At 43.3% G+C, this 57,671-nt stretch carries 42 protein-coding genes (1 of these 42 running past the window's edge); 30 read left to right on the forward strand and 12 right to left on the reverse strand.

The genetic code is table 11. The features are described 5' to 3' along the window. Window positions 1-411 precede the first annotated feature (411 nt). The 3 genes from ACFFGT_RS21020 to ACFFGT_RS21030 all read right to left on the reverse strand — a co-directional run bounded on the left by ACFFGT_RS21020 (window position 412) and on the right by ACFFGT_RS21030 (window position 4,918). Window positions 412-1,044, reverse strand: coding sequence for a DUF2306 domain-containing protein (locus tag ACFFGT_RS21020; protein ID WP_377024478.1), 633 nt, complete (start codon window positions 1,042-1,044; stop codon window positions 412-414). Continuing rightward, complete coding sequence (locus tag ACFFGT_RS21025; protein ID WP_377024479.1) at window positions 1,041-2,936, reverse strand: WG repeat-containing protein; 1,896 nt, start codon at window positions 2,934-2,936, stop codon at window positions 1,041-1,043. The genes ACFFGT_RS21020 and ACFFGT_RS21025 overlap by 4 nt, the downstream gene beginning before the upstream one ends. Window positions 2,937-3,007: 71 nt before the next feature. Next, window positions 3,008-4,918 (reverse strand): WG repeat-containing protein, encoded by a 1,911-nt coding sequence (locus ACFFGT_RS21030; protein ID WP_377024480.1) that lies wholly within the window; start codon window positions 4,916-4,918, stop codon window positions 3,008-3,010. 186 nt (window positions 4,919-5,104) lie between these two features. On the opposite strand from ACFFGT_RS21030, the gene ACFFGT_RS21035 reads away from it, so the two are divergent. Both ACFFGT_RS21035 and ACFFGT_RS21040 read left to right on the forward strand, forming a co-directional pair. Then, on the forward strand, window positions 5,105-5,650 hold the full coding sequence (locus tag ACFFGT_RS21035; protein ID WP_377024481.1) for a peroxiredoxin: 546 nt from the start codon (window positions 5,105-5,107) through the stop codon (window positions 5,648-5,650). A 213-nt stretch (window positions 5,651-5,863) separates the two neighbouring features. Beyond that, window positions 5,864-6,448: a carboxymuconolactone decarboxylase family protein gene (locus ACFFGT_RS21040; RefSeq protein ID WP_377024482.1), complete on the forward strand. Its 585-nt coding sequence runs from the start codon at window positions 5,864-5,866 to the stop codon at window positions 6,446-6,448. Between the two features lie 261 nt (window positions 6,449-6,709). On the opposite strand, the gene ACFFGT_RS21045 is transcribed toward ACFFGT_RS21040, so the two are convergent. Genes ACFFGT_RS21045 through ACFFGT_RS21060 form a run of 4 tightly spaced genes read right to left on the reverse strand, consistent with a single transcriptional unit; the run spans window position 6,710 to window position 11,333 of the window. Beyond that, window positions 6,710-8,254 carry a DHA2 family efflux MFS transporter permease subunit gene (locus tag ACFFGT_RS21045; protein WP_377024483.1) on the reverse strand — a complete coding sequence of 515 codons (1,545 nt, stop codon included), beginning with the start codon at window positions 8,252-8,254 and terminating at the stop codon, window positions 6,710-6,712. 4 nt (window positions 8,255-8,258) lie between these two features. Then, a complete protein-coding gene (locus ACFFGT_RS21050) occupies window positions 8,259-9,314 on the reverse strand; it encodes an HlyD family secretion protein (RefSeq protein ID WP_377024484.1) in 1,056 nt (351 codons plus the stop codon). A 23-nt stretch (window positions 9,315-9,337) separates the two neighbouring features. Further along, on the reverse strand, window positions 9,338-10,702 hold the full coding sequence (locus ACFFGT_RS21055; protein WP_377024485.1) for a TolC family protein: 1,365 nt from the start codon (window positions 10,700-10,702) through the stop codon (window positions 9,338-9,340). Continuing rightward, on the reverse strand, window positions 10,686-11,333 hold the full coding sequence (locus ACFFGT_RS21060; RefSeq protein WP_377024486.1) for a TetR/AcrR family transcriptional regulator: 648 nt from the start codon (window positions 11,331-11,333) through the stop codon (window positions 10,686-10,688). The genes ACFFGT_RS21055 and ACFFGT_RS21060 overlap by 17 nt, the downstream gene beginning before the upstream one ends. A gap of 262 nt (window positions 11,334-11,595) precedes the next feature. Between ACFFGT_RS21060 and ACFFGT_RS21065 the strand changes: the two genes are divergently transcribed. The 3 genes from ACFFGT_RS21065 to ACFFGT_RS21075 all read left to right on the forward strand — a co-directional run bounded on the left by ACFFGT_RS21065 (window position 11,596) and on the right by ACFFGT_RS21075 (window position 16,397). Beyond that, window positions 11,596-14,067 (forward strand): PIG-L family deacetylase, encoded by a 2,472-nt coding sequence (locus ACFFGT_RS21065; protein ID WP_377024487.1) that lies wholly within the window; start codon window positions 11,596-11,598, stop codon window positions 14,065-14,067. Between the two features lie 320 nt (window positions 14,068-14,387). Beyond that, window positions 14,388-14,579 carry a hypothetical protein gene (locus ACFFGT_RS21070; RefSeq protein WP_377024488.1) on the forward strand — a complete coding sequence of 64 codons (192 nt, stop codon included), beginning with the start codon at window positions 14,388-14,390 and terminating at the stop codon, window positions 14,577-14,579. A gap of 108 nt (window positions 14,580-14,687) precedes the next feature. Beyond that, window positions 14,688-16,397: a sodium:solute symporter family protein gene (locus ACFFGT_RS21075; protein ID WP_377024489.1), complete on the forward strand. Its 1,710-nt coding sequence runs from the start codon at window positions 14,688-14,690 to the stop codon at window positions 16,395-16,397. 97 nt (window positions 16,398-16,494) lie between these two features. Here ACFFGT_RS21075 and ACFFGT_RS21080 read toward each other — a convergent pair whose 3' ends face one another. Next, a complete protein-coding gene (locus tag ACFFGT_RS21080) occupies window positions 16,495-17,352 on the reverse strand; it encodes a DUF2911 domain-containing protein (RefSeq protein WP_377024490.1) in 858 nt (285 codons plus the stop codon). 165 nt (window positions 17,353-17,517) lie between these two features. Here ACFFGT_RS21080 and ACFFGT_RS21085 point away from each other — a divergent pair, with 165 nt between their 5' ends. From ACFFGT_RS21085 to ACFFGT_RS21110, 6 genes are all read left to right on the forward strand, one after another. Then, entirely contained in the window at window positions 17,518-18,705 is a 1,188-nt protein-coding gene (locus tag ACFFGT_RS21085; RefSeq protein WP_377024491.1) for a class I SAM-dependent rRNA methyltransferase, read from the forward strand. Window positions 18,706-19,162: 457 nt separating this feature from the next. Then, window positions 19,163-22,336, forward strand: coding sequence for a SusC/RagA family TonB-linked outer membrane protein (locus ACFFGT_RS21090; RefSeq protein ID WP_377024492.1), 3,174 nt, complete (start codon window positions 19,163-19,165; stop codon window positions 22,334-22,336). Window positions 22,337-22,349: 13 nt separating this feature from the next. Continuing rightward, a complete protein-coding gene (locus ACFFGT_RS21095; RefSeq protein WP_377024493.1) occupies window positions 22,350-24,260 on the forward strand; it encodes a RagB/SusD family nutrient uptake outer membrane protein in 1,911 nt (636 codons plus the stop codon). Between the two features lie 13 nt (window positions 24,261-24,273). After that, window positions 24,274-25,023, forward strand: coding sequence for a DUF3823 domain-containing protein (locus ACFFGT_RS21100; RefSeq protein WP_377024494.1), 750 nt, complete (start codon window positions 24,274-24,276; stop codon window positions 25,021-25,023). 72 nt (window positions 25,024-25,095) lie between these two features. Next, complete coding sequence (locus tag ACFFGT_RS21105) at window positions 25,096-27,282, forward strand: hypothetical protein (protein WP_377024495.1); 2,187 nt, start codon at window positions 25,096-25,098, stop codon at window positions 27,280-27,282. A 142-nt stretch (window positions 27,283-27,424) separates the two neighbouring features. Beyond that, the gene (locus tag ACFFGT_RS21110; RefSeq protein WP_377024496.1) at window positions 27,425-29,701 is read left to right on the forward strand and encodes a GH92 family glycosyl hydrolase; all 2,277 of its coding nucleotides are present in this window, start codon (window positions 27,425-27,427) and stop codon (window positions 29,699-29,701) included. A 213-nt stretch (window positions 29,702-29,914) separates the two neighbouring features. On the opposite strand, the gene ACFFGT_RS21115 is transcribed toward ACFFGT_RS21110, so the two are convergent. Beyond that, window positions 29,915-31,339, reverse strand: coding sequence for an amino acid permease (locus tag ACFFGT_RS21115; protein ID WP_377024497.1), 1,425 nt, complete (start codon window positions 31,337-31,339; stop codon window positions 29,915-29,917). A gap of 146 nt (window positions 31,340-31,485) precedes the next feature. Here ACFFGT_RS21115 and ACFFGT_RS21120 point away from each other — a divergent pair, with 146 nt between their 5' ends. From ACFFGT_RS21120 to ACFFGT_RS21145, 6 genes are all read left to right on the forward strand, one after another. Next, window positions 31,486-32,511 carry an acyltransferase family protein gene (locus ACFFGT_RS21120; protein ID WP_377024498.1) on the forward strand — a complete coding sequence of 342 codons (1,026 nt, stop codon included), beginning with the start codon at window positions 31,486-31,488 and terminating at the stop codon, window positions 32,509-32,511. 157 nt (window positions 32,512-32,668) lie between these two features. Beyond that, window positions 32,669-34,411, forward strand: a complete 1,743-nt coding sequence (locus ACFFGT_RS21125; RefSeq protein WP_377024499.1) for a PQQ-dependent sugar dehydrogenase — start codon at window positions 32,669-32,671, stop codon at window positions 34,409-34,411. Window positions 34,412-34,476: 65 nt separating this feature from the next. After that, window positions 34,477-36,147: a tetratricopeptide repeat protein gene (locus tag ACFFGT_RS21130; protein ID WP_377024500.1), complete on the forward strand. Its 1,671-nt coding sequence runs from the start codon at window positions 34,477-34,479 to the stop codon at window positions 36,145-36,147. 116 nt (window positions 36,148-36,263) lie between these two features. After that, window positions 36,264-37,862 carry a S8 family peptidase gene (locus ACFFGT_RS21135; RefSeq protein WP_377024501.1) on the forward strand — a complete coding sequence of 533 codons (1,599 nt, stop codon included), beginning with the start codon at window positions 36,264-36,266 and terminating at the stop codon, window positions 37,860-37,862. Window positions 37,863-37,874: 12 nt separating this feature from the next. Next, a complete protein-coding gene (locus tag ACFFGT_RS21140; RefSeq protein ID WP_377024502.1) occupies window positions 37,875-39,383 on the forward strand; it encodes a carboxylesterase/lipase family protein in 1,509 nt (502 codons plus the stop codon). 234 nt (window positions 39,384-39,617) lie between these two features. Then, the gene (locus ACFFGT_RS21145) at window positions 39,618-43,868 is read left to right on the forward strand and encodes a hybrid sensor histidine kinase/response regulator (RefSeq protein ID WP_377024503.1); all 4,251 of its coding nucleotides are present in this window, start codon (window positions 39,618-39,620) and stop codon (window positions 43,866-43,868) included. Between the two features lie 234 nt (window positions 43,869-44,102). On the opposite strand, the gene ACFFGT_RS21150 is transcribed toward ACFFGT_RS21145, so the two are convergent. Both ACFFGT_RS21150 and ACFFGT_RS21155 read right to left on the reverse strand, forming a co-directional pair. Continuing rightward, window positions 44,103-44,333, reverse strand: coding sequence for a hypothetical protein (locus ACFFGT_RS21150; protein ID WP_377024504.1), 231 nt, complete (start codon window positions 44,331-44,333; stop codon window positions 44,103-44,105). Between the two features lie 32 nt (window positions 44,334-44,365). Then, window positions 44,366-45,301 (reverse strand): DUF6268 family outer membrane beta-barrel protein, encoded by a 936-nt coding sequence (locus tag ACFFGT_RS21155; protein WP_377024505.1) that lies wholly within the window; start codon window positions 45,299-45,301, stop codon window positions 44,366-44,368. Between the two features lie 182 nt (window positions 45,302-45,483). On the opposite strand from ACFFGT_RS21155, the gene ACFFGT_RS21160 reads away from it, so the two are divergent. From ACFFGT_RS21160 to ACFFGT_RS21215, 12 genes are all read left to right on the forward strand, one after another. After that, a complete protein-coding gene (locus ACFFGT_RS21160; protein WP_377024506.1) occupies window positions 45,484-46,362 on the forward strand; it encodes a helix-turn-helix domain-containing protein in 879 nt (292 codons plus the stop codon). 93 nt (window positions 46,363-46,455) lie between these two features. Next, complete coding sequence (locus ACFFGT_RS21165; RefSeq protein WP_377024507.1) at window positions 46,456-47,499, forward strand: NAD(P)-dependent alcohol dehydrogenase; 1,044 nt, start codon at window positions 46,456-46,458, stop codon at window positions 47,497-47,499. Between the two features lie 190 nt (window positions 47,500-47,689). After that, complete coding sequence (locus tag ACFFGT_RS21170) at window positions 47,690-48,247, forward strand: TetR/AcrR family transcriptional regulator (protein ID WP_377024508.1); 558 nt, start codon at window positions 47,690-47,692, stop codon at window positions 48,245-48,247. A 141-nt stretch (window positions 48,248-48,388) separates the two neighbouring features. Next, window positions 48,389-48,898 carry a TetR/AcrR family transcriptional regulator gene (locus ACFFGT_RS21175; RefSeq protein WP_377024509.1) on the forward strand — a complete coding sequence of 170 codons (510 nt, stop codon included), beginning with the start codon at window positions 48,389-48,391 and terminating at the stop codon, window positions 48,896-48,898. 86 nt (window positions 48,899-48,984) lie between these two features. Beyond that, window positions 48,985-49,845, forward strand: coding sequence for an alpha/beta fold hydrolase (locus ACFFGT_RS21180; RefSeq protein WP_377024510.1), 861 nt, complete (start codon window positions 48,985-48,987; stop codon window positions 49,843-49,845). 82 nt (window positions 49,846-49,927) lie between these two features. Next, complete coding sequence (locus ACFFGT_RS21185; protein ID WP_377024511.1) at window positions 49,928-50,797, forward strand: alpha/beta fold hydrolase; 870 nt, start codon at window positions 49,928-49,930, stop codon at window positions 50,795-50,797. A 72-nt stretch (window positions 50,798-50,869) separates the two neighbouring features. Next, on the forward strand, window positions 50,870-51,886 hold the full coding sequence (locus tag ACFFGT_RS21190; protein WP_377024512.1) for an L-histidine N(alpha)-methyltransferase: 1,017 nt from the start codon (window positions 50,870-50,872) through the stop codon (window positions 51,884-51,886). A gap of 21 nt (window positions 51,887-51,907) precedes the next feature. After that, a complete protein-coding gene (locus ACFFGT_RS21195) occupies window positions 51,908-52,558 on the forward strand; it encodes a TMEM175 family protein (protein WP_377024513.1) in 651 nt (216 codons plus the stop codon). 36 nt (window positions 52,559-52,594) lie between these two features. After that, window positions 52,595-53,365, forward strand: coding sequence for an SDR family oxidoreductase (locus ACFFGT_RS21200; protein WP_377024514.1), 771 nt, complete (start codon window positions 52,595-52,597; stop codon window positions 53,363-53,365). 19 nt (window positions 53,366-53,384) lie between these two features. Beyond that, window positions 53,385-54,236, forward strand: a complete 852-nt coding sequence (locus ACFFGT_RS21205) for a helix-turn-helix domain-containing protein (protein WP_377024515.1) — start codon at window positions 53,385-53,387, stop codon at window positions 54,234-54,236. Between the two features lie 128 nt (window positions 54,237-54,364). Further along, entirely contained in the window at window positions 54,365-54,913 is a 549-nt protein-coding gene (locus ACFFGT_RS21210; protein WP_377024516.1) for a DUF417 family protein, read from the forward strand. A gap of 42 nt (window positions 54,914-54,955) precedes the next feature. After that, window positions 54,956-55,489 carry a carboxymuconolactone decarboxylase family protein gene (locus ACFFGT_RS21215; protein ID WP_377024517.1) on the forward strand — a complete coding sequence of 178 codons (534 nt, stop codon included), beginning with the start codon at window positions 54,956-54,958 and terminating at the stop codon, window positions 55,487-55,489. 90 nt (window positions 55,490-55,579) lie between these two features. Here ACFFGT_RS21215 and ACFFGT_RS21220 read toward each other — a convergent pair whose 3' ends face one another. Next, on the reverse strand, window positions 55,580-56,440 hold the full coding sequence (locus ACFFGT_RS21220; protein ID WP_377024518.1) for a helix-turn-helix domain-containing protein: 861 nt from the start codon (window positions 56,438-56,440) through the stop codon (window positions 55,580-55,582). Between the two features lie 133 nt (window positions 56,441-56,573). Here ACFFGT_RS21220 and ACFFGT_RS21225 point away from each other — a divergent pair, with 133 nt between their 5' ends. Further along, on the forward strand, window positions 56,574-57,671 hold the 5' end (the start) of the coding sequence (locus tag ACFFGT_RS21225) for a family 20 glycosylhydrolase (RefSeq protein WP_377024519.1). It continues 1,431 nt past the right edge of the window; 1,098 of the gene's 2,529 nt are visible here — the first part of the coding sequence; it begins with the start codon at window positions 56,574-56,576; the stop codon falls past the right edge of the window.

The raw sequence follows: 57,671 nt of genomic DNA on the forward strand, positions 1-57,671 counted from the left end.
AGGTACAAAAGGCAAGAAAGATCGCTCGTCTGCAAAAAGAAGCGCAAAAACTCGGGCTTACACTTCAAAATGCAGCTTGATTATGAACCAATTACTTGCACGTCATTATAAGGTACGAAGCAATCCCAAACTATACAGGGCCAACCTATAAAGCCGCTCTGCTTATTGGGGATTGCTTCGTGCCTCGCAATGACGGTTTTGTTTTATAGCCTTTTTGTCATGGGTAACGATAGTGAAGCATCTTCTTCACCGGGCACCTTCGCCCTGCATTGCCGCTAAGCATGTCGAAGAAGATCCTTCGCTATCCGTCCATGAAAAATAAAAAATGGGTCATGCTGAGCCTATCGAAGCATAGTGGGCAGGCCTCTGCGCGCGAGTCTTCGACAGGCTCAGACTGACAGGCCCCTTCCTTCACCCAACTACAACCGGCCTTTTCCCATATCTATTTATAACCTCGGCCAAAATCAAATTAGGCACCCAGCTTAAAAAGGCAATGATGAGGTAGTTATTATGAAAATTTACGCCGTTCCCTAAAACGGTAAACAGCCAGATGTAAAAACGCAAAGTAACAGCGCCGAAGGCGAGGGCATAGCTTCGGTTCATCATTTTTATATGATCGTCAATGCGGCCATTTTTAACCAGCAGGAACGCTGCTAAGGTAAATACTACCCAAAGCGTATTTTGCAGGAGGAAGGAGATAAACACACCTGTACCGCGGTTTATAAAAAGCGTCATCACATACGCACCCGGCGCTGCAAAAAACAGCACGCCGAGTACATATAGTTTTCCTAATGCGCGGTGCAGCGGTTTATTATTGTATACCTTTTTTGAAAACTGGAAAAAGCCTGCCAGCAGGATCACGCTGCTGCCTATAATATGGCAATAAAAAGCAGGCAGGTACCAGCCGGTTTTAATCGCAGCTTCCTTAATGTGCAAAAAGTAGGAGTCGTGATTAAAATTCCAGTACTGAACAAATGTGCCGGCACAGAGTATAAACACCCAGAAAAAGGCAAAATATCTTAATATGCGGCCTGTAATGCTCATTTGGCGGCTAAAGTATTGGTTTTTATCTTGGTGCTGCTAAGTTTTTTAACCAGGAAGTTGATGTTGAATTTATCAATGGCAGTTAATGAATCGTCAACATTACTGAGGTTGCCTCCGTTGTACCTTTCAAACTGATCATTAAATGCATCGTTCCATTGTTCGCTTTTAAATTTATACTGGTATGAAGCGTAGATCTCATTCTTCATATATTGTAAAACGCTGGTTGGTAAATTATCAGCGCGTACGCCTTTACTGTCCCGGTCATTAGGGGCACCCAGCAAATAGCATCCCTGCAAATATGAATCATTCATTTTAACGTACTGTGTAAAGCCAAATATCCTTTTGCCCGGTAATGGAACCAGTTTGCCGTTTTTAATTTGCAGGTAATGATAGTAGGGGCCTTCAATAATTCCGGCCCTTTCGATATTTGCTGTAGTTTTAAATTCAATAAGTGAATCACTAATTGCCTTTAAAGAATTTTCATTGCAGGCCCCCGATAAATAACCGCCGCCTTCGGCCCGTCCGTAATATGTTTGGGCGCTGAAACCCATTACCCGGTTTGTCCTTTTATCAACCACTACCAGCTTTTTCTCGGTATATAAACCACCCCTGGCCCCAAGATAATTGCCCACCAGCGAATAAAAGGCACTTTTAAACCAGCTGCTATCCTGCTTTTGTGTACCGGTAAAACTTATCGACATGTCAACATCGCCTTCACCATCTTCATTCATGCTTTGCACGCGTTTGCGTAAAGGATTTTGAAAATCGATGTAGGCAGGTACTATTTTCCAGTCGGCCAGGTACGATGGCGGGATCACAATACAATTAGTGCTTTCACGGTCATTGTATTCCATAATGTTTTTTGAACTTTTATCCGAAAGATCAAATGACGAGCCGAAGGTTTTGATTTTGGAAAGCTCATCGGCTATTTTGAAATCAGTTAGTTTATCTGTTATGCTGAGGTCTTTTTTCAGGTAAAAGTAATCGGCATCTTTTTTTAGCAGTGCCAGGTTATCGCCATCATTATTCAGCGGATAAATTTGGTCATATATTACCGGTACCACAGCTTTGCCATTAAGGTCATATAAGCCCCTGTTTTTGCCAAGCTCAACCTCTACGAAGCCGTTTAATGTTCCGCCAATGTTATGGATCAGGTCGTAAGCCGGTGGAATGATCTCCTTTAATGACGGACTTATAAGCCCCATTTTGTAAGTGGGTTTACCAGGAATGGAGTCCGGGTAGTAAAAATTACGGTTTAAAACACCTTTTATCACATAGAAGTAGGTTTGCTTGTTTACATGCTCAAACCATAAAACGCTATCATAACGTGTTTTCAATTGATCGGCGGTTTTAAAGGCGGCAAGGGTTATCGGCTCATACACATCCTTATCCGCTAACGATTTGCCGGCTATTTTCTTTTGATAGGCCAGGTAATCACGTCTAAAACGATCGGCACTTACGCTGATGATCTTGAATTGTCCATCGCTCAATTTGTGAATGGTAAATGTTATGGCCGATAATTTAACTGGTACATTATCACCGCTAAAATTAACTTTTACAAATGCCTTGGCTAAATCATTGCCGGTAAACGTAATGTCGTTGTCCGTAAAGTTAAGCTCTGTCCTGAACAGGGGCATAGCTTTGCCGCCCAGGTTGGTTTTTCCGGATAAAACTTTAATGAGCAATGTTATCGCTTTACTATTTTTATCGGTTTCAAAAAACTGTTGCAGTGAATCGATATCGCCGGCTTTAGCATGACGGTTAAAGTCGTTCAAAAATCGAATTACATTTTCCTTATCGCCGCTTGCCTGGTGCTTGCATCCGGCAAAGAAAATACCTCCAAGGGTAATCAAAAACACGGTTAATGTGATTAGTAAAGGTTTGGTTTTCATTTTATCGGCATTAATTGGGTTGTATAAAAAAAGCACCCCTAAAGGTGCCTTTTTTATATGATTTATGGTAATTATTTTGCTGCAAGCACATTTGGTTTTATTGCAGGCAGGCTTTTCAGCTTCTGATCTATCCACTGAATATTATATTTATCTATCTCTGTAAGGGAATCCTGAACACTGGCGTTGACAGGTTTATAGCGGCTGTAAAATTGTTGTGTGAAAATATCGGTCCAGCGTTTGTCTTTAAATTTGTAATTATAGTCGGCGTAAATCTCATTTTTCATGTACCTCAGCACTTCTGGTGAAATTGCCCCGCTACTGGTCATTGTATACGTCCAGTTGGCATCGTTCCTTTTATAGCACACATAGCAGCCCTCAATAAAATGATTATCCATTTTGAGGAATTTGGTAAAGGCAAAGATCCTTTTTGTATTCATGCTTTCTTCCACTTTTCCGTTTTGAATCTTTAATAAGTGAAATACAGGCAGTTCGTTAAGATACGTATTGTTATATAGTTCAATATTGGCAACAGAAGTTGCTTTTACTTCCAATAATGAATCACTGATGGGGTTTATGCTAAATTCGTTGCACCGCCCGCTGAATTCGCCTCCTCCTTCTTCGGTGTTAATATTTGTACGGATGTTGTAACCATATAGCTTATTGTTTTTATTATCGATGAGCACCATGTTATTACTATCGTAAAATGAGATGCGGCCACCTATAAAATAATCACGAATGGAGTAATAAGCGCTTTGTATCCAGTTATCGCTGCTTGCTGCAGTGGCATTTACAGGGAGGGCCTTGGCTTTTACAATGTATTGACTGCTTGATTCTTCAAAATAAACATGGTTCCGCAATGGGTTTTTAAACTCCTTAACTTCTTCAATCAGTTTAAGGTCAACAAGGTATGAAGGGGGAATGTAAATGGCGCCATGCTGTTCTTTTGAGTTGAACTCGGTGATGCCTCCGGCCGGGCTTTGGTTTAAAGTGAACGAAGGTGGTTGTTTAAGTTTACTGAAGATATCGCTAACGCGGATGTCTGCTTTTTCCGAAATGGTGTAATCGCTTTTTAGCCAGAAATAATCATCACCTTTCCTCATGGCAGCAATGTTTTCGCTGTCATTCAGCGGAAATACCTGGTCATATTCAACCGGTATTACAATTTTTCCGGTCAGGTCATAAAAGCCCCGTTTATGATCTTTTTCTACTTCGATAAGATTAGGGAAGGTGCCTCCGATAGTATGTACAAGATCATAATCTGCCGGGATGATCTCTTTATAATCGGGGCCTGCCAACCCCATTTTATAGGTTGTAGAGGTATCTTTTGGCTGTTCGATCTGTTCAAAAAAGTTCCATTTTCCTTTTACTACGTAAAAATAGGTTTGATCTTTAATATGGCTAAACCAAACTACGCTATCATACCTGGTTTTTAAGTTTGATGCATCGGCAAATGCCTTTAAGGTTGCAGGACTATAAATTTCTTTGTCACTATAGTTTTTTTGCCAGGCACTGCTTTTATACGCCATATAATCAGTCATAAAGCTTGTTCCGTCAACCTGGTATATTTTATATCTGTTGTATTCGTTCTTTTGAATGGTGAAAGTCAAAGAGCTTAGTTTGCTGCTTAGATGATCGTCGCTAAAAGTTACCGGCACAACTGCTGTGGCAAGCATTTGATCGGTAAATGTAATAGTGCTTTGATCAACATTTAGTTCAAGCTTAAAGGAAACTTCAGGATTTTTAGTTTTATTGATCAGGGCGGTAAGCAGCCGGTTTAAAGGTTCGCCTTTTTGGTTACCTGCAAAATAACTGAACAACGAGTCGCGGTTACCTTTAGCCACTTGCCGGTTAAAATTTTTCAGGAATTGGGTTATATCACTTTGCCTGGGAGAAGACATGCTCTTTTTTTTGAACAGAAAGTAGCCGCCGATAGCCAGAATAATAACAGAAACTGCAATAATGAGGATAGGTTTGGTTTTCATGCAACCAAGATAATGCATTTTTTGAAATAGCGAAAACGGGCTAAAATCCTTATAAATAGCATGATAAATATTGTTTATATTGTATGTTAAATATATAGTTAAAATCTATACATCATTGATTATAAGTATTCGGGGTGCGGCTTGAAATTTTTATATTTGCATAAACATTAAAAGAAATATCAAAATATGTTAACGATAGGACAAAAATTCCCCGAATTTTCTAAAACAGCAGTAGTAAGCCTTGAAAAAGGTAAAGAGTTTGAAACCCTTACTTCTGAGTATTTAACCAACGATGACAACGTTTGGACTGTAATGTTCTGGTGGCCAAAAGATTTCACTTTTGTTTGCCCTACTGAAATTGCTGAGTTTAACAATAATTACGGCGAGTTCCGCGACCGTGAAACCCGTTTGATCGGTGCTTCTACCGATTCTGAATTTGTTCACGCTGCCTGGAGAAGGGATCATGACGATTTGCGTGGTCTTAAATTCCCTATGCTTGCTGATACTTCAAAATCATTAGCCGAAGACCTGGGTATTTTAGAACCAACTGAAAAAATCGCTTACCGTGCTACTTTCATTATCGATCCTACCGGTATTATCCGTTGGGTATGTGTTAACGACCTGAGCGTAGGCCGTAACGTTAAAGAAGTATTACGTGTACTTGACGGTTTGCAAACTGACGAGCTTTGCCCTTGCAACTGGGAAAAAGGTCAGGAAACTTTAACTGTATAATCATACAACAGATAATTGTCCCCGTACTGGATTTCGGTGCGGGGATTTTTTACACCCTATTTAAGCGGTTTTGTACGTGGAGACGCATAATTGCGTCTCCCGTAGGACAAACCGTTTTTCAAAGTTTCACTCTTGATTTGCATGCGGGAGACGCAATTATGCGTCTCTACAGGATAATCTTTGAGGGAGATAAAAAACTCAATCCCGAAAATCATGAACGAAAGTACCGAAGTAATCCAGGAGATACTACAAAGTATCGGATTAGATATTAATTACCGTACCGTAAGCCTAAGCTTATTGGAAACAGGCGAATCACGCTACCTGCGTGATTTAAAACTGAACTTTACCAGCACCCTTACCTCGGCACATTTAAGCAATAAAGAATGTGCATTGTTGGGTTTGGCTACCGCAGTTAACAATAACAATTTGCCGCTTACCAACTACTTTACCAAATACGCTAAAGAAAGTGAAGCTACCGATGCTGAAATTGGCGAGGCCGTTGGTTGCGCGTCATTGCTGGCATCAAACAATATATTTTACCGTTTCAGGCATTTTACCCAAAAAGAAAAATACACCCAGATCCCGGCGCGGATCCGGATGCAGCTAATGATGAAGCCCGTAACAGGTAAGGAGTTTTTTGAACTGGCCAGTTTAGCTGTATCGGCAGTTAACGGTTGCGAGATGTGTGTGAACGCACATGAGGATTCGCTTATAAAATTAGGCACCACCGAAGAGCGTATTTTTGATGCTGTACGCATAGCATCCTTAGTTACAGCTACAGGTAAAGTAATATTTTAGCAAGCTTAATTTATTAAAACAATAAAAAAGGCATGAAATAATAAAATTTCATGCCTTTTTCATAAATAGTATTTTATTACAGAATTAAATTTGCGATTATAAATTAAAAACCAGTAAATTTATACCTTAAGATTAAACAAACCCCGGTCACAATACTTTTGCTAAAAACAATTGTTCCTCCGGGGGGAGTAACTTAAATTTTAATTGTTAATTTTTTTTGGGGAAAGCCGTTCCGGTAATAGTGGAACGGCTTTTATCATTTTAGTGCGAATCAGCAACGGCCTTCAGCTTTTTGAACGGCTGCAAATAAAGCAGCGGTATCGAAAACAACATCACGAGGCCTGATATCCAATAAGCATCATCATATGTTAACAACAAGGTTTGCCTTGTAACCATTCCCTCAATTGCCTGGTAAGCCATATGAGTGGCATCCATAATTGATTTGCCTTTTGCCATAAAGCCTTGTGTAAGCGTATGCAGGCGATCATTAAAAGGATTATTGTATGGATTGATATTTACCAGCAGGTTATTACGGTGCACACCCTGGCGGATATGGATAAGCGTAGTAAGCGTTGCAATACCAAACGAACCACCTAACTGGCGCATCATGTTGTTCAAACCGGATCCCTGGCCTAATTCCGGCCCTTTAAGGTCGGCCATGGCAAGTGTGGTAAGCGGCACGAATAACAAAGCCATACCCACACCACGGATCAATAAAGGAACCAACACGTCTTTTTCGCCTGTAGCCAGCGTTGAGCCGCTCAGCATATGTGTAAACACATAAAACAGGAACATGCCCGCTGTGGCCATAAATTGAGCCGGGATGCCTTTATTAAGCATCTTACCTATAAAAGGCATCATGACAATTGTACACAAACCACCGGGAAACAGCAACTCGCCGGTTTGCTGGGCGTTAAAGCCAAGCAGGTTTTGACAAAACACCGGGAATACGAACACCGAACCATACAAACCAAACCCGAGTATGAAGGACGTAAACATCCCCACGGCAAAACTCCGGTGCCGCAGGATGCCGAAATTCACTATCGGGTGCTCCGTGCTCATCTCGCGCCATATAAATAATATGGTTCCTAACACTGCCGATATGGTTAATATCAGGATGTAAGGTTTTGCAAACCAGTCTTCACTTTCGCCTTTTTCAAGTACGGTTTGTAAGCTGCCTACAGCAATAGCCAGCAGCACGATACCCCACCAGTCAACCGGTTTGCCTTTGGCATCCTTGGGTGTTTCGCGCACAAAGGTATATGTGCAAAATGCCGCCAGCGCTCCTACCGGGATATTTACATAAAAGATCCATGGCCATGAATAGTTTTCAACTATCCAGCCACCAATAGTAGGGCCTACAGTTGGGCCTACTACCGCGCCAAGACCGAAAAGGGCTGTTGCTGTACCAATTTGTTCGCGTGGCCAGGTTTCAAGCAATATGGCCTGCGCGGTCGAGATCAACCCGCCGCCGGCAATACCCTGTAATATCCTGAACAGTACCAGCTCATCCATACTGTGTGCGTTACCACATAAAAACGATACAATGGTAAACACGATAATGGATGTCATGAAATAATTTTTACGCCCAAAACGGCCGCCCAGCCAACCCGACATGGGCAATATGATCACGTTTGCTACCGCATAGCCGGTAACTACCCAGGCCACATCCTCAAGGGTTGCACCAAGGTTACCCTGTATGTGAGGCAGCGCCACGTTAACGATAGTGGTATCTATCAGCTCCAGTAACGAAGCTGTGATCACCGTAATGGTGATGATCCACTTTTTAAAGCCAGTTTCAGCCATAGTATTATCCTTTAATTACTGATACGTTTACGCTCATACCCGGGCGTAATTTTGCAAGCTCCTCTTTAGTGCCGTTAATTTTAATTTTGATAGGCACACGTTGTACAACCTTTACGAAGTTACCGGTAGCATTATCCGGAGGAAGCAATGAAAATTTAGCGCCTGTAGCAGGTGAAAAATTATAAACTTCGCCTTCCAGTTTCATATCAGGGTAAGCATCAACTTCAATCTCTACTTTTAAACCATTTTTGATATCGGTAAGCTGTGTTTCTTTGTAGTTGGCAGTAATGTAAAGACTGTTGTCATTAACAATTGAGAACAATGTTTGACCAGCCTGTACCAGCTGACCTAATTGTACATTCTTTTTAGATGCCAAACCACTTGCAGGTGATTTTACCTGGGTATAGCTTAACTGAAGTTTTGCATAATCAATATCAACCTGCTTTTGTGATACGCCTGTATGTGTAACGGCTAACTGGCTACGGGTTGTACCAATTTGCTCAACAGCGGCTTTATACTGATCTTGTGATGCTTTGTAGTTTGCTTTTGCAACATCCAGATCGGCTTTGGCCTGGTCAAATTGTTGTTGGGTTACTGATCCGTCTTTTACCAGGTTGGCATAACGGTCATAATCTTTCTGCACTTTTTCTAAATGTGCCGCGTTTGATGCAACCTGGGCTTTAGCGCCAGCTGAATTTGCCTGGTTAGCGAAGATCTGTGACTGGTTTACACCAATACCTGCGCTTGCGCCTACCTGTGCAGCCTGGGCTTGCTCTACTTTTATTCTATAATCGTGGTCATCAATTTTAACCAGCGGCTGACCAACATTTACGTGGGTATTTTCTTCAAAATAAATTGAATCAACATATCCGCCAACGCGGGCAACTACGGGGCTGATATCGCCGTCGATCTGCGCATCATCAGTATCAATGTGTTTACTGAAGTAGATATATTCTTTTATACCGAAAATTACGCCGCCAATAAGTACTATGCCTAATATGATGGGGATAACTTTGTTTTTCTTTTTCGGTTGTTCCGTTGTTTCTTGTTCCTTTGCCATTTTATTTAAAAGGTTTGGTATAATTATTTGTTGATTTTTCCTGTTGATTTTTGTAAAGTATAGTAAGCAAGGCCTGCATCGGCTTTAGCCAGCTCAAGGTTGATCTGTGCCTGGTAAAGCAGGGTTTCTGCATCGGCCCTGTCTGTAGCTGATGCTATATTGCTTTTGTATTTTGATTCCAGGATCTTGTTGTTTTCACCTGCCTGGTCAATAGCTGTTTGTAAAAGTTTGATCTTTTCAAGCGCCTGGGTATAGCTCTGATAGCTTTGGTTCACTTCGTCTTTTATCCTGTCAGTAGTGATGCCTTTGTTAATCTCAACCTGCTGCTCCTGGATCTTAGCTTCGGTAACCTTATTCTTATTGGTCCAAAGGGAACTGAAGTTCCATGATACTGTTAAGCCTACCGATATAGGGGTGATAAAATTACCGCTTTTAGGTATCGGATTAGCGCTCACGTCAACATAATAAGCAGCAGCTGATGCACCTACCGTAGGCAGTTCGTTTGCTTTAATGCTTTTAGTATTGGTTTCGGCAACACGGCTGCGTAAGGCAAACTGTTTAAACTCGGGGCGGGCAGCCATCGCGCTGTCAAGGTATGATGTCAATGGAGCAACTTGCCTGTCAGCCTCGGTAATCTGATCGATGTTTAACTGTGTACCTTCTGGTAAGCCCAACAACACGTTAAGATTGTAGTTGATGATACGGCGGTTAGTTTCCAGGTCAACACCATTAACCTCAATGTTTGAGCGCTGTAGTTGAAAGCGCAACACATCGTTCTTGGTTACCAAACCCTGGTCAAAAAAGCGCTGTGCCTGTTTAATCTGCCCGTCAACAGTAGTAAGGTTTTGAGCCACTACCTTTTTGCTTTGCAGTACCTTGTAAAGGTTATAGTACGAGCTGATGATATCATAAACTACCTCGTCTTTATCATTTTCAATATCCAAACGGGCAACCTGGGTAAGCAAGTCGGTAGATTGGCGGGCGTATTTCAATTTATTACCGCCAAATATGGTTTGGTTTAAGGTTAGGATACCTAAATACGCATCGGCGTGCGATGGCAGGTTAAAGCTTTCAGAACCAAGGGCCAGTCTGTTAGCAGGTATCTGGGCGCGATTGTAACCATAGCTCACTTTACCTGTTGGCAAAGCTTCGTCTTTCGCCTGGTTATATTGAGAAACAGCCTGCTCAACTTTCGAGTGCGATAGTTTTAAAGTTTTGCTGTTGTCGAGGCCCAGTTTGATGGCTTCATCAAGTGTGATTGTCCTGTCTTGTGCGCTGGCTGCAAAAGGCAGGCTTAAAACCATGAGGGCGATACTGCCGCGCAAAACGGGCCGTAACACCTGCTTTAATAGTTTAAGGTGATTGGTTTTGTTATTTGGAGTTGTCATGTTCATTAACTAAATAAGCTTTTAAAAGTCTTTTCATGTATGTTTTTACGCGTGGTTTCAGTTCATTTTCCATAAACTTTTCATCACGAATATCATGTCCCAGTATTAACGATGATATCTGCGGCATGTTAATTATATAATTTTTTGTGCCAAAAAGGGTGGCTATGACCAAAGGGATATCGGCATCTTTATTAAACTGGCCGCTGTTAACGCCCTCTTCCATGATCCTTTTTACTTCGTATACGTTTACCATCAATATTTCGATGATCTTATCGGTAAGGTCGCCGCGTTTATTCATGGATACTTCCCTGTTGATGAGCTTTTGAAAACAGTTATTGGCAATAATGCGCTCAACGTAGTTATCAATACATTTATCCAGTTTATTCCAGGCTGATATGCTGTCGTCATTGCCGATGTTTTGCAGCAGCGTACGGAATGAATCGATCTTTCGTTTAAAAATTGCGAGGAAAAGCCCTTCTTTTGATCCAAAATAGTAATTGAGCATAGCCATGTTTACACCGGCTTCGCCTGATATGGTACGGGTGGAGGCACCGTCATAACCAAGATCCGCGAATACCTTTTCGGCTATGTCGAGGATGTGGTCTTTTTTATCTATTTTATCTTTTTCCATTGTTTTAACGGCACAAAATTAATCAAACGATTGATTAAGCGTATCGGGTTGAAGCAGAAAAAGTTAATCGGTTGATTAAGATTACCATCGAATGACAGATTTGTTTGCGATGCTTAAAAAAATTGTAATAATTGAAAGTATTTGTTGAAACATTTAATGTTAACCCTTGAAAATCTTAACAGATTGATGGTCACAGTAATCGTTTTGTTATATTGTTGATACAGGAAATACAGAATATCTTTCTTTCAATATATTTGTCGTTATGAAGCGTATCCACCTCATTGCAGTATTCCTGTTTGCAACTGTTTTATCAAAAGCCCAAACCAATCCGCCTACTGATCTCGGCACTATCCAGCAAAATTTAAAAAAGCTTGATGTGCTGGGCAGCGTGTTGTATGTAGCGGCGCACCCTGATGATGAAAACACCCGCCTGCTGGCCTACCTGGCGCAGGAAAAACATTATCGTACCGGTTACCTGTCACTCACCCGCGGTGATGGGGGGCAAAACCTGATAGGCAATGAGCAAAGTGAGCTGCTGGGTTTGATCCGTACCCAGGAACTACTGGCTGCCCGCCGCATTGACGGCGCTGAACAGTTTTTTACCCGCGCCAACGATTTCGGCTTTTCAAAAGGGCCGGAAGAAACACTGAAGATCTGGGATAAAGAGAAAGTATTGGGCGATGTAGTTTGGGTGATCCGCAAGTTCAGGCCCGATGTGATCATTTGCCGTTTCCCTACTACAGGCGAGGGCGGCCATGGCCATCATACTTCATCGGCCATATTAGCCCAGGAAGCTTTTACAGCCGCAGCCGATCCAAACCGTTACCCTGAGCAATTGCAATATGTAAAACCATGGCAGGCCAAACGCCTGATGTGGAACACTTTTAACTTTGGCAGCACCAATACCACCGCAGCCGATCAGTTTAAGATAGATGTTGGTGTTTATAACACCACCTTAGGTAAGGGCTACGGTGAAATAGCAGCCGAAAGCCGCAGTAACCATAAAACGCAGGGTTTTGGCTCGGCCAAACAACGCGGCGAATCGTACGAATTTTTTAAAACCATTTTAGGCGATGCTCCGCAAAACGACCTGATGGATGGTGTTAACACCACCTGGAAACGGGTTAAAGATGGTGAAGCGATCTCGACCTTAATAGGAGTGATCAACCGTAATTTTATCAGCGAGGCCCCCGAAAAATCGCTTCCTGCATTGGTTCAATTGTTGATGAAAGTGGAAAAAGTGCCGGATACCTATTGGCGCGAACAGAAAACGAAAGAACTGAACAACCTGATTGCTGCATGCGCCGGGCTTTGGTTTGAGGCTTATGCTACTGAGCCAACGTATGCATTAGGCGATAAAATGAGTTTACGTGAACAAGTGATCAACCGGTTTAATTACAAGGTGAAGATCAATAGTGTTATTAATGCCGACAATACCTTAAACCTGAATAGTAAGGTTTTGCCAACCAACCAACTGCAAACGTTTGAGGATAATATGGTAGCTTCAAAGCTTACCCAACCGTATTGGCTGGCTGCACCGCACCCGATTGGTGTTTATACCCTGCCAGATAATACACTTGCAGGTAACCCTGAAAACCCCGATCTGCCAAAAGTTACTTTCCAGTTTATTGTGGAAGGCAAGCCTATTAACATTGACCGTCGGATTTTATACAAATATGTCGACCCGGTTAGGGGAGAGGTTTATCAGCCTATTGAAATAACACCGCCCGTTACGGCAAATATTGATAATAAGGATTACATTTTCAGCACACAGCAGGCACAAACGGTATTGATAAACCTGAAAAGTTTTACCAAAGCAAGCGGTACCATCAGTCTTAAACCTGCAGCCGGCTGGAAAATAAGCCCCGAAAAGATAGACTTTACCAATAAAGATAAAAATGATGAATGGTCGGTAGCATTTACAGTTACCCCAACCGAGGGCAAAACTAAAACGACCGACCTGGAAGCAGTGGTTAACGCTAACGGTAAACCGTTTTCACTCAGTCTTCGCCGCATCAGGTATGATCACGTGCCGGCTATTACGCTGTTCCCGCCCGCACAAACAAAGCTTGTTTACCTCGACCTGAAAAATAATGGAAAGAAGATAGGCTACATTGCCGGTGCCGGCGACCAGATGCCCGAGGCTTTGCGCCAGGTAGGTTATGAAGTACATATGCTAACTGAAAACGAGGTAATGAACGGTGATTTGTCAGGATATGATGCCATAGTTACCGGGGTACGCGCTTATAACGTGAACGACCGCCTCGCTTACCAGCAACCCAAACTAATGGAGTATGTAAAGAACGGCGGTAACCTGGTGGTTCAGTATAATAACAACAACGGCATAGTAGTAAAACAAATAGGCCCTTATCCTTTCACCGTAGTGAACAGGAGGGTTACCGATGAAAATGCCGAAATAACTGTTTTGGATCAGCAAAACCCGGTATTGAACTATCCCAACAAAATAACCAGCGATGATTTCAATGGCTGGATCCAGGAGCGTGGTTTGTATTACGTAAGCAATATCGATCCGCAGTACAAAGCCATTTTGCAAATGCACGATAAAGGCGAAGAGCCGCTTAACGGATCATTAATAGTTGGTGATTACGGCAAAGGGAGGTTTGTATACACCTCGCTGGCATTTTTCAGGGAACTGCCTGCCGGCGTGCCGGGGGCTTACAGATTGTTTATTAACTTGTTGAGTAAGCCGAAAGCGACAAGCGGTACAAATTGATATCTCTCTCGGCTCAATTTACTCATACTGGCGCAAGTGTTGTGCGGTTGTTTGTGGGGATGCTCTCATGCTGGCGCAAGTGTTGTGCGGTTGTTTGTGGGAGGGCTCACTTGTGCCTGTCAAAGCACAAGTCATCCGCCCACATGATCCGGCCCACAAGACTTGCGCTAAAGGAGGGTGATAACGAGCCAATGAAGCACAAAACCATACTCATTTGTCATTGAAATTAACTTTTAAAACAGCACAATCCTTTTACAAAATAAACAGTTGGTAAAATTCAATTAATCACTTATTTTTGCTGCAATCATATACACAACATCATGGGACACCATAAAGAAGAAAAAGAAAACTTTGATTACATATACTACTTAGTAGGATTAGTTTCAGGCTTATTTGTAGGCGGTATTATTGAAAAAGGCTTTACCTGGATTTTTGTAGGTGGTGTTTTAGGTTTGTTAACTGCTGCTGCATATATCGCCGTGTTAGTTCGTGGCCGTAATGAAGAGGCCTGATCCTGACCTCCCCTCATTTATAAAAAATTGGAACCAGTTTTACGGCATTGTTGTCGCGTGGCTGGTTTTTTTAGTTTTAGTATTCTGGCTCATTACCAAATTCTTTGAATGAGTTTAACCGACTGGATTGTTTTAGGGCTTACCATATTCTCTATAGTGCTGTATGGTATATGGAAAAGCGGCAGTAATAAAAATATCGACCAGTTTTTGATGGGCAGCCGCTCATTGCCCTGGTACCATGTGGGTTTATCGGTAATGGCTACACAGGCCAGTGCTATTACTTTTCTTTCGGCGCCTGGCCAGGCTTATACCGATGGGATGCGCTTTGTGCAGTTTTATTTTGGGTTGCCGCTGGCCATGATTGTGCTTTGTATCACCTTCGTTCCCATTTTTCATCGCCTTAAAGTTTATACCGCTTACGAGTTCCTGGAGCAGCGTTTTGATCTGAAAACCCGTGCGCTTACGTCGTTCCTGTTTTTGGTGCAACGGGGACTTTCAACCGGCGTTACCATTTACGCTCCCTCTATCATCCTTTCAACCATATTAAATATCAATACCATTTACACCACGCTTTTTATAGGTGGCTTGGTAATTGTGTATACGGTTTATGGTGGCAGCAAAGCGGTGTCATACACCCAGCTGCTTCAAATGAGCATTATTTTTATGGGGATGTTTTTGGCCGGTATACTGGTGGTTTACCTGCTGCCGGGTAATGTAAGCTTCATGAGCTCGCTCAAAATGGCCGGCAAAATGGGCAGGATGAATGTGATAGACTGGAAATTTGACCCTAATAACCGCTATACGCTCTGGAGCGGATTAATTGGTGGTTTTTTCTTGCAGCTTTCTTATTTCGGTACCGATCAGAGCCAGGTTGGGCGTTATTTAACCGGAAGCTCGGTAGGGCAAAGCCGCCTTGGGCTTATCATGAACGGATTGATCAAGATCCCAATGCAGTTCCTGATTCTGCTGATAGGGGTACTGGTATTTGCGTTTTACCAGTTTAACCGCCCGCCGATGTTTTTTAACCAGTACGAGGTTAAGCAAATCAAGAGCAGCAATTACGCTACACAATATAATTACCTCGACCAGCAATATGCCCAGGCTTTTGAGCAAAAAAAGATCAAAGCCAGCGAGCTGGTAAAAGCTATCGACAGTAAAAATGAAGACCGCATAAACCACGCGCAGGACCAGTTAAAGGTAGCCGATATCCAGGCCCGCATCATCAGGCAAAACGCCATTGAACTGATGAAAAAGAACAACCCCAAGGCCGATGATAATGATACCAATTACATATTCCTCACCTTTGTCACCCAATATCTGCCTAAAGGATTGATAGGCTTGCTTATCGCTATTATTTTCCTGGCGTCTATGGGCTCAACGGCAAGTGCCTTAAACTCGCTGGCTTCAACAAGTGTGGTTGATATTTATAAACGGATCATTAACCCCGGTGCTACCGATCAAAATTATTTAAATGCATCGCGCCTGGCAACAGTATTTTGGGGCCTGGTTTGTATTGGGATGGCATTATACGCCAGTCGTATCGGTAACCTGCTCGAAGCCGTAAACCAGTTAGGCTCCTATATTTATGGAACCATCCTTGGGGTATTCATTGTAGCTTTCTACCTCAAAAAAATAAATGGCACTGCAGTATTTATAGCTGCTATTATTACCGAGGCCATCATTTGTTTGTTAGGTTATTTTAATGTTATCGCTTATTTATGGCTGAACGCAATAGGGGCTATTTTGGTGATCCTGATAGCGATGTTAATCAGTGCGGCAACTCCATCTAAATCTCACCCGGTTGGGGAGGCTTCCTGAATTTATATCGATCATATCAAAAGAAAAGCTCCGTTTCCTATAGGGAACGGAGCTTTATATTTTAAAGCCCTCCTCTTCAGGGGAGGGTTGGGTGGGGTTATTGCTTAGCCTGATCTAACGCTTCCTGGTTCAGGCGGGCGTATTCCTCATCTTTATCGGCGTTGGCCAGGGCTATACCGGCTTCAGCAGCGGCGATGGCACCGGCTTTATCACCTTTACGCAATAACAGGCGCGATTCCCATAGCTTATACCAGGGGCCTTTAGGCTCAATTTTTTCGGCTTCGTAAACCCAACCTAATGCTTTATCAACATCCTTATGATTTTCGTAATAATACTGTATGGCGTTGAAGTAGTATGGCTTGCGGTCGCCCTTCATCAGCTCATCAATATTGGCTGTGATTTTGGCATCGTCGTCGGTTTCCATGTGGATGTATGCGGCGGTTTTGTCCCAAACTAAAACCAGGTCGGTTGATTTGGTGGTCGAATTAACAAAAGCCATGGTAAAGGTTTCCCTTTTTTCGCTCACGCGGATAGGTTTTATCGTGAAGCGAAGAAAATCCTGGTCTTGCTTATAGCTGTAAGCACCCCATTGTTTTACAACCTTATTTAGGATAATAGTCCACTCGCCTTTGGTAGGGATGCTGAATAAAGAATAGGTGCCTGCAGGTACAGGGTTTCCTTCAATAACAACTTTTTCACTAAAGGTGATGGTTGTGGCGGCATTGGCTCCTGTGCGCCAAACTTCGCCGTAAGGGATAATACCGCCGAATATTTTGCGGTCTTTAACATTTGGGCGCGAATAAGTAACGGTTACTTTCCCTAATCCGAAATCCTGGATAATGGTTTGAGTTGAACTGGCCTCAGGTATGCGGGGTATAGCCTGGGCGTATAATTTAAAGCTAAAACAACAACACGCTATCAGCATGCTGAACAGGAATACGTAAGTTTTTTTCATGATTATAGTTTTCGAATCTAAGATACCAAATGTTTTAATGCAGATATTATTGTGTATGACGTAAAAATATTTTCAAGGTTTAGAAGCCTCAGTATAAATACGTAATAAATAGGGGCGGCGTTACTGCAAAGCTAAAATTACCAGCGCTTTATTACCTTTGCACCCATGATTGACGTTATATTAAAGAAGGGTAAAGAAAAAGCCGTACTGCAAAGGCACCCCTGGGTGTTTTCGGGAGCGATTGAAAAAGTAAAGGGTAAGCCCGCCAATGGCGATGTGGTACAGTTGCTGAATGCACAGGGCGAATTTATGGCCTATGGTTTTTATAACGATCAATCGAGGGTTACTTTGCGTTTGCTGGAATGGAATAAGGATGTGCAGGTTGATGAAGCCTGGTTTCGCCAAAAGGTGGCTACTGCGGTTAAAAGCAGGGACAGCATCTTAGCTAACGGTACCAACACCTGCAGGCTGATCTTCAGTGAATCGGACTATTTACCCGGACTCATTGTTGATAAATACGCCGGTCATTTAGCCGTGCAGGTGCTTACCTCAGGTATTCAAAATGTAATGCCTGTTATTATCGATGAGCTTAAAAAATTGCTTAACCCCGAAAGCATTTCAGATAAAAGTGATAACGCTTCCCGCGCCCATGAGGGTTTGACCGAGGCGGAGAATAAAGTACTTGCAGGCAGCCCTCCGCCCGAATTGGTAGAGGTTTTGGAAAACGATGTGGTTTACGGCATCAATATCACTGAAGGCCAAAAATCCGGCTTTTACTGTGATCAGCGTGATAACCGTCATGTATTGGCCATGCATGCAAAAGATAAAAAAGTGCTGGATTGCTTTTGTTACACCGGTGGGTTCACTTTAAACAGTCTTAAAGAAGGTGCGGCATCTGTAACAAGCGTTGATAGCTCGGCACTGGCCATTGAAACTTTATCCGAAAATATCAGGTTGAATAAGCTTGATGGAACCAAACATACAGCCATTAAATCCGACGTGAATGTGCAGCTGCGCAAGTTTAGGGACGAGGGTGAAAAGTTTGACGTTATCGTGCTCGATCCTCCTAAATATGCGCCATCACGCTCGGCGCTAACCCGCGCTTCACGGGCTTATAAAGATCTGAACCGTTTAGGCATGCTGCTCCTTAACGAGGGCGGTTTGCTGGCCACCTATTCCTGTTCGGGTGCTATGGATATGGAAACCTTTAAACAGGTAATTGCCTGGGCCGCGCTTGATGCCGGTAAGCAAGTGCAATTCATTTACCAGTTCCATCAACCCGAAGATCATCCGGTACGTGCTTCCTTCCCCGAAGGTGAGTATTTGAAAGGATTGCTTTGTCGGGTGTTTTAGCCCCGCCCCCTAACCCCCTGAAGGGGGAACTAATGCCGAAGGCCTGTTTTGCGAAGCAAAACAGGCCTTCGGCATTTAGTACACTAATACTGCCGCGGGTTTCCAACCTGTGGTTACCATGGTTTCAGCTTTCAGCTGAACCACATTTAATGTAAGCTGAAAGCTTGCCGCATATCAACCACGAGTTTCGCTGTCGCTAAACTCGCGGCAGCATATGTTTTTATTCGATTTTTTTCTTCAATTGACTCCTCCGCTTAAAAAAGCGGTTAATTTTTGTGCGGTTAATGAAATTTTATCCCAATTAACCCCTTTTTTAACCCTTGTTTTAATACCACCCGCTATATCATTGCTGTGCCGAATGGAAAACAGGATAAGAATTAAGCGGGTTTAACCATCCCCGTTTAATGCAGTTTACAATCCCTTAGGCAAGAGTTATAAACCCATTAACCAATTATTTATGTACGAAAATTTTACCAATTATGATGGGTGCCATCGCATCCGTTATCGTGCTAAAATTAAAGGAGTATTGCAGTGCTGCATTACCGCTCTTTTATTTTTAGCCATGTGTACTTCGGCTTTTGCGCAAGGCAGCAAAATAACCGGTGTTGTAAATGATGAACGCGGGCAGCCCCTGCCAGGTGTAAGCGTTAAGCTAAAAGGTACGCCTAATGGAACAACTACCAATGTAAACGGCCAGTTCAACATTAATGCCGAGCCAAGCCAGACGCTGGTATTTACTTTCCTGGGTTACGTTGCTCAGGAAGTAAACGTGGGCAATCAAAAAAACATCAGCATTAAATTGCAACCAAATGCCACTAACATGAATGAAGTGGTTGTGGTAGGTTACGGTACCCAGCGTAAAGCAACAGTGACCGGATCGGTTGCATCAGTTACCAACAGCGAGATCGTGACCACCAAAAACGAGAACGTGCTGAACATGCTTGCCGGTAAAGTAGCGGGTGTACGGATCACCCAAAATACTTCTGAGCCGGGTTCATTCAGCAACGCGTTTGATATTCGTGGTTTTGGTAACCCACTGGTAGTTATCGACGGGATCCCCCGCGATAACATTACCCGCCTTGATCCTAACGATATCGAAAGTGTTTCGGTATTGAAAGATGCATCGGCAGCCATCTATGGTGTGCGTGCTGCAAACGGTGTAGTTATCGTGACTACTAAAAAAGGTAAAAAAGGTGCCGTTGACCTTAACTATTCAGGTACCTATGGCTGGCAAATTCCCTCATACATGCCAAAACCTGTTGGCGCTGTTGATTTCATGACCCTGGTTAACGAGCAACTTTTGCACAACGTTAACGGCGGACAAGTGAAATATACCGATGCTGATTTTGCAGCGTATAAAAACGGTTCAAAAACCAGTACCGACTGGTATAGCCCCGTTTTTGCTAACAGCGCCCCTCAGCAACAACATAACCTGAATGCCACAGGCGGTACTGATAACAGCAGCTACTTTGTAAGTATGGGTATTACAGATCAGGACGGCTTTTTCAAAAGCGGCGACCTGAACTATAAGAAGTATAACCTACGCTCAAACCTTACCACCAAAATCAATAAAAACCTTACCATTGATGTAAACCTGAGCGGTACTCTTGAGCAAAAAAATCAACCTTATCAGGATGCCTGGTGGATCATCCGCTCGTTCTGGAGGCAGGTACCTACGCAAAGCATCTACGCCAATAATAATCCGGCCTACCTGAACAACGGCGAGGTTGATGGTTCAAACCCTGTTGCCATGGCCGATGCCAATATTGATGGTTACAAACAAATTGCCAATAAATGGTTACAATCTTCGGTATCTGCAACGTATAACGTTCCTTTTGTACCGGGTTTAAGTGCTAAAGGCTTGTATAACTATGATTATTATTTTTCAAGCAACAAGATCTATCAGCGCTCATACAACCAGTATAACTATGACGCAAACAGCAATACCTACCAGCCTATAGCTAACCAAACCCCGGGTTCAATTACCCGTCAGTTTTATGAAAAGCCAAGTACCTTAATGCAGCTTTCTTTAAACTATGCCAAACAGTTTAAAGGCGGGCATAACGTAACCGCGTTGGCACTTTATGAAGAAGGCGAGCAAAAAGGAGATAACTTTAACGCGCAACGCCAGCTTTCATTGCCTGTTGATCAGCTGTCGGCAGGTAACGCCTTAAATCAAACTGCTACAGTTGATGGTGGCTGGCCTTATGATTATGTAAATAAATCATTTGTTGGCCGTGTTAACTATGATTATAAATCAAAATACCTGGTTGAATTTAGCTTCAGGGATGATGCCAGCTCTAAAAATTCTCCGCTTAAAAGATGGGGCTTTTTCCCTGGAGCATCTGCAGGTTGGAGGATCTCACAGGAAAACTTTTGGAAAAATACATCAGCCCTTTCATTTATTGACGACCTGAAAATCCGTTTATCATATGCTAAACTGGGTGATGATGCCGGTCTTAACGCTTACCAATATCTTACCGGTTATAACTACCCTGCTAATGGCGACAACAACAGATTGCCTCCGGGCTCGGTATTTGATGGTACTTTTGTTAACGGCGCAGAAAGTCGTGGTATTGCTAACCCTTATATCTTTTGGTATGTTGCAAAAACATATAATGCCGGTATCGACCTGCAGGCATGGAATGGTTTGTTAGGTTTAACTGTTGATGCCTTCAGGCGCGACAGGAGCGGCCTGCTTAATACCCGTGCCGATAACCTGCCGGGCGTAGTAGGTGCTAATTTACCACAGGAAAACCTTGACAGCGACCGCGCACAAGGTTTTGATATTGAGTTGAACCACCGTTACCATATAGGCAGCTTTAACTATTTTGTTAAAGGTACATTTGGTTATACCCGCACTAAATGGATCAGCAGGGTACACTCGGCTTACGGTAACTCGCAACTTAACTGGCATAACAATAACGACAACCGTTATAACAATATATTCTGGGGTTACGGCGCCAATGGCCAGTTCCAGAATTACCAGCAGATCCTGAACAGCCCGCAGTTTGTATCACGTAACGCTGTAGTAGGTGATTATATTTTGCAAGACTGGAACGGTGACGGTGTGATCAACGACCAGGATGTACACCCGATAGCACAAAACGTAAGTAATAACAACTATAGCGTACCTTCAACCACATTTGGTTTAACACTGGGCGGTTCATATAAAGGTTTTGATATCAATACCGTATGGCAGGGAGCTACCGGCATCAACGTATCATACATTGAGCAGCTGAATATCCCGCTATGGGGCGGAGGCAGTGCACTCTCCATGTTTATGGACAGGTACCACCCAACCGATCCTAAAGCCGACCCTTATGATCCAAACACGGTATGGACCCCGGGTACATTTGCCCTTACCGGCACAACAGCCAATACAAACTCACTTTCAAATATTCACAGCGCAGCTTATGTAAGGCTAAAATCGGCCGAGATTGGTTACAGCATCCCCGCCAGCGCTGCTAAGAAGGTAGGTATCAAAGGCGCAAGGATCTTTGTGAACGGGTACAACATATTAACCATCACAAGCTTGAAATATCTTGACCCTGAGCACCCATCGGCCAACTATGGCTATTTATACCCCTTAGATAAAATTTATTCAATCGGTGTAAATGTTAAACTATAATCAAATACAGATCATGAAAAAATACACATATACGATATTGGCTTTTTTACTTTGCTGGACAACGGCATGTAAAAAGCTGGATACCCTGCCCCCAAGCATTGTTAAGGACGATGACGTTTTTGCAACCGCCGCGGGAATCCAGGCCTATATGGCCCGCATGTACAGCGAATTGCCTATTGAAGATTTCAGGTATTCGCCCGAAAGAGGTTTAAATATGTTCTGGATCATCAGTCCAACAAGTGCCACCACCGGCGAGGCGTTAAGCCGTGACCAGAATGGCTCAATGCAGGAAAATACAGGCCTTTCAACCTGGGGCGATTGCTACAGGACCATCAGGGATGCCAACTATTTTTCTGAAACCCTGCCTAAATACGCAAGCAACTTTACAAACGATCAGGTAAATAACTGGTTGGGTGAGGCAAGGTTTATCCGTGCTGCTACTTACTTTGCTTTGGTTAAACGGTACGGCGGTGTGCCGCTTGTTGATAAAGTGCTTAACTATCCTGCACAAAGTATTGAGGAGCTAAAAATACCCCGTTCGTCTGAAGAAAAGATCTATGATTTTATCGGTACCGACCTGGATTATGCTTATACCAATCTTCCGGAAAGCAACCAGGTTGGCAGGGCTAATAAATATGTGGCTGCGGGCTTTAAATCAAGGGCAATGCTTTACGCCGGCTCGGTAGCTAAATACAATAACATCTCGTTGGTTGATGGCAGCGGCAACAGGCTTTGCGGTATCTCTGCGGCAAAAGCAGTTACTTATTTCAAAGCAGCTTATGATGCGGCAGCTTTACTTGATAGCAAGTACAGCTTGTATAAAAAAGCATGGGCAGCCGGAGATAAAAATGCACAGTATCTGAATTACGTCAACATGTTTTTTGATGCATCAAGCCCTGAAAACATATTTGTTCGTCAGTATCATTATCCTGAATCGGTACATGGCTATGACGCATATAATGTGCCGCGCCAGTTAATGGGTGCTAACGGTTACTCATCAGAGGTTAACCCAACACTGGATTTTGTGGAGATGTTTGACGGTTTCCCTAAAAATGCTGATGGCACCATCAAAACTACAACCGGTGGTAAATACGATCTGTACACCAATACTGTAGATCTGTTTGCAAATGCCGAACCAAGGTTAAGGGCAACCGTGGTTTTACCAGGTGATATAATGAAAGGCATCAGCATCGAGATCCGCAGAGGTATTTATACAGGCAGTTCAGCAGGTGGCATCAGTCCGCTTTTGCCTGCGGGTTCAACTGCTCATTATCCAACAGATAACATAGTACAATCAGCCAACGCAAGCCAAACTCCTTACAAATTGCCAAATGGTACAACCATGAACCCTGCTGGTTTAAGCGGTTATTTTACAGGCGATGGTACTAACTCTGTTTCTGGCTTCTCTATCCGTAAATATATCGTACCGGATAAGCCGACATCAGAAGTATTGGAAAACCGTTCTGATCAAACCTGGATCGAGCTGCGTTATGCTGAAGTATTGCTTAACCGTGCCGAAGCTGCTGTGGAGCTCAATGCGCTTGGTCAGTCGGACAAGAGCTATCTGCAGGATGCCTTTACCCAGATCAACCAGATCCGTGAACGTGCCGGTGCCAACCTGTTAACCGGTACTGCTGATGTAACTGTTAACGTAGTACGCAAGGAACGTAAAAAAGAGCTTGGCTTTGAAAACAAACAGTATTGGGATATGCGCCGCTGGAGGGTTGCCGATAAAGAGCAAAACAGTACCATTTACCGTACGCTGATGCCTTTCTATTCGGCTAACGATGGTAAGTACTTTTTTGATGCGCGTTTAGATGAGCGCAACTCACGCTACACTTTTGATGTGCGTTGGTACTATGAGCAAATACCGCAGGGTGAAATCCAGAAAAGCCAGAATTTAATTCAAAATCCGGGTTATTAATTTTAAGAGAGAGATGAAAAAATTATTTTATAGCATAGCATTAAGTGTATTGGTTGCCGCAGGCAGCTCATGCAAAAAGGTTGATAATTATGCCGCTCCCAATGTTACCTTAAAAGGTACCGTAACTGATGCCGGGAATGGTAAAAGCCTGCAAACAGAACAAGGTTCGGGCACCCGTATCAAATTACTGGAGATAAGCTGGAGCTCAAATCCAACCCCGTTTTATATATCCTCATACCAGGATGGTACTTATCAAAATACCAAGCTGTTTGCAGGTAAAAACGTAATTTCGGCCGAGGGTGCTTTTGTGCCATTGGTACAGGTTGATAACAGCGGCAAAACCATTGTTGATAAAAGCCAAACGGTTGACGTTAAAGATGTGACCACTGTAAACTTTGCGGTTGAGCCATTTTTAAGGATAGAATGGGTAGGCGATCCTGTTTTGAATGCAGATGGCACCATTACTACCAGCTTTAAAATTACCCGTGGTACTGCCGATCCTAATTTTCAGCAGGACGTGAGCGATTTGGCCGTATTTGTTAATTCAAACAACTACGTAGGCAATAACAACTACGATAACCGTTATACCCCTAAACTTAGCGGTGGCGATGCAACAGCTTCTGTAGGAAAAACTATTAGTCTTACTACGCTTGGCGGCGCGCTGCCGGGTAAAAGGAGCTATTTTATCCGCGTAGGCGCAAGAATCTCTTATGGGCTTAATTACTACAATTATACCGACGTTAAAGAGGTAAAAGTTCCTTAAAAAAATGAATACCTGTGTGAGGGAGGGCCGTGGGAGTGGTTCCTCCCAAACACAATTTTATACAATATAACTATGAAGAATACGCTACTTTTTTGTTGCGGACTTGCCTTTGCTGCCGGCGCTTATGCGCAGGATCCTAACCCGAAACCGGCATCCCTGAAAGAGAAAACTGCTTTTCAAACCAGCAGTCCCTGGAGGCCCGAAATTGATGTGCGATCAGACATTGCTATTGTTTATGGCACTAACGATCACCCAAACATGACCTTTGAACAACGCGTAAAATCATGGCGCGACCGTGGTTATGATGTGAATTTCATGACCGGGATTGCCTGGGGCGATTACAAAGATTACTTTTTGGGTAAATGGGATGGTAAAAACCACCTTGGCGTAGGGCAGGTAACACAAAGAGGCGATACAATTTTCCACGGTAAGGACATGCCTTACGTGGTGCCCGATGATTCCTTTATCGAATATATGAAAACCGCTGTGGTTAAGCGTGTGATTGACGTTGGTATCACAAACATTTTTTTAGAAGAACCGGAGTTTTGGGCCCGCGCGGGTTATAGCGCTGGTTTTAAAAACCAATGGCAAAAATATTACGGCTTCCCCTGGAAACCGCAGGATGCATCGGCCGAAAATACTTATTTATCAAACAAGCTAAAATATAACCTGTATTATGAAACCATAAAACAGGTATCATCATACGCCAAAGAATATGGTAAAAGCAAGGGCATGAACATTAAAGTGTTCATAGCTACGCACTCGCTGGTAAACTACTCGTCATGGCAAATTGTTAGCCCGGAGGCAAGTCTGGCTTCATTGCCGGGTATCGATGGCTATATTGCCCAGGTGTGGACAGGCACCTCGCGTGAGCCTACATATTTTAATGGTAAAGAAAAGGAACGGGTATTTGAAAACGCTTTCCTTGAATATGGTTCGGTAGTATCCATGACTGCCCCAACCGGTCGTAAAGTGTTTTTCCTTACCGACCCGATTGAAGACCGCGTGCATGACTGGAGCGATTATAAACGCAATTACCAGGCTACCTTTACCGCCAAGTTATTATACCCCATGGTTGCAGACTACGAGGTAATGCCATGGCCCGAAAGGATCTATACCCATCCTTACCCGGTGTTAGGTACTAATGAAAAAACACTGATCCCACAGTTTTACTCCACCCAGATGCAGATCATGGTGAACGCCCTGAATGATATGCCTGTTTCAAACAATAAGGTATCAGGCGTTAACGGCATTGGAGTGCTGATGAGCAATACCCTGATGTTCCAGCGTTTTCCTACCCACAATGGATTTGAGGATCCGCAGTTTTCCAATTTTTACGGACAAACCCTGCCTTTGGTAAAACGCGGTGTGCCGGTACAAACCGTACACATGGAAAATCTGGGTTATGCGGCATCGCTTAAGGATATCAAGGTTTTGGTCATGAGCTATTCCAACATGAAACCTGTATCAGCCGAAGTTCATGAGCAGCTTGCTGCCTGGGTTAAACAAGGCGGCGTATTGATTTATGTTGGTCGCGATGATGATCCGTACCAATCAGTAATGGAATGGTGGGATACCAAAGGGAACAACTTCACTGCGCCATCGCAGCACCTGTTTAAACTGCTGGGAGTAAACCCGACCGGCGACAATCAGCGTTTTGCTGTTGGTAAAGGAGCGGTTTATGTATTGAGGCAAAACCCTAAAGAATTTGTAATGCAGGCCAATAATGATGAAACTTTTATTAATCTGGTAAAACAGGCTTATGAAAAAGATGCCAATGGTGGTAAGTTGAAATTTAAAAACAGCATGTACCTGGAGCGCGGCCCGTATGATGTTGTTTCGGTAATGGATGAAAATGCCGATAGCAAGCCATACGTGGTAAAAGGCCCGGTTATCGATCTTTTCGATCCACAATTGCCCGTACTCGCCGAAAAAACGATCAACCCTAATGAGCAGGCCTTATTATATGTAGTTAAGCGCGTTGCGGATAAAAAACAGCCAAAAGTATTAGCATCGGCCTCAAGGGTTTATAACGAAGCAGTAACAGAAAACAGTTACACATTTGTGGCCAAAAGTCCTATAAAAACATTAAACAGCACCCGGATCCTGTTGCCTGCACAACCAAAGGAAACAGTAGTTACCGATAGCGAAGGAAAAACCATTACCGATGTAAAATCCTCATGGGATAAATCATCAAAAACCTTATACCTGGGTTTTGCCAACAGCCCCGATGGTATCAAGGTAAGTATTAAATGGTAAAAGATTCTTTTTTGAGAGAGTTGGTTTATTACTTCCGTACATGAAATTTCATGTGCGGAAGTTTTTTTGAAAAGAGATTGCGTAATTCGCTCAAAAAATTTGTCCTTACAGTGATTTGCAAATAAAGCATCCAAAATTATAAATGAAAAAATTACTCCTCCTGGCGTTTGCCTTTTTACCGGTAGCACTTTCGGCGCAAGAAAAAGTGGCGTCGCCTGTCGATCTGATTAACCCACTCATGGGCACGCAATCAAAGCCTTCGCTCTCCAATGGTAATACTTACCCAGCAATAGCCCTGCCATGGGGCATGAACTTCTGGACACCGCAAACCGGTACCATGGGTGATGGTTGGCAATACACCTATGATGCAGACAAGATCCTTGGTTTTAAACAAACCCATCAACCATCGCCATGGATGAATGATTACGGTATGTTTTCCGTTTTTCCTGAAACCGGTAAGTTAAAGCTGAACGAAAAAGATCGTGCCAGCTGGTTCTCGCACAAAGCCGAAACAGCAAAGCCATATTATTACAGCGTTTATCTGGCCGATTATGATGTAACAACCGAGATAACGCCGACCGAACGGGCTTCCAGCTTCCAGTTCACTTTTCCTAAAAATGACAGCTCGCATATTGTGATCGACGCATTTGATAAAGGCTCATATGTAAAGATCATTCCAGGTGAGCAAAAGATCATTGGTTACAGCACCAAAAACAGCGGTGCGGTACCTGCCAACTTTAAAAACTATTTTGTTATTTATGTAGATAAACCTTTCGCGCTGGCTTCGGCATGGCACGACTGGAAAAAAGACTATGGCCAGCTGGAATATACCGGCGACCATGCCGGCGCGGTGATCACCCTGAAAACTGCGAAAGGCGAAAAAGTTCATCTTAAGGTAGCCTCCTCATTCATCAGCATTGAGCAAGCCGAACTTAACCTGAAACGCGAGCTTGGTAATGATGATTTTGCCGCAACCTGTCAAAAAGCAAAAGATGCCTGGAACAAAACCCTCGGCCGTCTTAATGTTGAAGGTGGTACTATCGACCAAACACGTACTTTTTACAGCAGCCTTTACCGCATGCTTTTCTTCCCCAACAAAATGTACGAGGTTGATGCCAGCGGGCAAAATGTACATTACAGCCCTTTCAATGGCAAAGTTGCGCCGGGTTACCTATTTGCCGGCACCGGTTTCTGGGATACATTCAGGGCGCTTTATCCATTCCTGAATTTGGTTTATCCTTCTATCAACAAAGAGATGCAGGAAGGCTTGATCAATGATTATAAAGAGGGCGGCTGGCTGCCCGAATGGTCGAGCCCGGGCTATGCTGATTGTATGATCGGTAATAACTCAGCATCGGTAGTAGCCGAAGCTTATTTAAAAGGGATGCGTGGTTATGATATTGAAACCTTATACCAGGCCCTGAAACATGGTGCTAATAACGAGGGGCCGAATGCTACAGGTCGCCGCGGTGTACAGTACTATAACACTTTGGGTTATGTGCCTTATAATGTGAAGATCAACGAAAATGCTGCCCGTACCCTGGAGTATGCTTATGACGATTTTGCCATTTACCAGTTAGGTAAAGCATTAGGCAAACCGAAAAAAGAAATCGAGATATACAAAAAACGCAGCCAGAACTATCGCAATATCTTCGATCCGCAAACCAAACTGATGCGCGGTAAAAACCAGGATGGTACTTTTGAAACACCTTTTAATCCGTTTAAATGGGGCGATGCCTTTACCGAAGGGAACAGCTGGCATTACAGCTGGGGCGTGTTCCATGATATTCAGGGTTTGATAAACCTGATGGGCGGCAAGCAGCAGTTTGCAATCAAACTGGATTCGGTATTTGAAATGCCGCCGATATTTGATGATAGCTACTATGGCGGTGTGATCCATGAGATCCGCGAAATGCAGATAGCCGGCATGGGGCAATATGCACATGGTAACCAACCTATTCAGCACATGATCTACCTGTATAACCACGCAGGCCAGCCATGGAAAACACAATACTGGGTTCGCGAAGCTATGAACAGGCTTTACAGGGCTACTCCTGATGGCTATTGCGGCGACGAGGATAACGGCCAGACATCGGCATGGTATATCTTCTCGGCTATGGGTTTTTACCCGGTTACCCCGGCCAGCGATCAGTATGTTTTAGGTGCCCCGCTGTTTAAAAAAGTAACGGTTAATTTAGAGAACGGCAAAACCATCACCATCAACGCGCCAAAAAACAGTGCGGATAACAAGTATGTAAATACACTTACTGTTGATGGCAAGCCATATACTAACAACTGGTTAAGTCATAAAGGTTTATTAAATGGAGCTGTGCTTGATTTTGATATGCAGGCTACCCCGAATAAAGATCGCGGCACCAAAGATGCCGATATGCCTTATTCAATGAGTAACGAGAAATAACCTATCCAGCTCTCCCCAAGAAGAGGGCTTTCTGTAAAGACGCATCACTCACATCTCCTGTTATGCAGATCAAACATGCATGAAAGGAGATGTGAGTGGTGCGTTTTTTTGCGTTTGAAAATTCCTGAGAAACACAATTATGCGTCTCCTGCTACATTTGTTTGATTTGCACAGCGGGCGGGAGGAGCATGTGATGAGTCTCTACGCTAAAAATCAATCCGCACTTTTCCTAAACACCGCCCAAACATAAAACGGGATTCCGGCCAGCAGCAACAAAAAACCATAATAAACAGCTTCCTGCCCTGCCCCGGCTATAGCCCACAGCGAATAGCCGAAGGCCAGTATGGCCAATGTAATAGCTCCGGCCCAACCGCCTGCATTTGGGTTTTTCCGTACCCTGATAACAAGATAAGCCGCTGCCGATAACAAATAGGGGATCAAGACACTTAGTAACGAAAGCAGCAGCAGAAATTTAAATTGTGCCACCAGCCCCTTGGTATAATTCATGGTCATGAATAGCGATACCATGATACTGCTGATAATGATGCCCATATAAGGTACCCCTTTTTTATTTGTCCGGCTAAAAATAGGGGGGAAGAGTTTGTCTTTTGAAATGGCGTAAGGCACCTGTCCTTGCAACAATGTCCAGCCATTGAGCGAACCGAATGCTGCGATGGCAATACCCGCACTTACCCAATAGCGGGCGCTGCTGCCATAGATGATCACCGCCGTATCGGCATAAGGGGTAAGTGACTTTTGCAGTTGTGCGGCAGGGATAATACCGATAACACTTACACTCCCCATAATATAAATAAAGGTGGTGATGAGGAGACCCAGCATGGTTGCCCTGGCTACTGTTTTTTCAGGATTGGCAACACTGCCCGATGGTACGGTAGCGCTTTCAATACCTATAAACGCAAACATGGTCATGGTGGCGGTAGCCTGCAAAGCGCTGATGATACTTCCGCCACTGCTGTTAAATGGGGTAAAGTTGATCGTTTTGATAAAAAACAAGCCACCGATAGCTACCAATAATAATGGTAATACTTTTAAAATAGTGGTGATCAACTGCAGTTTTCCGCCGGTAACAACGCCCTGCATATTGATATAAGCTAATAGCCAAATGGAGCATAAACCGGTAGTAACCGCGATAACACTGCTGCTTGCCAATACCGGGAAAAAGGTACTTAACGCACTTACAAACGATATGGTGATGGCTGCATTAGCACAGGCTACGGCAAGGTAATATCCCCAGGCAACCAAAAAGCCAATAAAATCGCCCAGCCCATCGCGGGTGTAGGCGTAGGGGCCACCGGTAGCATGGGGCAAAAGTTTGCTCAGGTTACTGAAAACCTTCGCCAAAAAGAATGACCCTATTGCCGAAAATACCCAGCCCAGCAAGCCAATGCTCCCGAATGATGCCATTGCGGCCGGCATCAGGAAAATGCCTGCACCTATCATATTGCCAATCACCAGCGAGGTGCTGGTCCACAGGCCTAATTTATTTTTTTCGGGAAGCGTTTCGGGCATGGATCTTTTGTTTGGCGAAAAGATAAGGTTTTTATCGGGCCCAATATCCAAAAAATAATTCCGGTGTTTGAGTAGTGCTAAGTAAGCCGAAGCTGTTGAGATTTTCAATGCGCCAGTATTGCATGCAGGCTTATTATATCAGATATTATTTAATTTCGAACCACTTTGAAATAAAAACGTACAATGCTCCAATCAACGTGAAGTGATAAGATATTTAATTTTACTGTGCAGATACAGTATAAAATCTCAAATAAATGGATAAAAACAATAACGGGTTTGATTTACTCCGTTTATTACTTGCTTTTTTAGTTTTTGTTTCACACAGCTATTTGCTTTTTGGCCACGGCAGGGAGCCTTTGGATGTATTTTCAAAAGGACAAACCAGTATGGGCGAGATTGGCGTTATGGGCTTTTTTTGTTTGAGCGGTTATTTAATTTCAGCAAGTTTCTACAGGTCGCCCAATGTTTTAAAATTTCTGCGCAACAGGTTCCTGCGGTTGTTCCCCGGCTATTGGGTTTGTTTGCTGGTTACTGCTTTTGTTATTGCCCCGCTGATATTTTACGTTAATAATAAATCGTTAACAGGCTTTGGATTTACCGGGCCTGATAGTTCATGGTCATTTGTATACAACAATATCTACTTATTTATAAGGCAGTGGGGTATATGCGGGCTATTGGTTAATGCAAATTATAAAGGATCATTAAATGGCAATTTATGGAGCCTGCTCCCCGAATTTATGTGCTACCTGTTAACATTGGTGTTGGGCCTTTTCGGGTTGTTGAAAAATAACAGGTTTGTATTTGCTATAGTGTTCATTTTCGTTTATGTGGTTTATGTAGTTAATTTATATACCAGTAACCAGTTTGGCCCAACGTTCCTGATCCTGTCTTCTGCCCGGAAATTGTATACGGCTTATTTTTGCGGCACGGCTTTATTTGTTTTCAGGGACAAATTGCAGGTTGATGTAAAAGGCGTTCTGTTTATAGCACTGGCTATGATAGCGCTGCTTAAATTCGGCGGCTTTTTAATAGTTGCCCCATTATGCATCACTTTGTTGTGCATCAAAGGATTTTCGCTTTTTAAAATGAGCTTTAAATATGATATATCCTATGGTTTATACATTTACGCCTTCCCGGTGCAGCAATTGATCTCGGCGGTTTACGCACCCAATACGCTGATGATATTCTACATGCTTAGTTGCGCAGTAGTAACAGCCCTGCTGGCTTTTTTAAGTTATGTAGCTGTGGAACGCCCATTTTTAAATTTTAAGGCTAAATAGCAAGCTATCGGTTAATGGGTTCGATTGTGCTTTTCAAAAAGTGCCTCCACAAAAAATAAAATCTTGCTTAAACATTTACCTGCTAAATTGCTTTTATAGCAGGACTTGCTTTTTAAGCAATGGCTCCGCTTTTGCATAACCTCTGTTCGCCTCAAAAATGAAAAACAAAAAAACGGTGACCGGCATGGTGCTGGTCATGTGCGCGCTTTCTGTAATCAGTTTTAAAAATATTGGTAAAAAAAGCATCCTGCCGGTTAAGGATACTACTGCAGGCTTGTTCCTGCCCGACAAGTTTAAAGCAGTAGTAGTGGTTGATAGTTTGGAAGGTCGTGCCCGGCATATTGCAGTAAATACCAATGGCGATGTTTATGTAAAACTGCGCTTCCCTGATTCTATTGGCGGCAATGTTGTGTTACGTGATACCAATGGTGATGGCCGGGCCGATATCATTAAAAAGTTTGCCAATTATGAAGATAAAGGCCCCTATGGTACCGGCATGCGGGTACATAAAGGTTACCTGTATTTCAGTTCGGAGACAAACGTTTATCGTACAAAACTAAATCCCAAGTCTTTGGTGCCTGATGCTCCTCTTGAATTAATATTGCACGATGCCACGGCACCGCATGAGCATGATGCAAAGCCTTTAGCTTTTGATAATGCCGGGCACATGTATGTGGCATACGGTGCTCCATCAAATGCCTGCCAGCAGCAAAACAGAGTCCCCGGTTCAAAGGGGATCAAGGGTTGCCCGTTATTGAAACAGTACGGGGGCATCTGGCAGTTTGATGAGGCTAAACCTAACCAAGTACAGGCCGATGGCATCCGGTATGCTACCGGTATGCGCAGCATTGTTGCCATGGACTGGAATACGGCGGATAATTGCCTGTACGTTGTGGCCCACGGCCGTGATGATCTGCGCCTGCAATTCCCTAAAATATTTAGTGCCTGGCAAAGCGCTGTGCTGCCTGCCGAAGAATTTATTAAAGTAAAAAAAGGTACCGACGTAGGCTGGCCTTACTATTATTACGACCCAATTAAAAAGAAAAAACTCCTGAACCCTGAGTATGGCGGCGATGGGATAAAGGCAGGTAATGGCGCTAAATACACGCAACCTATTATGGCTTTCCCGGCTCACTGGGCGCCTAACGATCTGCTTTTCTACACTGGCAATCAATTTCCGGCGAGATATAAAAACGGGGCTTTCATTGCCTTTCACGGCTCAACCAACAGATCTCCTTACCCGCAGGCCGGCTTTTTTGTATGCTTTGTCCCCTTTAAAAACGGCAAGCCTTTTGGGCAATGGGAGATATTTGCAGATGGCTTTACCCGGAAAAACACAGTAGTAAGTGTGAGTGATGCTGTTTACCGGCCTATGGGTTTGGCCATGGGGCCTGATGGTGCATTATATATCAGCGAAACGGAAGAAGGAAAGATCTGGAAAATTTCCTATACCGGCGATAAAGCCAAATTCAGCAATACCCAGCTTGCACAAATGGAACTGCGTAAAAAGCTGCCGGGTTTCAGGCTGCCCGATGTTTTAAAGAGCGATTTGCAAACAGGGATGCTCAAAGGTGGCGCAAAAGTTTATAATACCTATTGTGCCAACTGTCACCAAAAAAATGGCCGGGGGGATGGCAATATGATCCCGCCGCTCAGCGGATCGGAATGGGTTACCGGTGGTAAGTTCATGGAAAAAGATTTAGCCATAAGGGTAGTGTTGAATGGTTTGGATGGGCCTATTAAGGTAAAAAATCATCCTTACAACAGCGCCATGCCCAAGCATAGTTTTTTAAGCGATGCTGATATCGCGGCGGTGCTAACTTATATCCGCAATAATTTTGGTAACAACAGCAGCCTGGTTACCGCGGCCGAGGTTAAAAAGATCAGGGAAGAGAAATAAACAGGATCTAAAGCAGGAGCTCATTTTCGTTTTTTAATATTAACAGGATATGTTATTTTTATAGCATGACCTTATCATGCAAATTAATTGCTTTTGGGCTGCTTATTTTAAGCCCTTTTACCGCCCTTGCTTTAACTCCGGCTGATACTTCCGGCAAGAAAAATTCCTTACAGATGGCTGCACCTGGTTACCAGATCAGCGATTACACCTCATATTTAAAGGGTGCCATTGCCTGCTTCAGGCAGGATAGTGTTGATAAGGGAATGGCGCTGTTATCAAAAAGCATAAAAAATATCAGGATGCAAAAAGATGTAAAACGGATCATGCCCTACCAGGGATATGAAGTTTTTAGTCTTATTGAAGATATTAACAGCAGCAATCTTTCGCCGGCCGAAACACAGCTGGGGAAGGCTTTCTTTAAATTAGTATTTACGATGCAGCCCGGAGATAAAAATGCTGATAATGTTTTGGATGGCTTTTTTAAAAGGGCCCCTAATACCGTTTTTACCAAACGATTAAAATTACTTACTGCATCATTTAAAGGAAAATCAGCAGCAAATGCCGAGTTGAGCAGGTTATTAAAGGAAAGTCCCGGCCTCATTTCGGCCAATATCATGAAAGCAGAGATGCTTTTTGATGAAGATAAATACCAGGAATGTATAAAGTATTGTAATCAGATAGTAGCTGTATGGCCGCAATATGCCCACGCTTACCAGATGCGTGCCAAGTGTTATTATAACCTCGATCAACTTGAAAATTCTGTAGCTGATTACAACTATGCCGTTAAATTTTTTCCAGGTTATTTTGAACTCTATTATGATCGGGCCGAATGCCTGATTGATCTTGAAAAATATAAGGAAGCAGCAACCGATCTCAGATTGACACTGCAGTTAAAGCCGAACTATAATTGGACCTATTATGAGCTTACAAGGTGCTACAGAAAAATGGATATGCCCGATAGCGCCCTTTACTTTATCAATCAGCACATCAATCAAAATACCGATGATGGTGATGGTTACAACCTGAAAGGTGATATTTACTGCGATAGGAACGAATACGAAACAGCTATAAGTCTTTATACACAGGCTATAAACTTAAAACCTGAAAAACGTGTTTTTTATGTTGACCGCGGCGACGCTTATTATTACTTCGATAAACTGGATGATGCCATAAAAGATCTCCAAAAGGCAATTAGTATTGATAAATCATACCCTTTTCCATATGATAGGATAGGCGATTGTTACTATCAGAAAAAAGAATATGAAACAGCCATAACATATCATCAAAAAGCAGTAAAAGCCGATCCAACCTATAAATACGCTTATGTGGGGCTTAACTTAAGTTATACCCAATCGGGCAAATACCAGGAAGCTATTGATGCCGCAAAAGCGGCCATAACTATTGATAGTACTTATGCCTCTGCTTTAGGTAACCTGGGGTGGTCATGTTATTGTGCCGGTAAGTTTGATGATTGCATAAAATACTCTTATAAGGCGCTTAAATATCAGGAGGATGCTACTTATGCCATGTTTAATATAGCCCTTGCCACACTTGCAAAAGGCGAAGTGGACAAAGCAAAACAATTATATATAGGTTTTATAAAAACCTGTAAAGAAAAGAACTATGAGATAAGGGATGGCGCCACCGATGATTTGCGCAACCTGATCAGGAAGAAGGTTTACGTAGAGGAATCAAAGTTTATAATTGAGCACATTTTTGAACAAAAGACAGAGTAACCGGAAAATAATTTTCCTAAAAAGATATTAAAATCACCAAACCTGCACATTTTTACAACAATTAAAAACCTACTTTAGAGTTTTTGTACCGTATATAACTATTACTGAAAGTATTAATGATCAACAATTTTCCGCTTAAAAAGCTTGTGCTGGTAGCCGGGCTTTGCTTACCTGTATTCGCATATGCGCAGGAAGCTCCCAAAACTAAACCTAACTGGCAAAACCTCGATCTTAAAACCGATTCGGTGTTTGGGATCAGCACCGAAAAAGCATACAACGAACTGTTAAAAGGCAAAAAACACGTCACCGTGCTGGTTGCCGTAATTGACGGGGGCATTGATGTTGATCATGAAGACCTTAAAAAAGTGATCTGGAATAACCCGAAAGAAACCGCCGGAAATAAAAAGGACGACGATAAAAACGGGTATACAGATGATATTCACGGATGGGATTTTATAGGCTCGGCCAAAGGTGATGTGCACTATGATAACCTGGAGCTTACACGTCTCATTCGTATTGATAATGCCCGCTTTGCCAATGTTGACAGCACCAAACTTACCGGTAAGGACCTATCTGATTTTAAAGCATACGGCGTTATGAAAGCTGATATGGATAAGCAGGTTGCCAAAGCGCAAAAAACATATGGTGTTATTAACAAATTCAATACCCTGCTTGATGGGGTGCTGGCAAAACTGGGGAGCCAAAACCCAAGTTTGGATGATATCAAAAAGTTTGAACCTAAAGATAACAGCGAAGCTTACGTAAAACGAGTGTTGTTAAGTGCCCTGCCCGAGTTTAAGAATGTAACCGATTTCAGGGAGAAGGAGGTAAACGGGGGCTTAACTCATTATAAGGAGCAGCTGGATTACCATCTTAACCTTAATTTTAATTCGAGAGATACCGTAGGGGATAACTATAATGACGCGAACGAGCGTTTTTATGGTAATAATGACGTAACCGGCCCGGATGCTGATCATGGTACACACGTTGCAGGCATTATTGGCGCGGTAAGAGATAACAACATCGGTATTATGGGTGTGGCAAATGATGTGGCTATTATGTCGGTACGTACCGTGCCTACCGGCGATGAACGGGATAAAGATGTGGCGAATGCCATCCGTTACGCTACAGCTAACGGCGCTAAGGTGATTAACATGAGTTTTGGCAAAAGTTATTCGTACAATAAAAAAGCGGTTGATGAGGCCGTGAAATTTGCTTTAAGCAAGGATGTACTGCTGGTACATGCCGCTGGTAATGATAACAACAATACCGAAGTTGAGCTCAACGTTCCTAACCGCACGTACGAAGATAAAAGCGGTATGGCCAATGCCTGGATTGAAGTTGGCGCATCTGGTCCTAAAGATGATGAAACGCTGAGAGCATCGTTCTCCAACTATGGTAAAACCAGTGTTGATGTATTTGCGCCGGGCGTAGCTATCAATTCAACTACACCAAAATCAACTTATGCCGAGCATGATGGTACCAGTATGGCAGCCCCTGTTGTTACAGGCCTGGCAGCGTTGATCCGTTCGTACTATCCTAAGTTAACGGCACTGCAGGTTAAAGAGATCATTATGAAATCGGTAGTGAAAATATCACATGATGTAACGATAAAGGATGGAGATACTAAAAAAGAAGTTCCATTTGCTGATCTTTGTGTAAGCGGTGGCGTGGTGAACGCTTATAACGCGCTTCAGCTCGCAGCTACTTATTAGGATTAACCATTTATGAAAAATATCATCCGCCGGATACCGGTATGCACTTTTTTGTTGGGTATTGTTCTTAGCTCTAACTCAAGCGCTCAAACAGTTGTAACAAAGGTATCAGGCGGATGGATCAAAGGCATTGAAGAAGGGCCAACATTGGTGTTTAAAGGTGTTCCGTACGCCAAACCACCGGTTGGCCCTTTGCGCTTTATGCCTCCCCAACCAGCGGCTTCATGGAAAGACACACTCTCCTGCGAAAAATTTGGCAGCCCGGCATCGCAGGCCGACAGCCAGGGTGGGCTCAAGGGCAGCGAGGACTGTCTCACTTTAAACGTTTATACGCCTACAACAGCAAGGGATGCTAAACTTCCGGTATTGGTGTGGGTGCATGGAGGGGCGCTTACAGGTGGTTCGGGCATGGGGATGAATGGTCATGCCTTTGCCGATGATGATAGTGTTGTTACCGTCACCATCAATTACCGTCTTGGTGTTTTTGGCTTTATGTACCTGGGTGATGCTGGTAAAGCCTACCAATCGTCGGGCAATAACGGCTTGCTGGATTTGATCATGGCGCTTAAATGGATCAGGCAAAATATTGCCGCTTTTGGCGGCGATGCTTCTAAAGTTACGGTAATGGGCGAATCGGCAGGAGCTAAACTTACCAGCGCCTTATTGGCAGCACCACAAGCAAAAGGTTATTTTAATCAGCAGATTTTAGAAAGCGGCGCAGTGCAATGTATCAGGGATACCGTTACAGCCAAAGGCATCAGGCAGCGGCTAATGACCGAACTGGGGGTTTCTAAGCCCGCCGACTTGCTGAAGATCTCCGCCGAAAAACTTATCGCTGCACAGGCAGAAATTAGCAATGGCGCACAGGGCACCAACTATTTTGGCCCGGTGATAGATGGCGCAGTTATTTTACAGGACTCTTATCAATACATCCTTAAAAACAGGAATGATAAAGTACGCTTCCTGATCGGTACCAATAAGTTTGAAAGCAAAATGTTCATGGGCTTTGATAAACGCCTTAACCATCCCGATAGTACAGTGCTGTACGGGTGGTTTGGTGATAACTATCGTTACGTGCTATCAAACTTTGAGGCCGAAGCGAAAAAAGGTAATGCTGATAGTGCTGCCATAAAAGTACTTAACCAATACATGTACCAGATGCACAGCTACCGGCTGGCTAATACTTTAGCACAGGCAGGCAGCCATGTTTGGATGTACCGCTTTGACTACAAACGGGATGGCACGGGCGCCACCCATGCCGACGAATTAGGTTATGTATGGTTTTTGCCCAAACAAAACAACCTTAACCAAACTGAACTGCAGCTGGCAGGTCAGATCCACCAAACTTGGGTTAATTTTATTAAAGGTAAAGCCCCAGGTGAGGTAAGAGGCTTGCAATGGCCGCATTTTGTAGCCGGCGAAAACAACATTATGGTTTTTGATACCGTTTCGGGGCCGGTGCAACTTGGTAGTGTTTATAATGACAAGGCCAGTCCTTCTTCGTGTTTTATGTTGAAATAGTAAAAGAGGCTTTCATCAGATCCCGGATTTCCACTACTGTGGAAAGATATATTTCAATCCAAAACCCGTTTGCGATAATTATCGTATACAAGCAGAAATAGTTGAAAAAATACAGCTAAATTAAAATCCGGTTGACATATTAACAACGTATATGCAAGATGCTTAACGAGTTTCATAAATATTTATGAGATGATTTAAGTATTATTGCTGTTACTTTAATTACCCCTACGTTAAATGGCTGATCCTAACTTTGCAGCATATCGCTTTCGTATTCAACTGTTTCTAACCTTTCTGCTGTTTTTTATTTTAGGGTGGGCGCTCAGCTCATTGGCCCAAATTTCCGACTCCCGGTTCAGGCATATCAGCAATGAACAGGGGCTTTCAAATAGTACTATAAATTGTATTTTTCAGGATAGCCGCGGCTTTATGTGGTTTGGCACCCGCGATGGCTTAAACCGTTATGACGGTTCAAAGGTGATCATCTACCAAAATAACCCCGCTGATAAAGCAAGTATAAGCGATGGCTTCATTAATTGTATTTATGAAGATGCCGATCACAAACTTTGGATCGGCACCAACTATAATTTGAACAGATTTGATCCGGTTACTAATAAGTTTTCCGCATGTAATTTTAAAAATACAACTGTTACTGCTGTTGTTGCTAAGGACGACGATCATTTATGGGTAGGTACGCAGGGTAACGGCATCAGTTTGCTGGATATCAGGACGGGTAAGACCGTACACTTTGGGCATGGTAAACAAGGGCTTAGTTGTGATACCGTAAATACCATTTATAAAGATAACAAAGGCACCTTATGGGTGGGCACGCGCCATGGTCTTTGTGTATATGACGCTGTTAAATCGGTATTTAAGCCTTTAGCTATTAGCAGGCCCATTGCCGGCTGTGATATTACTTCTATTACTGCCGATAAAGCAAACAACATCTGGATAGGTACCAATGGGCAGGGAGTAGCAACAGTTGATGAGCAAGGCAAACATTTCAGATTGTTTGTTCATGATGATCTGGATGGTGGCAGCCTGTCGGGCAACCTGGTATTACAGGTGCTTTGCGACAGGGATGGCGATATCTGGGTAGGTACTATAAATCAGGGAATGAACTGGTTCAATGCCAAAACCAATAAGTTTGCTAAATACTTCCCGAGACCGGAAAATGCAGGCAGTCTTTCAAATACCACTGTTTCGGCAATTTATGAAGATGTGCAGCATGACCTGTGGATAGGTACACATCGGGGCGGGGTTAACCTTTATGCCGCCGAAACCGATAAGTTTAAACTGTACAGGCAGGGCATTAATGAAACTACCTTAAGCTATAATGATGTTAAAGCCTTTTTTGAGGATAGCAAAGGCAATATCTGGGTAGGTACCGATGGCGGCGGTCTGAACCTGTTTAACCGAAAAACGGAACAGTTTCGCCAGTATAAATTTAATCCTTATGATGCTTCAAGTATCTCCTCCAACGCTATACAGGATATAGCAGAGGATGCGCAGGGTAACATCTGGGTAGGTACCTGGGGTGGAGGTATTAACCTCATGAGCCCGGCAACAGGAAAATTTACCCGTTTTAAAGCTAATACAGCCGACCGCAACGCGGTGAGCTCCGATTTTATGCAGCGGATGCTGCTGGACAGCCGGGGCAATTTTTGGGTTGCTACTTATTTCGGAGGCCTTAATTTGCTGGATCCCCAAACGCACAAATTTACCCGTATACTAAAGGATCCGGATGGTAAAACCGCATTTGAGGGAAATAATGTTGTTTCGGCAGGGGAAGATAAAGATGGTAACGTTTGGTTTGGTACCGATGATGGAGGACTTAACTGTTACAACCTTAACACCCGCCGTTTTTCACATTATTTTAATCATGAAAAAAAGAAAACAGATTCAAGGGTAATTTTCACCGATAGCAAAGGCCGGGTTTGGATTGGCATGACGGGTTTGTACCTGTTTGATAAAGCTCATAATAAATTCAACCTGTTTACCGCTAAAGGCAACTTACGTACCGATTTTATTAAAGGGATAACAGAGGATGAAAAACATAATCTCTGGATCTCAACATCAACCGGCATTAATCGCTTAAACCCCGAAACGGGCGACAATAAGCAGTTTAATACCTACGATGGTCTGCAAGGCACCGAGTTTGAAGCTAATGCTTACCTCAAAACCCGCGACGGTGAAATGTATTTTGGCGGAGTTAAAGGTTTCAACAGGTTTTATCCCGAAAAAATTAAAGCCAATACATTTATCCCACCGGTTTATTTAACCGATTTTCAATTGTTCAATAAATCGGTAGTACCGGGTGATAAAGATTCTTTGCTCAAAACCGATATCAGCTTTACCCCGAAAATAACACTTAACTATAACCAATCATCCATCGCCTTTAATTTTATCACGCTTAATTACATTGTAAGCCGAAATAACCTGTACCAGTATAAGCTGGATGGGCTTGATAAAGAGTGGATAAAGGCAGGCATGGAGCGCAGGGCTACTTATACCAATCTTGACCCGGGAACTTATACTTTTCATGTAAAAGCTTCCAATAACGATGGGGTTTGGAATAACATTGGCACATCGGTTATTATTGTGATCACCCCGCCGTTTTGGGTAAGATGGTGGTTCAGGCTGCTGGTGTTGCTGCTGATCATAGCGGCGGCATATAGCTTTTATGCCTACCGCATCAATACTATTCAAAAACAGAAAGCACAGCTTGAAAAACAGGTACAGGAACGCACCCGCGAGGTTGTTCAAAAAGCCGGCGAGCTCCAGGTAAAATCAGACGAATTGCAGGAGGCTTATGAAGAATTGCAGGCCCAGTCAGAAGAGTTAAAGGCACAGTCGGAAGAATTGCAGGTTCAGTCGGAGCATTTGCATGAGCTTAATGGCAAACTAATTGTGCAAAAGGAGCAGGAGCAGATGGCGCGTGAAGAAGCCGAAAAGGCCAATCAGGCCAAAAGCATCTTCCTGGCAACTATGAGCCATGAGATCCGTACGCCAATGAACGGTGTTATTGGTATGGCCTCGCTGCTTGCCGAAACCAAACTTGACTATGAGCAACGAGAATATACCGATACCATTATTAGTTGCGGCGAGGGCTTGATGAGTGTGATCAATGACATTCTTGATTTTTCGAAGATTGAATCGGGCAAAATGGAGGTGGAGCATGAGGATTTTGATCTGCGCCATACCATTGAAGAGGTAATGGATATTTTTGCGCAAAGGGCGGCGCAGCAAAAGATAGACCTCATTTATCATATCGACGAAGACGTTCCGCTATACATTGTGGGCGATAGTTTGCGTATAAAGCAGGTGCTTATCAACCTTATCAATAACGCTATTAAATTTACCTCCAAAGGCGAGATCTTTATTAAAGTATTTTTAAAGGAGTTGATTGGAGAAGAGGCCGAGATCGGGTTCAGCGTTAAAGATACCGGCATAGGGATCCCGGAAGAAAAGATTTCCCGCCTGTTCCAGGCATTTTCGCAGGTAGATTCATCAACCACCCGTAAATATGGTGGTACAGGACTTGGACTGGCCATTTGCCAAAGACTGGTGAATTTGATGGGCGGTGATATTTCGGCAACGAGCCGGTATGGAGAAGGTTCGGTGTTTAGTTTTTCTATCAAAACAATTAAAAGCAAAAACCCGGTACGTACGCCGCTGCTTTGTGACCTGGCTGCACTAACCGGTTTACGGGTGCTTATCGTTGATGATAATGACACTAACCTATTTATCCTCCGCACACAGCTCGAGCATTGGAAACTGGAGCCTGTAACAGCCTCATCAGGTGCGGAAGCTTTAGCTATACTGCATCAGGATGACAGCTTTAAATTGCTGATAACCGATATGGAAATGCCTGAAATGGATGGAGTTGGCCTTGCAAATCAGGTGAAAGTTAAATATCCAAAGCTGCCTATTGTGATGCTGAGCTCCATAGGCGATGAAACTAAAAGCAAATTTCCTGGGCTGTTTTCATCCATATTAGTTAAACCGGTTAAACAGCATCACTTGTGTATGAGTATCCAGAAGGCATTTAACCAGGATAACATACCAACAACCGAAATTGCAGCAAAAAGTGTATTGTCGGCCGATTTTGCCAAAGATCACCCGCTCAGGATCCTGGTGGCGGAGGACAACCCGATAAACCAAAAACTGATAGAGCGCGTGCTGAACAAATTGGGCTACCAACCCGATATGGCTGCTAACGGTGTTATTGCACTGGAAAAGCTCGGCCAAAAATATTACGATATTATTTTGATGGATATCCAGATGCCCGAAATGGACGGCCTGGAAGCCACCGCTCAGATCCGTTTGCAGGGCGGCAACCAGCCATATATTGTAGCCATGACAGCTAACGCCATGCAGGAAGATCGTGAAATTTGTATGCAGGGCGGCATGGACGATTATCTTTCAAAGCCCATGCGTTTGGAAGACCTTGTGACTATACTGGAAAAGGTGCAGGTTTTGGGGTAACCTGCATAGGTGTTCGGAAGATGCAAATCAATTGAAAATGTTGGTTTAAAAAACCATGTCATTGAGGAGGCACGACGAAGCAATCTCGTAGCTATACAGATCGGACATGCATGGGCTACGAGATTGCCACGCTACGCTCGCAATGACATGATTTTTTAAGAGGTGATTTCATCTTCCGAACACTTGAGGGATGGCCTGCACCTTTTTGTAATAAATCCGTTAAGGCTTTAATTTTTATTCAAGCAACTGGCACTGATAACCATGATCTTTAAGGATGCCCGTAACCAATTGAGTCGAAATATCCAGGCCTTCAATCCTTAATATTCTATCGCAATCTTCCAGGTCAAAGTTTACGCGACTATTGGTGATAAGCTTTTGAAGCAGGCCGACAAACATCTTTGCCTCGGCCGGATCATGAACGTTTGTTTTAAAAACCTCTACCATTGAATTAATAGTTGTTTCCATACTGTGCCTGAGTTAATGTTAAAAGAAATAATCTAAAAGCGATAGCTGATCCCTGATTCTACGGTAACACCTGTCTTCTTCAGTTCGGCTAATGGTACGCGCTTGTTCAGGTCGTTAAATGGAGCCCAGTTAACTTTTTGATCTTTGTTATACAGGTCAAGCTTCTGCACAAAATTGTAACCGCCACTTATCTGCACCGAAAAGTTTTTGGCCAGCTGGTAATTGTAAAAGAGTGTGTTTTTATACTGCTGTACCTGTAAATAATTGGAACCTGATTTTTTTGACAAACGGTATGAGCCCCCGCCAATACCAAAATCGCTGCTGAACCCGATGGTGCTTTTATCGTTTAGTTGGTACTTAAGTTTTTCGGAAACAGGCAGGGTACCGCTAAGGCTTAGTTTTTCGCTGATCTGCCAGTCTATCCCGATAACCGGAAGTAATATCGTACCAAAGAACTGGCGTGAATAACCGGCTCCAATGGAATACGAAAAGTTTTTTGACGAACGGATCTTAAGCATAGCGAAGCCGGAGTATAACATATCATCCCCCGAAACATCTTTCAGATCGGACGATAAGGTGGGGATCAGTGATACCAGCAACGCGTACTTTGACGAGAATGATTTTTGAAAAGTGATGGGCACTGAAATAGCGTAAAAATCGGTACCGCCGAATGTTTGGCCTGTACCAGATAAAGTAAGCCCGCTGTAGCTTATGCCGGCCATTAAAAAATCAAGTTTACCGTCTTTGAAATTGTTTATTAGCGGCACATTCAGCGAAGCGTTCACCTGCTGTATGCTCATCTTTTTATGGTTGACAGTAAATGGCGAGTAAGAGTAACCGGCATCAAATGACCCGATTTTTGGTTTAAATGTAGTATCGGTATTTACTGCCGCTTTTTGCTGTGCGCCTGCGCTGAACTTAAAGGATACTAAAATGATAACAAGATAAATTATGGATGTAGCTTTCATTACAATTGTGTTGTTAAACGATTATTTGAATTTGTCCATTAAACACGCCTGACACGGCTTACCCCTATTGCGGTTGATTATATTTTTTTGGAGGATGCCTATTGAACCTAATAGTCAAATTTTTTGAACCGAATAGAGAATCTTGTTTGTAAATTATGCTGTAGCTTTACCAACTAATTGAGATGATAGAAAAAGCAGTTAAAGTACCGGACGAATTGGTTTGTGCCCCTTATCACCACAGGGATATCAAACTAAATGGCTTATCCATAGTTGAATCATGCACGGTTACGCATCGGAGCCGTGGCACCATGTTTTTGGAAGATCATATGCTGCTTGTAGTACTGGAGGGCACCAATACCATTACTCATGGCAATTTGGAGTATGTTGTATCCAAAAATGAGATGGTGCTGCTGAAAAAAGCTATCCAGATCAATTATGATAAAATGGGTAACCCTGAAAAGGGCTCGACCTATAATAGCCTGATGTTTTTCCTGAAGGATGAGTTTTTACGTGATTTTGTTAAAATGGCAAAAATAGAATCTGTAGAAACAGCCGAGCCTGCAAAGGTTGCAGTGAAACCGGTAAAAGAACGCTTGCGTAAGTTTTTTGAATCGGTAGTGCCATATTTTGAAGAGCCTGAAAGCATTGACGCTTCGCTGATGCGGCTTAAAATGCTGGAGCTGCTTTATGACCTTGTGCATGTGGATAGGAACATGCTTCAGCAATTATTACAACTCAAACAACAGGTTCATGGCGATATCCGTAATGTGGTGATGGATAACTATGCCTCGCCTGTTTCCATTACCGAATTGGCTTATCTTTCAGGCCGCAGTCTGTCCAGCTTTAAGCGCGACTTTTTTGCCATTTACCAGGTTACCCCGGCGCAGTGGATCCGTGAAAAGCGTTTGGCCAAAGCAAAAGAGATGCTTACGGCAGATATGGCAGTTACGGATGTTTGTTATTCGCTTGGCTTCGAAAACCTTGCTCATTTTTCACGTCTTTATAAAGCACATCATGGCTGCTCGCCATCGGCTCACCGCCCAACGGTCCAATTGCAGTAAAGTAATTTGGACAGAATAGTCAAATAACTTGAACGTTATAAAATAACGCTCCGTTGGGATAGTCCGCATCTTTGTGTCATAAAACATTTTAATATGATACAAACAAAAGCATACGCTGCACAAACTAAAGAAACTGATCTTGCACCATGGACATTTGATCGCCGCGAAGTTGGGCCTTATGATGTTCAGTTCGATATTTTATTTTGCGGTGTTTGCCATTCCGACCTGCACCAGATCAAAGATGAATGGGGCGGTTCTATCTTCCCAATGGTTCCCGGTCACGAAATTGTTGGCCGTGTAGTTAAAGTTGGCGATCACGTAAAAAAATTCAAAGTAGGCGACCTTGCCGGCACCGGCTGTCTGGTTGATTCATGCCGTGTTTGTGATAACTGTAAAGATGGCCTGGAGCAATATTGCACCAATGGTCATTCTCAAACTTACAACGGGTACGAACAGGACCACAAAACCCCTACTTACGGCGGTTATTCAAATACTATCGTGGTTCATGAAGATTTTGTTCTTCGTGTTTCTGATAAACTTGATCTTGCTTCGGTAGCGCCTTTATTATGCGCAGGTATTACTACTTACTCACCATTACGTTACTGGAACATTGGTAAAGGCCATAAAATGGCAGTTGTAGGTCTTGGTGGTTTAGGCCACATGGCAGTTAAATTTGGTGTAGCCTTTGGTGCCGAGGTAACTGTGTTGAGCACTTCAGCAAAAAAAGCCGAAGACGCTAAAAAATTAGGAGCTCATCACTTCGTAGTAACTTCAGACGCCGAACAATTGAAAGCCGTAGCCGGTACTTTTGATTTCATTTTGGATACTGTTTCTGCCGATCATGACTTGAACGTTTACCTTGGATTGCTGAAAACCAATGGTACGCATGTATGTGTAGGCGTACCTACCAAACCTGCCGAAATTGCTGCTTTCAGTATTATTGGCGGCCGCAAAAGCCTGGCCGGCTCCATGATTGGCGGTTTACCTGAAACCCAGGAAATGCTCGACTTTTGTGCCGAACATAACATCGTTTCGGATATCGAACTGATTAACATGAAAGATATCCATACTGCTTATGATCGCATGCTGAAAGGCGATGTACGTTATCGTTTCGTGATTGATATGGCGACTATTTAACAGGATAAATTAAAACAAGGGGCGATGGCAAAAAACATCGCCCCTTGTTTTTGCTTGCTGCAGGTAATTGAGCTTGTAATTTGCTTCAGTGATAGAAGTGGTGTTTGAATAAGAGACCCTAAATGTAATTAGCAGCCAAAGATTGAAAACAGACTTGTCTGTTTGTTGGTTTTTTTTATTATCTTTGGATATGCGTAACGAGAGAAAGAATGCAGTAAGGCAAGCTATTGTAGATACTGCTTCCCGTTTGTTTTACAAGCAAGGGTATGGCAATACAGGGATCAACCAGATCATCGAAGAATCGGGAGTGGTTAAATCGTCACTTTATACAAGCTTCCGTTCAAAAGAAGATATCCTGATGGCGTACCTGGAAACTTCGGGCGCTGCTACCGACGAAGCTTTGAAAAGTGCCGCCTATAAGTTTACAGATCCTAAAGAACGAGTGTTAGGTGTTTTTGATTACCTTGTTGACCTGGTTCAGGAAAAAGAATATTACGGATGTAATTTTTTAAATATCATATCTGAAATTCCAAAAGAGGATGAACGGATAAGGAAGCAGATCAAAAAACAAAAAAATGGTGTGCGCCGGTTGTTTGCTGAGATCCTGGAGCCGGTTGGCAAGGCTGATATGGCCGATGATATTTATACGCTGTTTGAAGGTGCCTTGATTGCTAATAAGGTGCATGATGAAGTTTGGCCGGTGAAAAGTGCGAGAAGTATGGCCGAAAAGCTTCTCGATAAAAAATAATTTTACTGATAATCAATTAGTTATTTATTGAAAGATAAATATTGGAAGAAATTGTTAAAATAAATGAAAACAGACTTGTCTGTTTTTATTTATTTTATTTAACTTTGATTCATGAGAACAAAACCAGTTAGAGAATCTATTATGAGAACAGCGGCACGGTTGTTTTATCAAAACGGTTATAGCAATACGGGAATTAACCAGATTGTGGAAGAAGCCAAAATTGCAAAATCATCGCTTTATCAACACTTTCGCTCCAAAGAAGATTTGCTCATGGCCTACCTGGAAGAAACCGGCACCGAAACACTTGATTTATTGAAGCAGGCTGCCGATGCTTGCGAAGCGCCAAAGGATAAAATATTGGCCATATTTAATTACCTGGAAAAGTTGATGCTCAACGATGATTTTTATGGTTGTCATTTTTTGAATATTGTTTACGAAATGCCCCAGGAAGCTGTGCGTGTGAGGGAGCAGGTTAAAAAGCAAAAGGATAGCGTACGTGATCTATTCAGGGAAATATTGAAGCCGATAGGGAAAGAGCTTCTTGCAGACGAAATTTATACCTTATTTGAAGGGGCGCTGATCAGTAATAAGGTACATGGCGATCCCTGGCCGGTGGCGTCAGCACGTAACATTGCGGAGAAAATAATTTAATTTTTTGCCCTATTAAAAACAGACTTGTCTGTTTTTAATAGGGCATCGCAAACATTTTTATAAAAGGAAATAAACATAAACAAACAATGAATAAGCAAAGCATCTTTTACAACACCGTAAATGTTGATGGGATCAACATTTTTTACAGGGAAGCCGGTGACAAAACCAAACCGCAGATTGTTTTATTAAATGGTGTTCCTAATGCCTCAAGTGCATTTCAGGAATTAATCAATGACCTGAAAGATAAATTTTACCTGGTAGCACCGGATTTTCCCGGTTTCGGTAACAGCGATGTACCTGATAAAAACGGGTTTGATTACACTTTCCATAATATCTCGGTAGTTATGGAAAAATTTATTGACAAGCTTGGCCTTACCCATCCCAATGTTTACGCCCTGGGCTATGGTGGTCCTGTAACCTTCAGGATTGCATCAAGAAGGCCGGAACTATTTAATAGCTACATTCTTCAAAATTCCAATGCCTATGAAGAAGGCCTGGGCCCGGCAATGATCGCTGCAGCCCCTTATCTTGAAAACAGAAACGAAGAAACCGAAAAGCTGGTGAAACCCTTGTTAACTTTGGATGGCATTAAACTATTTTTCCTGAATGGCGCCAAAGATGCGGCCCGGATCAATCCGGATAGTTACCTGAATGCTTTATATTATCTGAGCCGCCCTGGTCAGCAGGAAATTCAATTAGACCTGCTTTATGATTATCGTACCAACATTGCCGAATACCCCAACTGGCAGCGTTTCCTCAAAGAAACGCAGCCAAAGATGCTATTGGTTTGGGGCAAAAACGATGTGTTTTTCCCGCTATCAGCTGCCGAAGCAATTAAAAGAGATGTTCCGACTGCAGAGTTACATGTTTACGACACCAGTCACCTGGCGCTGGAGGAACATCATGAGGACATTGCCGCGAGCATAGAAGCATTCCTAAACGGATAAAATTTTTTTGACCTGAATAAGACAAATCTATTTGTGCTTTTACGACTAATATCAAATTCAACAACTATCAAACAATCGAATCATGAAAACATCAACTGTTAAGTATCTGAAAACAAAGGTTAATGACCTGAATGTTTTTTATCGTGAAGCAGGGCCTAAAGATGCGCCTGTAGTACTCTTATTACATGGGTACCCCACCTCTTCGCACATGTACAGGAACCTGATCCCTATCCTGAGTGAAAAGTATCATGTGATAGCACCCGACCTGATCGGCTTTGGTTATTCGGACGCACCTCATTACCAATCCTTTAATTACACTTTTGATAACCTTACTAAATACATTCAGGGCTTTGTAGACCAACTGGGTTTAAAACGTTTTGCCATCCAGGTATTTGATTATGGCGCTCCTGTGGGTTACAGGCTGGCGGTAGCAAATCCTGAAAAAATTACCGGTATCATTTCACAAAACGGCAATGCCTATGAAGAAGGCCTGAGCGATGACTGGAACCCGATCCAAAAATACTGGGCAGATCCAAGCGAAGAAAACCGCAACAACCTGAAGGCAATGACAACTGCTGCAACTACGCAATGGCAATACTTTACCGGCGTGAGCGATACAAGCCTGATAGCGCCTGAATCTTATTCACTTGATCAGTTTTTTCTTGACCGTGAGGAAAACGAAGAATTGCAGCTTGACCTGTTTAAAGATTATGCCAGCAATGTGGCCATGTACCCAACCTTTCATCAATATTTCAGGGAAAGCCAGGTGCCATTTTTAGCAGTATGGGGCGATAAAGACCCTTTCTTTTTGCCGCCGGGTGCCGAAGCCTTCAAGCGTGACCTTCCAAATGCCGTTGTGAAGTTTTTTGATACAGGGCACTTCGCGCTGGAAACACATGTGAACGAGATTGGCGAAGAGATCCTGAAATTCCTGGAAATACTGCCTGAATAAACGAACACCTGATACGCCGCAAATAAGGCAGTTGTTCAACACAACTGCCTTTTACAAGAAAAAGATTGCAGTATGACCATGTTGAAAATAAACGATAACGAAATCACCATCCCAAAAGCATTGGATGAAGCATCGGCAGATGACCTGTTTTGTAAGAATATGCTGGAAGGACTGCGGTCAAATCCAAAGCACTTGCAGTCTAAATATTTTTATGATGCAGCTGGTGACAGCATCTTCCGGGAAATCATGAATTGTGAGGAATACTATCCCTTCAATTGCGAACTGGAAATTTTTAGTGAAAATACCGCCGCGCTGGCCAGAGCCATCATGGTGCCCGGTGGTGCGTTTGACCTGATTGAACTGGGGGCCGGGGATTGTACAAAATCAAGCTACCTGCTCAGTCACCTGGTACAGACCGGTGCAGATTTTACCTATATGCCTATCGATATCTCTGCCAATATTATTGATTACCTGAACCTGCAGCTGCCCGTTACAATTCCCGGCATCCGCATTACAGGTCTTAATGGCGAATACTTTGATATGCTGGAAAAAGCAGCGGAAGTTTCTGAGAACAGGAAAGTGGTACTGTTCCTGGGATCGAATTTGGGCAATATGGAACCTGCGAACGCTGAACAATTTTGCCGGGAACTGCGCGGGCACCTAAAACCCGGCGATCTGGCGCTTATTGGTATCGACCTGAAAAAATGCCCCTATACAGTTTTAGCTGCTTATAATGATAAAGAGGGGATTACCAGGAGGTTTAACCTGAACCTGCTGGAGCGCATGAACAGGGAACTGGAGGCAGATTTTGAAGTGGCCAAATTTGACCACTTCCCCGTCTATGATCCGGAAACCGGCGCTTGCAAAAGCTACCTGATCAGTATGGCCGATCAGGTGATAACCCTAAATACTAAAGAAGGGAAACAGGCAATCAGTTTTGCAAAGGGGGAGGCGGTGTTTATGGAAATCTCTCAAAAATATACAGCACAACAGGTTAACCAATTAGGTAAACAGGCATCATTTGAAACTGCAGAAAGCTTTTTCGACAGCCGGGGCTGGTTCATGGATACCGTATGGTTAGCCATTTGATTTATTTAAATAACCAAGGATATGTTAAGCGAAAACAAAAAAATGAAAACCATGATGAAGGGCGCATCGCCCGAGCGCGTTTATGCCTTTTCGGATGGAGTATTTGCAATCATCATCACCATCATGGTATTGGAACTGAAAAAGCCCGAAAGCCCTACTTTTCATGCCTTACTTCAGTTATGGCCAACCTGGATCAGTTACGCTACAAGCTATTTATTTATTGCTATTGTATGGGTAAACCATCATTATTTATTGAGGTACGCGGCGGAAGCTACTCCACGCCTGATGTGGGCCAATTTCGGGCATCTGTTTTCTGTGTCCCTGATTCCATTTTTGACTGATTGGGTGGCTGAAAGCGAATTAGCACCAGTACCGGTGGCCATGTATGCGTTTGTACTTTTCCTGGTAAACGTTACTTACCTGGTGCTGGTTTGGGAAACACTTTGCGATAGGGAAAGAGTGGTTATTTCGGCTAAGGAGATGTGGTTGTTAAACGTGCGGTCCTTTTTTACGCTATCGCTGTTTTTAGGCGCTATGGTACTGGCTTTCTGGTTTCCGCTGTTGGGGTTCGCATTGGTTTGCTGCTGTTTGCTGCTCTACCTGAAGCCTGAGGCAAAAATGCCCGGTATGAAAATGCCAGAACCTGGGATGATGAAAAAGACCAAAATGTAATGATCAACAAAATATAACCTGATAAACCAATCAATTATGGAAAACAAAATTGCAATTGTTACCGGCGCCAGCGCCGGTATCGGGGCAGCTACCGCTGTCAGATTATCAAAAGATTTTACCGGCATCGTACTGGTGGCCCGCCGGGAGGATGAGTTGCAGGTAACCGCGGAAGCGGTAAAGGCAGCGGGCGCAGAACCGCTGATTATCCCGGTAGATTTAAGACAGGTGACGGCGATTGACGAAGTTATTGCCAAAACCATCGAAAAGTTTGGCCGGATCGATGCGCTGATCAATATTGCCGGGGCTGTGCCTCAAATCCATTTATTTGAAATGACAGACGAGCAATGGAACGACGGCGCGGAAATGAAGCTGCATGGCGCACGCAGGCTAACCATTAAAGCATGGCCGTATCTGAAGGCGGCTAAAGGTTCGGTAATATTAACCTCCGGTAATTCGGCAGAAGATCCTAAGCCGGGTTTTGCCGCAATGGCTACAATCAATGCGGCTATTGTTGCTTTGGCAAAGGCCTTTGCCGGGCAGGGCATTGCAGATGGGGTACAAGTAAACAGCGTACTCCCCGGGCCGGTAATGAGTAACCGGCGAATAGGATTTCTGAAAAAATGGTCTGAAGCCAATAATATGAGTTTGGATGAAGCTAAAGTAAAGTTCCTGGAGAAATCCCAGATTGAACGCTACGGCGAGCCGGAAGAAATTGCGGAGCTGATGGCCTTCCTGGTATCGCCTGCAGCCAAATGGATAACCGGCACAGCAGTGAGAATTGACGGGGGCGAAGTAAAGGGCATATAACCCGATAAAGTAATTATCAATGACACGACAGTTTAATCACCACCAGAGCAATGCACAGTTCAGGTTGGTTTATCATGAAAGCAATTTCGACCGCGTTTTTTATGGCAAGGATAGGAAAGACAAGTTACTTACCATGGCCTGGAACAGGGGCGAAGCACAGCAGGTAGATATTGATAGTGTACTTTATGATTTTCCGGCCAACACTATTCTCTGCCTGATGACCAGCGAAGCTTTCCACTTTGAAAATCCTTCGGCTATTGTAGCCTGGCAATTCGACAGAGAGTTTTACTGCATTGTTGACCATGATAAAGAAGTGAGCTGTGCCGGTTTCCTGTTCTTCGGGTCATCCGAAAAAATGTTTGTTAAGCTCAACGAACGTACCCAAAAACAGATAGAGCTGCTCCTGGAGATTTTCCAGGATGAATTTGAAACGGCAGATTTTATACAGGGGGAAATGATGCTGGTGCTCCTGAAGCGCCTCATCATTATGGTAACCCGGCTGGCCAGGGAGCAATACATCAGGGAAAAGGAACTAAGCGGCGATAAACTGGATTTGGTGAGGAAATACAATGTGCTTGTTGAAAATCATTTCCGGAAACAGCACCAGGTTAAATTTTACGCTGAGAAACTGTATAAATCGCCAAAAACGCTTTCAAATGTTTTTGCCCTGTATAATCATAAGAGCCCGGTACAGGTTATTCAGGAGCGGGTGTTGGCAGAAGCCCAAAGATTGCTGCTATACACAGAAAAAACATCGAAGGAGATTGCTTACGAACTGGGTTTTGAAGATGCCGGTCATTTCAGCAAGTTTTTTAAGAAACACTCTGGTCAGGCACCCACTGATTTTAAGAAAACGGTTCCACTTAACTGATCGTATTTGAAAACCGAAAGGGCCTGGTCGGGAAATCGGGACCTTTCTTCGGGCAATCCAGACATTTCCCGGCACCTGTTTTCGCCGGAACTTTGGGGTATCAAATTATTCAAAACAAAAGCAAAAAAATGAAAACGTTATCGAACCCAACCCAAGAACATGTTTCTTCTGCCAGCCTTACAAAAACAACTAAAAGCAGCTTAATTAAACTGGCCGAATGGATAAGCAACCGTAATATCCCTTTCCTGATCACCAGTACCGGCATGATCGTAATGCTGTTATGGGCAGGTTCCTATAAAATGACAGTACCCGGAGCGGATGGTATCGTTCCGCTGGTTTCCAACAGCCCGCTTATCAGCTGGCATTTTAAAGTGTTCGGTACTTATATGGGCTCCGATCTGATCGGTTTGACAGAAATAATAGCCGCGTTATTCCTTATAGCAGGCTACTTCAAGCCCCGGGCCGGTATCATTGGCGGACTTATAGCAACATTGATGTTCTTTGTAACCAGCACTATGGTTATTACCACCCCCGGGGCAGTTATCCCCGTTAACGGCATAGGTTACATGAGTTTTCTGGGCCTGTTCCTTTTTAAGGATATCATATCCCTGGGTACAGCCTTTGGCCTGATCAGCTATTACGGCAAAAAGGCTACCCAGTCATCAAGCAAACGCTGATTATTAAGAAAATAAATCAAAAACTATTAAAAATAAAACACCATGAAAACTTTCCAAATTCCAATCAGAGAACAAGTTTCTCCTGCAAACCAGGTACTTTTTGATAACCTGACTAAAATGGCTGGTCATGTGCCTAACCTGTTTGCCGTATTTGCCCATTCAGAAAATGCCCTGGGTAATTACCTTACACTGGGCAGCGGCAAAACATCCCTGCGGGCTAAAGAGCGTGAAGTAGTTAACCTTGTGGTTAGCCAGGTAAACAAATGTTTATATTGTTTAAGCGCACATACTGCAATTGCAAAAATGCAGGGCTTTACCGATGAGCAGGCAATGGAAATACGCCGGGCCGAAATCACTTTTGATCCTAAGCTGGATGCCTTGGCCAAACTGGTAAAAAGCATAGCCGAAAACCAGGGTCATGCAGATCTGCAACTGGTTGAAAACTTTTATGCCGCAGGCTATAATGAAGGTAACCTGGTAGATGTGGTTATTGTCGTAGGCGATAAGATTATTACCAATTACATGTTTGCACTGACTGCAGTGCCGATTGATTATCCAATTGCCCCCGAATTATAATATTATTTTGATGATGGTGAGGATAGCCCCGGTTGCTTAACGGCACCGGGGTTTCTTTATTGAGGCAGACAAGAACAGCCCTGCATTTTATCACCGGGCGGTTTGTAAATAATTGAGCCTGTAATTACCGGGTGTGCAGCCTTTAAATTTTTTAAACTGTCTGAAGAAGAACGGCTGTGTATCATACCCTGAGTTATAGCAGATTTCGGAAATGGTTTTGTCTGTTTCGATGAGTTGGGTACAGGCATGATTAATGCGGTATTCATTCAAATAACAAAAAAAGCTTTTTCGCATAACCTTGCTGAAGAACCTTGAAAAGGCTTCTTCGGTCATCCTGTTAAGATTCGCTGTTTTTTTCAGGTTGATCTTTCGTGAAAAGTTTTTCCGGATATAATCAAGCGTTAACCCGATGCGTTCATTGTTGGCATAATCAAGGTGGTGCATGTCACTCTGCGAGGTGAGTATGGTGGTATGGTCATATAGGGAAAGCTGATGCAGGATCTCCAGGAAATAATGAAACTGCTCAAATGAAGTCAGCGTAGTAAGACGCTTTAACTTATACCTGAAATCTTTTAACCCGGGACCCTGAAAACGGAGCCCACCCGCAGCATGTTGCAGCATTTTTTTTATGCGGGTAAACGCAGGGCTGTCCAGCCATTTTTTATCAATCAGGTACTGGTCCCAATGTACCACTACAGCGCTTGCAGCCTGCGTTTGATTGGCATGGTTTTTCCAGCAATGCGGCAGGTTAGGCCCCAGTAAAACCATGTCATTTTCCTTAAAATCTTCAAAATGGTTGCCAACGTACCTGGTGCCCGCGCTTGACAGGATAAAAGTAAGCTCATACTCCGGGTGGAAGTGAAAAGGAGCATCAAACCCATCCTTATCTAACATAAATGCATTAAAGATAAAGTCAGTATTGGTACGGAGCTGCTCAAACTGTGCTTTCATGTAATTAACCTATTTTGAATGGTAAATGAAGGGCCGCAATATAAAATTGCACAAAAAAGGCTAATAAGACATCAAAATAGGCAACAAGTTTTACAGGCGGCTCCCGTAGCTTTGGTTTATACTAACCAGCCTTATGAGTAAACGTTTAACCATCACCTTTTTGATTGTACTGCTCGTTGGTTCTGGTAATTTGGGTTACGGGCAGGCTGTTTTTAATACCAAAGATCTCCGCATCAAATGGGCCTTTATTACTAATCATTACCAGGACAAGCCCGGGTTCCTGGCTGCATTAACAATCAATCAAACCGCAGGCAATAAAATGCCCGCTAAAGGCTGGAAACTTTATTTCAGTTTGCGGTATCATGGTATCAACCTAACCTCGCAAAACAAGGATGTAGTGATCGAACACGGCGGCGGCGATCTTTTCTGTATCAAGCCCGCTGCATCATTCAAGGGCATCAGTAAGGGCAGTGCATTGATTATCCCGTTTAACGGAGGCGGGATAATTGCCAATTACCACGATGCACCCTCCGGTTTTTTCTGGGTGAGCGATAGCGATAACCTGCCGTATGATATTCCGGAGTCAAATATTACCCACGATTCAGGGACGCTGAAAGGTGCAGATGCACAAGAAATCTTTAACCTGAATAAAGGCACGACAAATCTGCCGGATGATAAGCTGCCGGCTTTCCTGCCGCAACCGGTTACTTACACCCAAAACAAGGGTTATTTTAAGTTGGATAAGTCGGTAAGCATAGTTAACGCAGGTGGTTTCATGAACGAGGCAGGTTACCTGGCAAAAGAAATCAGTGCAATCACAAGCTATACCCCGGTATCAGCTGGCGGAAGGAAAAAAATTGTTTTAAGAAGGATCGGCCTGCCAAAAGAAGCTTATGATCTCCGGATTGCAGCAGATAGCATTATCATATCAGCATCAGATGGCGCTGGTATATTTTACGGAATCCAATCGCTTAAAAATATGTTGCCTGCGGATGCCTGGTCATCTAAACAGGTACCTTTAAACATTCCCTGTGCAACTGTACATGATGAACCAAGGTTCTCGGTACGGGCGTTCATGCTGGATGTATCCCGTAATTTTCAACCCAAAGCAGAGATCATGAAGCTGCTGGATGTGATGGCGCTGTATAAGCTCAATACCTTTCATTTCCATTTTACTGATGATGAAGGATGGCGCATAGAGATCCCTGGCCTGCCCGAACTGACCGCGATA

The sequence above is a fragment of the Mucilaginibacter angelicae genome, from assembly GCF_042434235.1.
GTDB lineage: Bacteria > Bacteroidota > Bacteroidia > Sphingobacteriales > Sphingobacteriaceae > Mucilaginibacter > Mucilaginibacter angelicae.

Bases quoted from the DNA above. Each gene is read 5' to 3' on its own strand.
- ACFFGT_RS21110 (WP_377024496.1), top strand. From the start codon at position 27,425: ATGAAAAAATTACTCCTCCTGGCGTTTGCCTTTTTACCGGTAGCACTT.
- ACFFGT_RS21175 (WP_377024509.1), top strand. From the start codon at position 48,389: ATGAGAACAGCGGCACGGTTGTTTTATCAAAACGGTTATAGCAATACG.
- ACFFGT_RS21060 (WP_377024486.1), bottom strand. From the start codon at position 11,333: ATGGAAAAAGATAAAATAGATAAAAAAGACCACATCCTCGACATAGCC.
- ACFFGT_RS21020 (WP_377024478.1), bottom strand. From the start codon at position 1,044: ATGAGCATTACAGGCCGCATATTAAGATATTTTGCCTTTTTCTGGGTG.
- ACFFGT_RS21080 (WP_377024490.1), bottom strand. From the start codon at position 17,352: ATGAAAAAAACTTACGTATTCCTGTTCAGCATGCTGATAGCGTGTTGT.
- ACFFGT_RS21210 (WP_377024516.1), top strand. From the start codon at position 54,365: ATGAAAACGTTATCGAACCCAACCCAAGAACATGTTTCTTCTGCCAGC.
- ACFFGT_RS21030 (WP_377024480.1), bottom strand. From the start codon at position 4,918: ATGAAAACCAAACCTATCCTCATTATTGCAGTTTCTGTTATTATTCTG.
- ACFFGT_RS21050 (WP_377024484.1), bottom strand. From the start codon at position 9,314: ATGGCAAAGGAACAAGAAACAACGGAACAACCGAAAAAGAAAAACAAA.
- ACFFGT_RS21085 (WP_377024491.1), top strand. From the start codon at position 17,518: ATGATTGACGTTATATTAAAGAAGGGTAAAGAAAAAGCCGTACTGCAA.
- ACFFGT_RS21105 (WP_377024495.1), top strand. From the start codon at position 25,096: ATGAAGAATACGCTACTTTTTTGTTGCGGACTTGCCTTTGCTGCCGGC.
- ACFFGT_RS21120 (WP_377024498.1), top strand. From the start codon at position 31,486: ATGGATAAAAACAATAACGGGTTTGATTTACTCCGTTTATTACTTGCT.
- ACFFGT_RS21165 (WP_377024507.1), top strand. From the start codon at position 46,456: ATGATACAAACAAAAGCATACGCTGCACAAACTAAAGAAACTGATCTT.
- ACFFGT_RS21215 (WP_377024517.1), top strand. From the start codon at position 54,956: ATGAAAACTTTCCAAATTCCAATCAGAGAACAAGTTTCTCCTGCAAAC.
- ACFFGT_RS21125 (WP_377024499.1), top strand. From the start codon at position 32,669: ATGAAAAACAAAAAAACGGTGACCGGCATGGTGCTGGTCATGTGCGCG.
- ACFFGT_RS21170 (WP_377024508.1), top strand. From the start codon at position 47,690: ATGCGTAACGAGAGAAAGAATGCAGTAAGGCAAGCTATTGTAGATACT.
- ACFFGT_RS21025 (WP_377024479.1), bottom strand. From the start codon at position 2,936: ATGAAAACCAAACCTTTACTAATCACATTAACCGTGTTTTTGATTACC.
- ACFFGT_RS21065 (WP_377024487.1), top strand. From the start codon at position 11,596: ATGAAGCGTATCCACCTCATTGCAGTATTCCTGTTTGCAACTGTTTTA.
- ACFFGT_RS21195 (WP_377024513.1), top strand. From the start codon at position 51,908: ATGTTAAGCGAAAACAAAAAAATGAAAACCATGATGAAGGGCGCATCG.
- ACFFGT_RS21035 (WP_377024481.1), top strand. From the start codon at position 5,105: ATGTTAACGATAGGACAAAAATTCCCCGAATTTTCTAAAACAGCAGTA.
- ACFFGT_RS21055 (WP_377024485.1), bottom strand. From the start codon at position 10,702: ATGACAACTCCAAATAACAAAACCAATCACCTTAAACTATTAAAGCAG.
- ACFFGT_RS21100 (WP_377024494.1), top strand. From the start codon at position 24,274: ATGAAAAAATTATTTTATAGCATAGCATTAAGTGTATTGGTTGCCGCA.
- ACFFGT_RS21150 (WP_377024504.1), bottom strand. From the start codon at position 44,333: ATGGAAACAACTATTAATTCAATGGTAGAGGTTTTTAAAACAAACGTT.
- ACFFGT_RS21220 (WP_377024518.1), bottom strand. From the start codon at position 56,440: ATGAAAGCACAGTTTGAGCAGCTCCGTACCAATACTGACTTTATCTTT.
- ACFFGT_RS21095 (WP_377024493.1), top strand. From the start codon at position 22,350: ATGAAAAAATACACATATACGATATTGGCTTTTTTACTTTGCTGGACA.
- ACFFGT_RS21070 (WP_377024488.1), top strand. From the start codon at position 14,388: ATGGGACACCATAAAGAAGAAAAAGAAAACTTTGATTACATATACTAC.
- ACFFGT_RS21040 (WP_377024482.1), top strand. From the start codon at position 5,864: ATGAACGAAAGTACCGAAGTAATCCAGGAGATACTACAAAGTATCGGA.
- ACFFGT_RS21200 (WP_377024514.1), top strand. From the start codon at position 52,595: ATGGAAAACAAAATTGCAATTGTTACCGGCGCCAGCGCCGGTATCGGG.
- ACFFGT_RS21090 (WP_377024492.1), top strand. From the start codon at position 19,163: ATGTACGAAAATTTTACCAATTATGATGGGTGCCATCGCATCCGTTAT.
- ACFFGT_RS21145 (WP_377024503.1), top strand. From the start codon at position 39,618: ATGGCTGATCCTAACTTTGCAGCATATCGCTTTCGTATTCAACTGTTT.
- ACFFGT_RS21045 (WP_377024483.1), bottom strand. From the start codon at position 8,254: ATGGCTGAAACTGGCTTTAAAAAGTGGATCATCACCATTACGGTGATC.
- ACFFGT_RS21135 (WP_377024501.1), top strand. From the start codon at position 36,264: ATGATCAACAATTTTCCGCTTAAAAAGCTTGTGCTGGTAGCCGGGCTT.
- ACFFGT_RS21185 (WP_377024511.1), top strand. From the start codon at position 49,928: ATGAAAACATCAACTGTTAAGTATCTGAAAACAAAGGTTAATGACCTG.
- ACFFGT_RS21130 (WP_377024500.1), top strand. From the start codon at position 34,477: ATGACCTTATCATGCAAATTAATTGCTTTTGGGCTGCTTATTTTAAGC.
- ACFFGT_RS21075 (WP_377024489.1), top strand. From the start codon at position 14,688: ATGAGTTTAACCGACTGGATTGTTTTAGGGCTTACCATATTCTCTATA.
- ACFFGT_RS21190 (WP_377024512.1), top strand. From the start codon at position 50,870: ATGACCATGTTGAAAATAAACGATAACGAAATCACCATCCCAAAAGCA.
- ACFFGT_RS21205 (WP_377024515.1), top strand. From the start codon at position 53,385: ATGACACGACAGTTTAATCACCACCAGAGCAATGCACAGTTCAGGTTG.
- ACFFGT_RS21180 (WP_377024510.1), top strand. From the start codon at position 48,985: ATGAATAAGCAAAGCATCTTTTACAACACCGTAAATGTTGATGGGATC.
- ACFFGT_RS21155 (WP_377024505.1), bottom strand. From the start codon at position 45,301: ATGAAAGCTACATCCATAATTTATCTTGTTATCATTTTAGTATCCTTT.
- ACFFGT_RS21140 (WP_377024502.1), top strand. From the start codon at position 37,875: ATGAAAAATATCATCCGCCGGATACCGGTATGCACTTTTTTGTTGGGT.
- ACFFGT_RS21160 (WP_377024506.1), top strand. From the start codon at position 45,484: ATGATAGAAAAAGCAGTTAAAGTACCGGACGAATTGGTTTGTGCCCCT.